The 55,724-nt window shown below is 69.1% G+C and carries 51 protein-coding genes and 1 tRNA gene (1 of these 52 running past the window's edge); 21 read left to right on the top strand and 31 right to left on the bottom strand.

The features are described 5' to 3' along the window. Positions 1 to 61: the 3' end of a xanthine dehydrogenase family protein subunit M gene (locus tag RZE79_RS12695; protein ID WP_319360689.1), read on the top strand. 896 nt of this gene lie to the left of the window's left edge; only the last 61 of its 957 coding nucleotides appear in the window; its start codon lies beyond the left edge, outside the window; it ends in the stop codon at positions 59 to 61. Continuing rightward, a complete protein-coding gene (gene paoC / locus RZE79_RS12690; RefSeq protein WP_319360688.1) occupies positions 58 to 2,268 on the top strand; it encodes an aldehyde oxidoreductase molybdenum-binding subunit PaoC in 2,211 nt (736 codons plus the stop codon). The genes RZE79_RS12695 and paoC overlap by 4 nt, the downstream gene beginning before the upstream one ends. A gap of 39 nt (positions 2,269 to 2,307) precedes the next feature. Here the strand turns inward: paoC and RZE79_RS12685 are convergent, their stop codons facing one another. Further along, positions 2,308 to 2,589: a hypothetical protein gene (locus RZE79_RS12685; protein WP_153284688.1), complete on the bottom strand. Its 282-nt coding sequence runs from the start codon at positions 2,587 to 2,589 to the stop codon at positions 2,308 to 2,310. 461 nt (positions 2,590 to 3,050) lie between these two features. On the opposite strand from RZE79_RS12685, the gene RZE79_RS12680 reads away from it, so the two are divergent. After that, positions 3,051 to 4,943 carry an Ig-like domain-containing protein gene (locus tag RZE79_RS12680; protein ID WP_319360687.1) on the top strand — a complete coding sequence of 631 codons (1,893 nt, stop codon included), beginning with the start codon at positions 3,051 to 3,053 and terminating at the stop codon, positions 4,941 to 4,943. 64 nt (positions 4,944 to 5,007) lie between these two features. Here the strand turns inward: RZE79_RS12680 and RZE79_RS12675 are convergent. From RZE79_RS12675 to RZE79_RS12635, 9 genes are all read right to left on the bottom strand, one after another. Then, positions 5,008 to 5,081, bottom strand: a tRNA-Gly gene (locus tag RZE79_RS12675). 49 nt (positions 5,082 to 5,130) lie between these two features. Then, positions 5,131 to 5,367: a hypothetical protein gene (locus tag RZE79_RS12670; protein WP_319360686.1), complete on the bottom strand. Its 237-nt coding sequence runs from the start codon at positions 5,365 to 5,367 to the stop codon at positions 5,131 to 5,133. Positions 5,368 to 5,426: 59 nt separating this feature from the next. Continuing rightward, positions 5,427 to 5,651, bottom strand: a complete 225-nt coding sequence (locus RZE79_RS12665; RefSeq protein ID WP_319360685.1) for a hypothetical protein — start codon at positions 5,649 to 5,651, stop codon at positions 5,427 to 5,429. Between the two features lie 164 nt (positions 5,652 to 5,815). Further along, on the bottom strand, positions 5,816 to 6,091 hold the full coding sequence (locus tag RZE79_RS12660; protein ID WP_153284750.1) for a hypothetical protein: 276 nt from the start codon (positions 6,089 to 6,091) through the stop codon (positions 5,816 to 5,818). 110 nt (positions 6,092 to 6,201) lie between these two features. Continuing rightward, positions 6,202 to 6,978, bottom strand: coding sequence for an alpha/beta fold hydrolase (locus RZE79_RS12655; protein WP_319360684.1), 777 nt, complete (start codon positions 6,976 to 6,978; stop codon positions 6,202 to 6,204). Beyond that, complete coding sequence (locus RZE79_RS12650) at positions 6,962 to 8,134, bottom strand: DUF3182 family protein (protein ID WP_319360683.1); 1,173 nt, start codon at positions 8,132 to 8,134, stop codon at positions 6,962 to 6,964. The genes RZE79_RS12655 and RZE79_RS12650 overlap by 17 nt, the downstream gene beginning before the upstream one ends. A 7-nt stretch (positions 8,135 to 8,141) precedes the next feature. Next, positions 8,142 to 8,408 carry a hypothetical protein gene (locus tag RZE79_RS12645; protein WP_228121795.1) on the bottom strand — a complete coding sequence of 89 codons (267 nt, stop codon included), beginning with the start codon at positions 8,406 to 8,408 and terminating at the stop codon, positions 8,142 to 8,144. A 157-nt stretch (positions 8,409 to 8,565) separates the two neighbouring features. Further along, complete coding sequence (locus tag RZE79_RS12640; protein WP_228121796.1) at positions 8,566 to 9,168, bottom strand: cysteine hydrolase family protein; 603 nt, start codon at positions 9,166 to 9,168, stop codon at positions 8,566 to 8,568. Further along, the gene (locus tag RZE79_RS12635; protein WP_319360682.1) at positions 9,165 to 9,413 is read right to left on the bottom strand and encodes a hypothetical protein; all 249 of its coding nucleotides are present in this window, start codon (positions 9,411 to 9,413) and stop codon (positions 9,165 to 9,167) included. The genes RZE79_RS12640 and RZE79_RS12635 overlap by 4 nt, the downstream gene beginning before the upstream one ends. Positions 9,414 to 9,612: 199 nt before the next feature. Between RZE79_RS12635 and ligD the strand changes: the two genes are divergently transcribed. Together ligD and RZE79_RS12625 are read left to right on the top strand one after the other, a co-directional pair. After that, the gene (ligD, locus tag RZE79_RS12630) at positions 9,613 to 12,201 is read left to right on the top strand and encodes a DNA ligase D (RefSeq protein WP_319360681.1); all 2,589 of its coding nucleotides are present in this window, start codon (positions 9,613 to 9,615) and stop codon (positions 12,199 to 12,201) included. 43 nt (positions 12,202 to 12,244) lie between these two features. Further along, positions 12,245 to 13,168: a Ku protein gene (locus RZE79_RS12625; RefSeq protein WP_319360680.1), complete on the top strand. Its 924-nt coding sequence runs from the start codon at positions 12,245 to 12,247 to the stop codon at positions 13,166 to 13,168. A 2-nt stretch (positions 13,169 to 13,170) separates the two neighbouring features. Here the strand turns inward: RZE79_RS12625 and RZE79_RS12620 are convergent, their stop codons facing one another. Then, complete coding sequence (locus RZE79_RS12620; RefSeq protein WP_319360679.1) at positions 13,171 to 14,079, bottom strand: LysR family transcriptional regulator; 909 nt, start codon at positions 14,077 to 14,079, stop codon at positions 13,171 to 13,173. 117 nt (positions 14,080 to 14,196) lie between these two features. Here RZE79_RS12620 and RZE79_RS12615 point away from each other — a divergent pair, with 117 nt between their 5' ends. From RZE79_RS12615 to RZE79_RS12600, 4 genes are all read left to right on the top strand, one after another. Beyond that, on the top strand, positions 14,197 to 15,462 hold the full coding sequence (locus RZE79_RS12615) for an SGNH/GDSL hydrolase family protein (protein ID WP_319360678.1): 1,266 nt from the start codon (positions 14,197 to 14,199) through the stop codon (positions 15,460 to 15,462). Positions 15,463 to 15,543: 81 nt separating this feature from the next. After that, on the top strand, positions 15,544 to 15,780 hold the full coding sequence (locus tag RZE79_RS12610; protein WP_099796559.1) for a hypothetical protein: 237 nt from the start codon (positions 15,544 to 15,546) through the stop codon (positions 15,778 to 15,780). 36 nt (positions 15,781 to 15,816) lie between these two features. Continuing rightward, positions 15,817 to 16,422 carry an RNA 2',3'-cyclic phosphodiesterase gene (gene thpR / locus RZE79_RS12605; protein WP_319360677.1) on the top strand — a complete coding sequence of 202 codons (606 nt, stop codon included), beginning with the start codon at positions 15,817 to 15,819 and terminating at the stop codon, positions 16,420 to 16,422. A 78-nt stretch (positions 16,423 to 16,500) separates the two neighbouring features. Further along, the gene (locus RZE79_RS12600) at positions 16,501 to 17,517 is read left to right on the top strand and encodes an aminoglycoside phosphotransferase family protein (protein WP_319360676.1); all 1,017 of its coding nucleotides are present in this window, start codon (positions 16,501 to 16,503) and stop codon (positions 17,515 to 17,517) included. A gap of 15 nt (positions 17,518 to 17,532) precedes the next feature. Here RZE79_RS12600 and RZE79_RS12595 read toward each other — a convergent pair whose 3' ends face one another. The 4 genes from RZE79_RS12595 to imuA all read right to left on the bottom strand — a co-directional run bounded on the left by RZE79_RS12595 (position 17,533) and on the right by imuA (position 24,020). Then, complete coding sequence (locus RZE79_RS12595) at positions 17,533 to 18,465, bottom strand: hypothetical protein (protein ID WP_319360675.1); 933 nt, start codon at positions 18,463 to 18,465, stop codon at positions 17,533 to 17,535. 81 nt (positions 18,466 to 18,546) lie between these two features. Next, entirely contained in the window at positions 18,547 to 21,903 is a 3,357-nt protein-coding gene (locus RZE79_RS12590) for an error-prone DNA polymerase (RefSeq protein ID WP_319360674.1), read from the bottom strand. Beyond that, positions 21,896 to 23,245 carry a DNA polymerase Y family protein gene (locus tag RZE79_RS12585; protein ID WP_319360673.1) on the bottom strand — a complete coding sequence of 450 codons (1,350 nt, stop codon included), beginning with the start codon at positions 23,243 to 23,245 and terminating at the stop codon, positions 21,896 to 21,898. Before RZE79_RS12585 ends, RZE79_RS12590 begins: the two co-directional genes overlap by 8 nt. Beyond that, positions 23,214 to 24,020 carry a translesion DNA synthesis-associated protein ImuA gene (gene imuA, locus RZE79_RS12580; RefSeq protein ID WP_319360672.1) on the bottom strand — a complete coding sequence of 269 codons (807 nt, stop codon included), beginning with the start codon at positions 24,018 to 24,020 and terminating at the stop codon, positions 23,214 to 23,216. The genes RZE79_RS12585 and imuA overlap by 32 nt, the downstream gene beginning before the upstream one ends. Before the next feature lie 111 nt (positions 24,021 to 24,131). Between imuA and RZE79_RS12575 the strand changes: the two genes are divergently transcribed. Both RZE79_RS12575 and RZE79_RS12570 read left to right on the top strand, forming a co-directional pair. Next, positions 24,132 to 25,262 carry an ABC transporter substrate-binding protein gene (locus RZE79_RS12575; RefSeq protein WP_319360671.1) on the top strand — a complete coding sequence of 377 codons (1,131 nt, stop codon included), beginning with the start codon at positions 24,132 to 24,134 and terminating at the stop codon, positions 25,260 to 25,262. 53 nt (positions 25,263 to 25,315) lie between these two features. Continuing rightward, complete coding sequence (locus RZE79_RS12570) at positions 25,316 to 26,269, top strand: aldo/keto reductase (RefSeq protein WP_373696551.1); 954 nt, start codon at positions 25,316 to 25,318, stop codon at positions 26,267 to 26,269. A 3-nt stretch (positions 26,270 to 26,272) separates the two neighbouring features. Here the strand turns inward: RZE79_RS12570 and RZE79_RS12565 are convergent, their stop codons facing one another. Beyond that, positions 26,273 to 27,151 carry an alpha/beta fold hydrolase gene (locus tag RZE79_RS12565; protein ID WP_319360670.1) on the bottom strand — a complete coding sequence of 293 codons (879 nt, stop codon included), beginning with the start codon at positions 27,149 to 27,151 and terminating at the stop codon, positions 26,273 to 26,275. 31 nt (positions 27,152 to 27,182) lie between these two features. Continuing rightward, the gene (locus RZE79_RS12560; RefSeq protein ID WP_319360669.1) at positions 27,183 to 28,007 is read right to left on the bottom strand and encodes a class III extradiol ring-cleavage dioxygenase; all 825 of its coding nucleotides are present in this window, start codon (positions 28,005 to 28,007) and stop codon (positions 27,183 to 27,185) included. Positions 28,008 to 28,107: 100 nt separating this feature from the next. Here RZE79_RS12560 and RZE79_RS12555 point away from each other — a divergent pair, with 100 nt between their 5' ends. Both RZE79_RS12555 and RZE79_RS12550 read left to right on the top strand, forming a co-directional pair. Then, a complete protein-coding gene (locus tag RZE79_RS12555) occupies positions 28,108 to 29,043 on the top strand; it encodes a LysR substrate-binding domain-containing protein (protein WP_319360668.1) in 936 nt (311 codons plus the stop codon). Positions 29,044 to 29,137: 94 nt separating this feature from the next. Continuing rightward, positions 29,138 to 30,994: an ABC transporter ATP-binding protein gene (locus RZE79_RS12550; protein WP_194273968.1), complete on the top strand. Its 1,857-nt coding sequence runs from the start codon at positions 29,138 to 29,140 to the stop codon at positions 30,992 to 30,994. Between the two features lie 7 nt (positions 30,995 to 31,001). Here RZE79_RS12550 and RZE79_RS12545 read toward each other — a convergent pair whose 3' ends face one another. Continuing rightward, positions 31,002 to 31,430 carry a VOC family protein gene (locus RZE79_RS12545; RefSeq protein ID WP_319360667.1) on the bottom strand — a complete coding sequence of 143 codons (429 nt, stop codon included), beginning with the start codon at positions 31,428 to 31,430 and terminating at the stop codon, positions 31,002 to 31,004. An 85-nt stretch (positions 31,431 to 31,515) separates the two neighbouring features. Here RZE79_RS12545 and RZE79_RS12540 point away from each other — a divergent pair, with 85 nt between their 5' ends. Further along, on the top strand, positions 31,516 to 32,109 hold the full coding sequence (locus RZE79_RS12540) for a helix-turn-helix domain-containing protein (RefSeq protein WP_319360666.1): 594 nt from the start codon (positions 31,516 to 31,518) through the stop codon (positions 32,107 to 32,109). Here the strand turns inward: RZE79_RS12540 and tssF are convergent. Both tssF and tssE read right to left on the bottom strand, forming a co-directional pair. Continuing rightward, positions 32,106 to 33,986 (bottom strand): type VI secretion system baseplate subunit TssF, encoded by a 1,881-nt coding sequence (tssF, locus tag RZE79_RS12535; RefSeq protein ID WP_319360665.1) that lies wholly within the window; start codon positions 33,984 to 33,986, stop codon positions 32,106 to 32,108. The genes RZE79_RS12540 and tssF overlap by 4 nt on opposite strands. 71 nt (positions 33,987 to 34,057) lie before the next feature. Then, entirely contained in the window at positions 34,058 to 34,648 is a 591-nt protein-coding gene (gene tssE, locus RZE79_RS12530) for a type VI secretion system baseplate subunit TssE (RefSeq protein WP_319360664.1), read from the bottom strand. Here tssE and RZE79_RS12525 point away from each other — a divergent pair. The 3 genes from RZE79_RS12525 (at position 34,647) to RZE79_RS12515 (ending at position 37,915) form a co-directional block, all read left to right on the top strand. After that, positions 34,647 to 34,946: a hypothetical protein gene (locus RZE79_RS12525; protein ID WP_319360663.1), complete on the top strand. Its 300-nt coding sequence runs from the start codon at positions 34,647 to 34,649 to the stop codon at positions 34,944 to 34,946. The two genes, tssE and RZE79_RS12525, sit on opposite strands and share 2 nt — an antisense overlap. A gap of 168 nt (positions 34,947 to 35,114) precedes the next feature. Beyond that, complete coding sequence (locus RZE79_RS12520; protein WP_319360662.1) at positions 35,115 to 36,500, top strand: DUF2868 domain-containing protein; 1,386 nt, start codon at positions 35,115 to 35,117, stop codon at positions 36,498 to 36,500. After that, a complete protein-coding gene (locus tag RZE79_RS12515) occupies positions 36,497 to 37,915 on the top strand; it encodes a GTPase/DUF3482 domain-containing protein (RefSeq protein WP_319360661.1) in 1,419 nt (472 codons plus the stop codon). Before RZE79_RS12520 ends, RZE79_RS12515 begins: the two co-directional genes overlap by 4 nt. Before the next feature lie 9 nt (positions 37,916 to 37,924). On the opposite strand, the gene RZE79_RS12510 is transcribed toward RZE79_RS12515, so the two are convergent. After that, complete coding sequence (locus RZE79_RS12510; RefSeq protein WP_255221122.1) at positions 37,925 to 38,716, bottom strand: crotonase/enoyl-CoA hydratase family protein; 792 nt, start codon at positions 38,714 to 38,716, stop codon at positions 37,925 to 37,927. Positions 38,717 to 38,851: 135 nt separating this feature from the next. On the opposite strand from RZE79_RS12510, the gene RZE79_RS12505 reads away from it, so the two are divergent. Then, positions 38,852 to 39,871 carry an AraC family transcriptional regulator ligand-binding domain-containing protein gene (locus RZE79_RS12505; RefSeq protein ID WP_319360660.1) on the top strand — a complete coding sequence of 340 codons (1,020 nt, stop codon included), beginning with the start codon at positions 38,852 to 38,854 and terminating at the stop codon, positions 39,869 to 39,871. Here the strand turns inward: RZE79_RS12505 and RZE79_RS12500 are convergent. After that, on the bottom strand, positions 39,868 to 40,782 hold the full coding sequence (locus RZE79_RS12500) for a sialic acid TRAP transporter substrate-binding protein SiaP (RefSeq protein WP_319360659.1): 915 nt from the start codon (positions 40,780 to 40,782) through the stop codon (positions 39,868 to 39,870). The genes RZE79_RS12505 and RZE79_RS12500 overlap by 4 nt on opposite strands. 284 nt (positions 40,783 to 41,066) lie before the next feature. Between RZE79_RS12500 and RZE79_RS12495 the strand changes: the two genes are divergently transcribed. Continuing rightward, the gene (locus tag RZE79_RS12495; RefSeq protein WP_153284779.1) at positions 41,067 to 41,690 is read left to right on the top strand and encodes a hemolysin III family protein; all 624 of its coding nucleotides are present in this window, start codon (positions 41,067 to 41,069) and stop codon (positions 41,688 to 41,690) included. Positions 41,691 to 41,693: 3 nt separating this feature from the next. Here RZE79_RS12495 and RZE79_RS12490 read toward each other — a convergent pair whose 3' ends face one another. The 5 genes from RZE79_RS12490 to bla form a co-directional block, all read right to left on the bottom strand. Further along, positions 41,694 to 42,692, bottom strand: coding sequence for a tripartite tricarboxylate transporter substrate binding protein (locus RZE79_RS12490; protein ID WP_319360658.1), 999 nt, complete (start codon positions 42,690 to 42,692; stop codon positions 41,694 to 41,696). 34 nt (positions 42,693 to 42,726) lie between these two features. Then, positions 42,727 to 43,974: an acyl-CoA dehydrogenase family protein gene (locus tag RZE79_RS12485; protein ID WP_319360657.1), complete on the bottom strand. Its 1,248-nt coding sequence runs from the start codon at positions 43,972 to 43,974 to the stop codon at positions 42,727 to 42,729. An 11-nt stretch (positions 43,975 to 43,985) separates the two neighbouring features. Then, the gene (locus RZE79_RS12480) at positions 43,986 to 45,557 is read right to left on the bottom strand and encodes an AMP-binding protein (RefSeq protein WP_319360656.1); all 1,572 of its coding nucleotides are present in this window, start codon (positions 45,555 to 45,557) and stop codon (positions 43,986 to 43,988) included. Positions 45,558 to 45,692: 135 nt separating this feature from the next. Next, positions 45,693 to 46,694, bottom strand: a complete 1,002-nt coding sequence (locus tag RZE79_RS12475; RefSeq protein ID WP_319360655.1) for a LysR family transcriptional regulator — start codon at positions 46,692 to 46,694, stop codon at positions 45,693 to 45,695. A gap of 50 nt (positions 46,695 to 46,744) precedes the next feature. Further along, positions 46,745 to 47,632: a class A beta-lactamase gene (gene bla, locus RZE79_RS12470; RefSeq protein ID WP_319360654.1), complete on the bottom strand. Its 888-nt coding sequence runs from the start codon at positions 47,630 to 47,632 to the stop codon at positions 46,745 to 46,747. Positions 47,633 to 47,806: 174 nt separating this feature from the next. Here bla and RZE79_RS12465 point away from each other — a divergent pair, with 174 nt between their 5' ends. Continuing rightward, the gene (locus tag RZE79_RS12465; RefSeq protein WP_319360653.1) at positions 47,807 to 48,166 is read left to right on the top strand and encodes a metalloregulator ArsR/SmtB family transcription factor; all 360 of its coding nucleotides are present in this window, start codon (positions 47,807 to 47,809) and stop codon (positions 48,164 to 48,166) included. Between the two features lie 40 nt (positions 48,167 to 48,206). Continuing rightward, positions 48,207 to 48,752 carry an SRPBCC family protein gene (locus RZE79_RS12460; RefSeq protein WP_373696550.1) on the top strand — a complete coding sequence of 182 codons (546 nt, stop codon included), beginning with the start codon at positions 48,207 to 48,209 and terminating at the stop codon, positions 48,750 to 48,752. Between the two features lie 20 nt (positions 48,753 to 48,772). Here RZE79_RS12460 and RZE79_RS12455 read toward each other — a convergent pair whose 3' ends face one another. From RZE79_RS12455 to RZE79_RS12440, 4 genes are all read right to left on the bottom strand, one after another. Beyond that, positions 48,773 to 49,396 carry a hypothetical protein gene (locus RZE79_RS12455; protein WP_319360652.1) on the bottom strand — a complete coding sequence of 208 codons (624 nt, stop codon included), beginning with the start codon at positions 49,394 to 49,396 and terminating at the stop codon, positions 48,773 to 48,775. 166 nt (positions 49,397 to 49,562) lie between these two features. Further along, positions 49,563 to 53,147 carry an Ig-like domain-containing protein gene (locus tag RZE79_RS12450; RefSeq protein WP_319360651.1) on the bottom strand — a complete coding sequence of 1,195 codons (3,585 nt, stop codon included), beginning with the start codon at positions 53,145 to 53,147 and terminating at the stop codon, positions 49,563 to 49,565. 267 nt (positions 53,148 to 53,414) lie between these two features. Continuing rightward, the gene (locus RZE79_RS12445) at positions 53,415 to 54,386 is read right to left on the bottom strand and encodes a tripartite tricarboxylate transporter substrate binding protein (RefSeq protein WP_319360650.1); all 972 of its coding nucleotides are present in this window, start codon (positions 54,384 to 54,386) and stop codon (positions 53,415 to 53,417) included. 53 nt (positions 54,387 to 54,439) lie between these two features. Then, positions 54,440 to 55,594, bottom strand: coding sequence for a CoA transferase (locus RZE79_RS12440; RefSeq protein WP_319360649.1), 1,155 nt, complete (start codon positions 55,592 to 55,594; stop codon positions 54,440 to 54,442). Positions 55,595 to 55,724: the final 130 nt, after the last annotated feature.

Raw genomic sequence — 55,724 nt, 5'->3', positions numbered from 1 at the left:
GCTGCCCCTGGCCGAGCGCGCACTGGCCGGGGCGCTGCTGCAAGCGAGGAGCCGCGCATGAAATTCGACACCCCCGCCACCACCAACCCCATCGACCAGCTCAAGGTCATCGGCAAGCCGACCGACCGCATCGACGGCCCGGCCAAGACCACGGGCACCGCGCGCTACGCCTACGAACGCCACGCCGAGGTGCCCGATGCCCTCTACGGCTGGGTGGTGGGCGCGGGCATCGCCAAGGGCCGCATCGCCTCGATGGACCTGAACGCCGCGCGCGCGGCGCCGGGCGTGCGCGCCATCGTCACGGCGCGCAATGCCGGCACGCTCGCCAAGGGCGACTTCAACACCGCCAGGCTGCTGGGCGGCCCCGAGATCGACCACTACCACCAGGCCGTGGCGCTCGTGGTGGCCGACACCTTCGAGCAGGCGCGCGCCGCTGCGCAGCTGGTGCGCATCGACTACACGCGCGCGCCCGGCCGCTTCGACCTCGCGGCGGAAATGAGCGCGGCGCAGCTGCCCGAGCCCACGCCCTTCGCCGGCCCGCCGGAAACGAAGACGGGTGATTTTTCGGGTGCGTTCGCCGCCGCGCCCGTGCAGCTGGACGCGACCTACACCACGCCCGACGAGTCGCACGCGATGATGGAACCGCACGCGTCCATCGCGCAGTGGCACGGCGACAAGCTCACGATCTGGACCTCGAACCAGATGATCGCCTGGGGCGTCGGCGACGTGGCCAAGACGCTCGGCATCCCGAAGGCCAACGTGCGCCTGGTCTCGCCCTTCGTGGGCGGCGGCTTCGGCGGCAAGCTGTTGGTGCGCGCGGACGCGCTGCTCGCCGCGCTCGGTGCGCGCGAGGCGAAGCGCCCCGTGAAGGTCGCGCTGCAACGGCCGCTGATGATGAACAACACCACGCACCGACCGGCCACCATCCAGCGCATCCGCATCGGCGCCACGCGCGACGGCAAGATCACCGCCATCGCGCACGAAGGCTGGTCGGGCGACCTGCCGGGCGGGCAGGCGGAAACGGCCGTCAACCAGACCCGCCTGCTGTACGCCGGCGCCAACCGCCTGACGACCACGCGGCTCGCGGTGCTCGACCTGCCCGAAGGCAACGCCATGCGCGCGCCCGGCGAAGCGCCCGGCATGATGGCGCTGGAGATCGCCATGGACGAGATGGCGCACAAGCTCGGGCTCGATCCCGTCGAGTTCCGCGTGCGCAACGACACGCAGGTCGATCCCGAAAAACCGGAACGCCCCTACTCCCAGCGCCGCCTGATCGAATGCCTGCGCACCGGCGCCGAGCGCTTCGGCTGGAGCCGCCGCATCGCCACGCCAGCGCAGCAGCGCGACGGGCGCTGGCTCGTCGGCATGGGCATGGCCGCGGCCTTCCGCAACAACCTGCTGACGAAATCGGCCGCGCGCGTGCGGCTGGACAGCCGCGGCATCGTCACGGTCGAAACCGACATGACCGACATCGGCACAGGCACGTACACCATCATTGCGCAGACCGCCGCCGAAACCATGGGCGTGCCGCTCGAGAAGGTGCAGGTGCGGCTGGGCGATTCGGCCTACCCCGTGTCGGCGGGCTCCGGCGGGCAATGGGGCGCCAACAACTCGACGGCGGGCGTCTACGCCGCGTGCATGAAGCTGCGCGAGGCCATCGCGCAGAAGCTGGGCATGGCGGCGGCCGACGCGCAGTTCTCCAACGGCATGGTGCATGCCGGCGGACGCCCCGTGCCGCTGGCCGAAGCCGCGGGTGCGAGCGGCCTCGTCGCCGAAGACGGCATCGAATACGGCGACCTCGACAAGAAGTACCAGCAGTCCACCTTCGGCGCGCATTTCGTCGAAGTGGGCGTCGATGCCGTCACCGGCGAGATCCGCGTGCGGCGCATGCTGGCCGTGTGCGCGGCCGGGCGCATCCTGAACCCCAAGTCGGCGCGCAGCCAGGTAATCGGCGCCATGACGATGGGCGTCGGCGGCGCGCTCATGGAAGAGCTGGCGCTGGACAAGCGGCATGGCTTCTTCGTCAACCACGACCTCGCGGGCTACGAAGTGCCCGTGCATGCCGACATTCCGCACCAGGACGTGATCTTCCTGGACGAGACCGACCCGATTTCGTCGCCGATGAAGGCCAAGGGCGTGGGCGAACTCGGCATGTGCGGCGTCGCGGCCGCGGTGGCCAATGCGGTCTACAACGCCACAGGCGTGCGGGTGCGCGATTACCCGATCACGCTCGACAAGCTGCTGGAAGGCCTGCCGCCGGTGGCGTGAGCGAAGCAAAAAGGATGAAAGGAGCGGCGACGCGGCGACTCAGAACCGCGTTTCCGCGCGCAGCCTGAACTCCTCGTCCGCGCTGCCCTCGTCGTCCGCGAAGGCGATTCGCAGGCGCGCCTGTTCGTGCCGCAGCGCCAGCTCGCAGCGCCGCTCGAGCGCGGCGGCATCGCCCGGGGCCGCCTCCCCCGCGTCGATCAGGAACTGCGACTCTTCATGGGTGAGCCCGTGAAGAATTTCCTCGCTGCGGGAGTTGATGGCGAGCAGCCCATCCGCCAGAAGACGCGCCCGCCGGTCGTTCGGAATGCGAAGTGCCTGCATGAAGGAACTCCTTTCGAAAAAATTCTTGTGTCGTCGCCTCCACGATGGCGCGGCGGGTGAGCGGGCATGTAGGCAGGCACCGCGACTTGCGTGCGGGGAAAGCCAGTGTGTGGATCGATGGGTCGGCGGGGTGTGGGGTGACAGGGTCGGCGACGGTGCGATCGCGCTGGCGTTCTTCAGGAATTCCTTCGAACGGATGCCTCTGCCGCAGCGCGCGCTTTTCCTTGGGCCGGGATCTACCTGTTTTCGGTGATGGACGCTGAAAGCGAACGCACTTACTGTCCCGACCCGCTGCTTGCGGCGAATCGTGCGCGCGCTGTGCCATGCGAGCGGGCCACGTCCCACGCTACCAGTTCGATCAAACCCTCTCCAAAAAAAGAACCTGTATGACGGCCATCAAGACAGTGCGCTTCCCGTGTGCAAGATCCTCCGGACCGCGGTACCTCCTTCACGCGGTCTTGATGATGGCTGCCTTCGTGGTGCTGTCGGCGTTGAGTGCCTGCGGCGGAGGCAGCGGCTCCTCGGGTGCATCGTTTGCGCTGCTTCCTCCGCCTGCCGGGCCGGCTTCGCCGCCCACACTGGTATCGATCCAGGTCGCCCCTGCCGACCCTCGCATTGCCGCGGGCACGTCGACTCAATTGGCGGCCACGGCCATCTACAGCGACAACACGCACACCGATGTCACGACGGGCGCTGAATGGACCTCCTCCGATGCGAGCGTGGCCACAGTGGACGCGTCCGGCAAAGCGGTCGGCGTTGCCGCGGGGCCGGCCGCGATCTCGGCCAGCCTCGGCGGACAAAGCGGCAGCACGACGCTGACGGTGACACCCGCCACCGTGGTGAGCCTCGCGATCACGCCAGGCACCGCGACCATCGCCAAGGGAACGCGCACGCAGTTCGTCGCCACGGGCACTTTCTCGGACCGGACGACGCAGAACCTTTCTGCCGACGTGGCGTGGCATTCATCCAGCCTCGCGGTGGCGACGGTCGATGGAACCGGCTTGGCAAGTGGCTTGAGCGTGGGGAGTGCATCGATCTCGGCGACCTGCCAGAGTGCGAGCCTGTGCGCCTCGGCGCTCGCAGCCACGGCGACCCTCGACGTCAGTGCAGCCTCCCTGACCTCGCTGGCCGTCTCGCCCGCCAGTCCCAGCATTGCGCTTGGCACGACGCAGCAGTTCACCGCGATCGGAACGTACAGCGATCAAACCACGCAGGATCTCAGTGCGCAGGTCAGCTGGACCTCGAGCGACGTCTCGAAGGCGGTCGTGAATGCCCTCGGCCTGGCGACGTCGTCGGGAATCGGCCTGACAACCATCCAGGCCACCATGGCCGGGACGACGGTCGGCACGGCGACGCTGGTGGTCACCCCGGCAACCCTGACATCCATCGCGGTGACGCCCTCGTCGGCGAGCGCCACGATCGGTGGAACTTCCGGTGGCAAGACGCAATTCACCGCGACAGGAACCTATAGCGATGGCGGCACGCAAGACATCACAAGCCTGGTGACGTGGACGTCCGATGCGCTTTCCGTCGCAACCATCAGCAACGCCTCGGGAGCGACAGGTCTCGCAACCAGCGTGGCTGGTGGTCAGGCGACCCTCACGGCGGCACTGGGCAGCATCAGCGCAAGCGCCCCGCTGACCGTGGAACCCAAGACGGTGTTCTCTGCGTCGGGAACTGCAACCTGGACCGTGCCGGCAGGCGTCACATCCGTGCAGGTCGTCGCCGTCGGCGGCGCTGGCGGTGCGAGCTTTTCCATCAATGGCGGCAAAGGCGGTCGGGTGAACGCGTTGTTGGCAGTCACGCCGGGCGAAGCACTGAACCTCTTCATGGGCGGTGGTGGTGGCAGCGTCTTTAGCGGCGGCGACGGCGGCGTTGGCGGAGGCGCCTCCAGCTACAGGGATGGTGCGGGTGGCGGTGGTGCGACGACGCTCGCGCGAGGTGCGACGGTGCTGCTCATCGCCGGCGGTGGCGGGGGTGCCGGCGCCAGTAGCGGTGGAACCGGCGGTGGGGACGGCGGGGGAAATAACTCGGCTTCAGGAGCCCCAGGCTCCGGCCAGGGTGGCGGCGCTGGCGGGAATGCCGGGAGCGGTGGACAAGGAGGGATCGGCACCGACTCGCCCGGCACCGGCGGTACGAGCACCCATGGTGGTCGGGGCGCCATGTACAGCGGCGGCGGAGGCGGCGGCTTTGGCGGCGGAGGCGGCGGCGGTTTCAACGGCAACTACGGCAGCGGTGGCGGCGGTGGCGGCAGTACAGGCCCCAGCGGCGCGACTTATGCGACCGGTGGCTCAGCCAGCGTCGGCGGGACCCGGGGCCGTGGCGATGACGGTTCGGTCACGCTCACCTATTGAACTTCGCCGGCAGTCGACAGCGCCGGGCTTCGGGCGCTGGATGATGGAAGGCAAGGAAGGTAACTGGAGCGGGTGAAGGGAATCGAACCCTCGTCAGTTGCTTGGGAAGCAACAGCTCTGCCATTGAGCTACACCCGCGGCAGGCGCGGATTCTAACGTCAGTCCGGGTGGTCCTTCCCGCGTGGCACTAGCTCGCGGCGAGCAATTCAAAGCTGCCCTTGGTGCCCACGCTGCCACCGGGACTCCACAGCCTGAAGTTGACCGACCAGAGATCGAGGCTGTTGCCCGCCGGCACGGGGATGTCGTTGACGTGGAGCACGTCGGTCCCTGTGTTGGAGAAGCGGTAGAGCATCGCCCGGGGGAGTCCTTGAATGGGGATGAACTCAGCGGCGGGCTCGAGATGAAACGTTCCTGCGATCGTCATGCGCGCTCCTTGGTTGGAAGGCCGGAGTATGCCGACCCACGCGCAACCACTCCCTCTGCTCAGGTCTGCAGTTCATTCCTTCGCAGGCGCAGCGCCGCGCGCCCTTGCGGCGTGATGAGCAGGACCACCGCGACGCGCCGGCCCGTGCCGCTGGCGGCCGGGGGCAGGACGGCTTCGATGAGATGGGCGGCGACCAGCACGGTCGCGCAATGGATGTCGGCTTCGTCGCGGACCGCCATCGGAAACGACGCATCTTCGATGCGCTCCAGAAAGTCCATGGGCATGGCAAAGCTCCTCACAAAACGAGCCGCAGTCTAGGGCGTTGAGGCCCCGAAAATGCGACCCGAACGCGTTGCGTTTGTAACCAATCTCACACCTGCGAGCAGGCGAGAACTTTCTCGCGACAACGCGCGGCACGCCCTGTGCACTTTCGCATCGCAGCCGCGCTTCAACGCCATCCGTTCATGCGCGGAAAGTCGCCGCAGGCCAGCATGATGGGCCCGCGCGGATCGGCCCGAAAGCGCGCCACGGCCGCCGCCGCGATCACGTCGAAATGCCTTTTGCAGGCACGCAATGTGTGCTCGCCGATTTCCTGCGCGCCGAGCGCATCGTGCAGCACGTCTTCCGAAATTTGCGCCAGCACGCGCGCACCATCGGGACCGTCGGGGTACACGGCGAAACGCACCGTGGCCGTATCGAAGCAGTAGATGCCTTCGAAGTCCATCTCTTTGTCTCCGTCACCATAGGCTCCGGATTCGGCGCGTGCGCCGTCGCCCGTGGTGATGGATTTGCGCCCGTGTTGTGGAAGGAGCCGGCCTACAGCGCCTGCGCGCCTCAGGCTGAACTGCTCGACACCGGCTTGGTGAGCGTCGAGGTCGCCTTGGCGCCGAGCGTCATTTCGGTGATCCATGACACGAGCAACGCACCATAGGCCTGGCGCGATTCCAGGCGCGACAGCGCGTGGTCGGCGCCGGCGAGCTTGCGGTACGTGGCCGAGCGCACGCGCTTGAAGGCGGCGAGGTAGTTCTCGATCACGGGGTGCGGCACGGTCTGGTCGTCTTCCGACTCGACGATGAGCACATCGCCGGTGAAGGCCGCGCAGGCCTTGAGTGCGCGGTTGTCCTCGGGCCCGACGAGCGTGCGGCGGTAGGCCACGAGGTCGGAGCGGCTCAGCAGGCCCTTGGGCGTGTCCCACTCGCCATCGCGGTACAACGCCGGCGCGCGCAATGCGAGCCAGCGCACGGGCCGCATCGCGCTCACGAGCGCGGCCAGGTAGCCGCCGTAGCTGCTGCCGACGATGGCCACGGCCGCGGGGTCGACGGTCGGGTGGCCCACCAGCGCGTCGTAGGCAGCGAGCACGTCGCGCAGGTTGTCTTCGCGCGTCACCTGCTGGCGCAGCCCTTCATGGCGCGCATGGCCGCGCAGGTCGAAGGTCAGGCAGACGCAGCCGAGCGCAGCGATCTCGTGCGCGCGCTTGAGGTACTGCTCCTGGCTGCCGTCCCAGCCGTGCACGAGCAGCACGCCCGGCACCATGCTGGAAGCGGCGAACAGCGTGCCTTCGATGTGATGGCCGTTGACGGGAATGTCGATGGAACTATGGCGTGTCGGCATGCGTGGGGGTTGTCGTGTTCAACACGGTGTATTTGCACAGCGGCCCGGTCTCGGGGTCGTTGCCCTGGTAAGTGATGATGGCGTTCGCCGGCACGGAGGCCGTGCCGTACGCCTCGAAGCAGGACGCGTGCACGCGCTGGCAGGCCGGGTCCCGATGGAAGGCTTCGAGCGCCGCGATCTCCGCGCCCGTGGCGCCGCCGACGCGCCACGACTGCTCCAGCACGCCAGAGCGCCAGTCGCCGCGGCCGTCGAGTCCCTGCGCCACGTCGTAGTTCACGCGCGAGGCGAAGAAGCCGGGGTAGCAATCGATCACCGCGCGGTGGTAGCGGCGCGCCTGCTCGATCGCGCGGCGCAGCGGCGGCGGTGGATCGACCGCGGCCAGCAACGCGTCGAAGTCGCCGCGCACGAGCAGCAGGTCGGAGCCGCCGTAGACCTCTTCGCCCGCGTTGTCGCGCGTGAGGCGCTGCGCGCCGCAATAGCTCACGACGCGCTGCGCCACGATGAGCTGCCCGACGCTGCAGGTGTTCGGCTGCTCGAGGTTGGTTTCGAGCACGAGCCCGTGGGCGGCGATCTCGCGGTCGTCCATCGCGTCGAGGCCGCGTTCGAGCGCATCGATGCTATCGACGACCTGCTGCCCTCGCCCGCCCGTGGCGGTCACGGATTTCAGGCGCGCGCGGCCGATGTCGAGCAGCGCACGGCCGGCGACGCGCGCCTCGTCGAGGCTGAAGCAGGTGAAGCCGGGCAAGGCGGCGTCGGCAATCTCCACCGCAAGCCGCGCCGACCAGCCCAGGGGCCGCACGGCGTCGGCACCAACGAGCGGATGGGTGATCGCCTTGGTGGCGACAAAGGCATGCGGCACCACGCCGCCGAAGAGGTCGTCCACGCCGGCGATGCCCATGGCGCGCGCCTGCTGCGGGTCGGTGAGCGTGTCGCTCGGCACGAAGTACAGCGGGTCCGGACCCGGCTGGCTGGCGTCGTACGCGCCCGCGAATTCCCAGCCCTGGAGCGCCGCAAGGCGCTGCGCAAAGTTGGCGCGCGTGGCGTGCTCGTGTTCGCTGCAGTAGCCCTTCAGACTCACGTCCCAGGTGACGACGCGGCGCGGCGTTGATCGCATGGCGGACGCGTGGGCCATGACGGTGTTCAGGCGCAGGTCCATCGCGGCCTCAGGCGTCGCCCTTCTTGCCCTTGTCGTTGTCCGCGTCGTCCGAAGGCAGCTTGACCTTCGTGACGGTCACCGACACCGGGTCGCTGGCCGGGAACGACTCTTCCACGCCGCTGTCGAGCGCTTCTTCGCTGGAGGGTTGGGGCGTGGGCTTGGCGGCGTCGGCCGGTGGCTTGCCGTGGTTCTCGGACGTGGGAAACGGAAACTTCTCCGGCGGGTTGCTGTCCGGGCTCGCCGGCTTCGGGTCGGGGGTCTGCTTCGAAGTCATGGGGTCTCCTTGGTGCGATGCACACGGGCTCACATGGCTGCCTCCTCCGGGTTGGCGGCTGCAGTGTCTTCATGTTCCGCCGATCGCGCGGCGTGCCGGTCGGAGGGCACAGCGCCTGCGCGTGGGACCTGTCTGGCGCGCGGGGGCGCGCCCGGCGTCATCGCCGTCCCGGCAGGCGAAGGCGCGCACCGGGCGTGGTCGCGATGCCGAACGCGTCGTGGCACTGCGCCAGGAACAGCGCATGGCGCCGCGCGGTCTGCGTGCCGCTGCAGTCCCGCGGCACCACCACCTCGAGCCCGCGCATGCGCGCGTCGAGCGCGGTGGCGAGCACGCACTGGTCGCTCGCCACACCGGTGACGACCAGCCGGCGCACCTGCAACACGCCCAGCAGTTGTTCGAGCGGCGTGCCCACGAAAGCCGACTGCTGCGGCTTGAGCACGAAGTAATCGTCGTGCGCCGGCAGCAGCCCGGCGGTGACGGCGGCCCCGGCACCGCCGCACGCCAGCGAGAGTTCGGCCAGCGCTGCGAAGTCGGAGCGCCAGCGGCCCCGGTTGTCGTTGGCGTAGATCACCGGCACGCCGCGCGCCTTGCAGCGCCGCGCGAGCGAGGCGATGCGCGGCGCGATGGCCGCGGCGGCGGGCAGCAGCTTGCCGGCGTCGGGAAAGTCCCAGCAGCTGATCATGTCGACGATGAGCAGCGCCGTCGCGCCCCGTGCCGTTTCCACCGCCAGCGGGGACGGCGGGCCATGGGCAACGCTCACGGCGTGCTGCGTGGGGGCGGCGTTTCGGCAGCCGGTGCGGTGGGGGCCGGTGCCGTCTGCGGCACGGTCTGCGCCGCAGGCGGCGTGGCGTCGATCGGGGGCGCTTCGCCGCGCTTGTCGACCGCGTAGAAATACAGCAGTGCGCCCAGGAACACCAGCAACGCCACCCCCACGCCATAACGGAAAAGGCGTGCGTTGTCGTGGTCGTCGCGGCGGGCCTGTCGCTTGGCGTGGGTTGAGTTCATGGGCGATGTCCTGTCGTCGTTGCGATGCCCCGGTGTCCCGCCGCCGCAGGGGCGCCCGCATCGGCAGCGGCTGCATCGTGGTGTAGGAGATTTCCGCCTCTTGCAAGCCCATGCGGGACGGCCCACCCGGCCTTGGCCCACACGAAGACCGGACACTTGGCCGCTGCGTCACGGCGCCGGAGCGGGCACAACCGAGGGCATGGCCCGTTCCAACGACACATCCACGTCCGCGCCCCTGGCGACCTACCGGGCGAAGCGCGACTTCACCGCCACCACCGAACCCGCCGAGGGCGGCAAGCCGCAGCCTCACGCACCGGCCTTCGTGATCCAGAAGCATGCGGCGCGCCGGCTGCACTACGACTTCCGGCTCGAACTCGACGGCGTGTTGGTGTCGTGGGCCGTGCCCAAGGGGCCGAGCCTCGACCCGGCGCAAAAGCGCATGGCCGTGCACGTGGAAGACCATCCGCTGTCGTATGCCGGCTTCGAAGGCACCATTCCCGAAGGCCACTACGGCGCGGGCGAGGTCATCGTGTGGGACCGCGGCACCTGGGAGCCCGTGGGCGATCCGCGCAAGGGCCTGGCCGCGGGCAAGCTCGCGTTCCGGCTGCACGGCGAAAAGCTCGAAGGCCTGTGGGAACTCATCAAGATCGCCCGGGGCGGCGAACGGCAGGAGCCCTGGCTGCTGTTCAAGAAGCGCGACGACTTCGCGCGCTCGCATGCGGACTACGACGTGGTGTCGGCGCTGCCCGACAGCGTGGGCGGTGCGCCGGCGGCCCGGCGCAATTCGCGCACCACGGCGAAAACCAGCAAGCAGACGAAGGCGGGCGCCAAGGCCGCGTCGGGCGCGCCCGCAACAGGCGCGGTGAAGGCGCGTCTGCCCGCCGCGCTCTCGCCGCAGCTCGCAACGCTGGCCACCGGCGTGCCCGAAGGCGCGCCCGGCGACTGGATCTTCGAGATCAAGTTCGATGGCTACCGCGTCATGGCGCGCATCGAAGACGGCAAGGCGCGCCTGCTCACGCGCGGCGGCCACGACTGGAGCGCCAAGCTGCCGCCGCTGGTGGCCGAGCTGGAGCGCCTGGGCCTGGACAACGCCTGGCTCGACGGCGAGATCGTCGTGCTCGACAAGGAAGGCACGCCCGACTTCAACGCGCTGCAGAACGCGCTCGACCGCGAACGCGCCGACCCCATCGTGATGTTCCTCTTCGACGTGCCCTTCTTCGCGGGCTTCGACCTGCGCCAGGTGCCGCTGGCCGAGCGCCGCCGGCTGCTGAAGCAGCTGATGGACGCACGCGCCACGCGCCGCCTGCGTTTCAGCGCCGACTTCGAGGCCGACATCGACTCGATCCTGCAATCGGCCTGCCAGATGAACCTCGAGGGCGTGATCGCCAAGCGCGCCGATGCGCCCTATGTTTCGCGCCGCAGCGACACCTGGCTCAAGCTCAAGTGCATCCGGCGCCAGGAGTTCGTGGTGTGCGGCTACACGCTGCGCACCGACAGCCCGACGCGCATCGGCAGCCTGATGCTGGGCGTGCACGCAAAGAACGGCGACCTGGTGTCGGTCGGCGGTGTCGGCACGGGATGGAACGACCGCGAAGCGCGCGACATCCGCCGCCAACTCGCCGCGCTCGACACCGACCGCGCACCCTTCACCGGCGGTGCGGCCAAGCCCGGGCGCCGCCGGCCGGGCGGCACGCGGCACTGGGTGAAACCGAAGCTCGTGGCCGAGGTGCGCTTTGCCGCATGGACGCCCGACGGGCAGATCCGTCACGCGTCGTTCGTGGCGATGCGCGACGACAAGCCGGCCTCGGAGATCGTGCATGAAGAGCCCCGCGACATCGCACCCGTCTCGGGTGCCAAGACAAAGAAGGCCATGAAGACATCCTCGAAGAAAGCCGCATCCACCGTCGGCGGCGTCACGGTGAGCCACGGGGACCGCGTGATCGATGCGGCGTCGGGCCGCACCAAGCTCGACCTCGTGCGCTACTACGAATCGGTGGCCGAGCACATGCTGCCGCACCTGAAAGGCCGCCCGTGCGCGCTGGTGCGCGGGCCTCAAGGCGTGGGCGGCGAGATCTTCTTCCAGAAGCATGCCGAGAAGGTCAACATCGCCGGCGTGAAGCAGCTCGACCCGGCCCTTTGGCCCGGCCACCCGTCGATGCTCGAGGTCGGCACGCGCGAAGCCCTGCTCAACGCCGCGCAGTTCAACGTGATCGAGTTCCACACCTCGAACGCGACCTCGACGCACTTCGACCGACCCAACCGCATGATCTTCGACCTCGACCCCGGCGAAGGCACGCCGTGGGCGCATGTGCAGGAAGGCGCGCTGCTGATGCGCACGATGCTCACCGAACTGGGGTTGGCGTCATGGCTCAAGACCAGCGGCGGCAAGGGCCTGCACGTGGTCGTGCCGCTGCGCATGCATTACGACAACGACACGGTGAAGGCCTTCTCGCGCGCCATCGTGCAGCACATGGCGCACGTGATCCCGTCGAAGTTCGTGGCCAAGAGCGGGCCGTCGAACCGCGTCGGCAAGCTCTTTGCCGACTACCTGCGCAACGGCGTCGGCGCGACCACGGTGGCGGCCTATTCGGCGCGCGCGCGGCCGGGCATGGGCGTGTCGATGCCGGTGAGCTGGGACGACCTGGGCAGCCTGAAAAGCGGCGCGCACTGGACCGTTGCCACCGCGCGCGAGCACCTGTCGTTCCAGTCCGAAGACCCCTGGGCCGACTACTGGACCACGCGCCAGCCGCTGGGCGAGGCGATGAAGCGGCTCGGCTTCAAGAAATAGACCACCCACGACACGACACGACAACGAAAGAAGGAAGCACACCATGGCCACGAGAACCCTCTGGAAAGGCGCCATCACCTTCGGGCTGGTCCACATCCCCGTGGGCCTGCACACCGCGAGCAGCGAACAGGGCATCGACTTCGACTGGCTCGACAAGCGCAGCATGGACCCGGTGGGCTACAAGCGCATCAACAAGCGCACGGGCAAGGAGATCGCGCGCGAGCAGATCGTCAAGGGCTTCGAATACGAAGACGGCAAGTACGTCGTGATCTCGCCCCAGGAGATCGAGGCGGTCTACCCGCGCACCACGCAGACCATCGAGATCCAGCGCTTTCTCGATGTCGGCGAAATTCCTTTCGTGTACCTGGAACGCCCCTACTACCTCGCGCCCATCAACAAGGGCCAGAAGGTCTACGCGCTGCTGCGCGAAGTGCTCGCGAAGACCGGCAAGGTCGGGCTGGCCAAGGTGGTCATTGCCACCAAGCAGCACCTGGCACTGCTGATTCCGTTCGGCAAGGTGCTGGTGCTCAACCTGCTGCGCTGGGGCGACGAGGTCAAGGACGCCGACGGGCTCGACCTGCCGGCCGCCGGCATCAAGGCCGCCAAGCTGTCGGCCGCCGAGATGAAGATGGCCGAGCAGCTCGTGGACGACATGTCGGGCGAGTGGAACCCCGACGAGTTCAAGAACGAGTTCAAGGACGCCGTGATGAAGATCGTCGAGAAGAAGGTCAAGGCGGGCGACACGGAGACGGTGGTGCAGCCGGAAGAAGAGGCGCCGGAGGGCGGCGCCGAGGTGATCGACCTCACCGAGCTGCTCGCGCGCAGCCTGCGCAGCGGCAAGCGCACGCCACCTGCAGCGAAGAAGCGCGCGACGAAGTCGACGGCCGCGTCGCACAAGACCCCGCGGAAGACGGCCCACAAGACCACCGCCAAACGCGCGAAGAGCCCGGCCCGGAAGGCGGCCTAGGCTCAGCGCCGCGGTGCTTTCGCCGCCCCCGGCAGCGCCGCCACGCGCTGTGCCAGGAAGTCGACCAGCACCTGCACCCGCAGCGGCAACTGCCGGCGCGGCGCGTACAGCAGGTGCAGTTCCTGCGCCGGCCCCGTGTGTCTTGCGAGCACGCGCACCAGTCGCCCTTGCGCGAGCAGCTCGGCCACCATCCACGTGGGCTGCAATGAAATGCCCGCGCCCGCCAGCACGCTGTCGAGCAGCGCCACGGCGTTGTTGACGCGGTAGCGGCTGCGCACCGGCACGGCGACCGCGCCGTCGGGGCCCGTGAGCAGCACGCCGTCGTCGCCCGCCGCATAGCGCAGGTAGTCGTGGGCCAGCAGATCGTGCGGTGTGCGCGGCTTGCCGCGTGCGGCCACGTACTCAGGCGACGCGACGAGCACGCGCGGCCAGCTGCCAAGGTGGCGCGCGACAAGGTCCGGCGGCAACGCGCCGCCGACGCGCAGCGAGACGTCGATGCGCTCCTCGCGCGGATCGACGAAGCGGTCGTCGAGCACCAGCTCGAGTTCGATGTCGGGGTACAGTCGCAGGAACTCGACCGCCATCGCGTTGAGGTGCCGCTGCCCCAGTGTGACCGGCGCGCTCAGGCGCAGCAGGCCGCGCGGTTGCTGCACCTGCGCGCGTGCATCGGCCACGGCGTCGCCGTAGTCCTCGAGCATGCGGCGCGCGCGCTCGTGGAAACGCTGGCCCTCTTCGGTGAGGCTCAGGCCCGTGGCCGCGCGGCGCAGCAACCGCACGCCCAGCGAGCGCTCCAGCCCAGCGACCAGCTTGCTCACGGTGGGCTGCGTGGTGTCGAGCGCGCGGGCCGCGCCCGAGAGACTGCCGAGCTCGACGCTGTGCACGAAGGCGGAGAGTGCGCGAAGGGTGTCCATGGATGCTCATTCGAATCGGGAATGCGATGCATGCCATTTTGCCCTCTACCCCTCGCGATTCGAATGAAAGAAAGTTCGCCCATCGACGCTTCTTTCATTCACTCAAGGACATTTCACATGACCACTTCGCGACTCACATCGATCCTGCGCCAGGGCGCGCTCGCCCTCTCCTTCGCGGCTGCCGCCACCGCTTCCGTGGCCGGGCCCACGCACTGGAGCCCCAGCTGGATGGCTGCGACCCAGCCGCTGTGGGACGAGCGCTTCGTGCTGCCCCTCGGCATTCCCGCCCGCTTCGAGCGGCAGACGCTGCGCCAGGTCGCGCGCCTGAGCATCGGCGGCACGCGGCTGCGCGTGGTGATCAGCAACGAAGGCGGCACCATGCCGCTGCACATCAGCGCCGCCCGCGTGGCCCGCCATGCGAGCGGCTCGGCGATCGTCGAGGGCACCGACCGCGTGCTGCGCTTCGGGGGCAGGACCGATGTGACCGTGCCGCCCGGCGCGCGCCTCGTGAGCGACCCGGTCGACCTGGCGCTGCCCGCGCTGAGCGAAGTGGCCGTGTCGCTTTATCTGCCCACGCCCAGCCAGCCCGCGGGCTTTCACTTCGATGCGCGGCAGACGCTCTACATCGCCGACGGCGACCAGAGCGCCGCCACCCGGTTGCCGGCGTCGGCCACGCCGTGGAGCACCCGCGTCTACGTGAGCGGCCTGATCGTCGAGACGCCGCAGGCGCCGGTCACCGTCGTCGCGCTCGGCGACTCGATCACCGATGGCAACGGATCGACACCCGGCGCCCACACGCGCTGGCCCGACGCGCTGGCCGAACGGCTCGCGCCGCGCGGCGTGGGCGTGCTCAACGCCGGCATCTCGGGCGGACGGTTGCTGAAGGACGGCATGGGCCGCGCGGCGCTCGAACGCGCAGGCCGCGACGTGTTCGCGCAGCCCGGCGTGCGCGCGATGGTCGTGCTGCTCGGCACCAACGACATCGGCTGGCCCGGCGGCCCCTTTGCGCCGCACGAACCCGTGGTGCGCGCCGAGGAAGTGATCCAGGGCTTTCGCCAGCTGATCGAGATGGCCCATGCCCACAACGTGCGCATCGTCGGCGCAACGATTCCGCCCAACGAGCGCGCCCTCGAAGGCACGCCGCTGGCCGGCCACCATTCGCCCGAAAAAGACACCGTGCGCCAGACCGTGAACCGCTGGATTCGCGAAGGCGGCGCCTTCGATGCGGTGGTCGATGTCGATGCGCTGCTGCGCGATCCGGCCCGGCCGGCCCGCCTGAAGACCGCCATGGATTCGGGCGACCACCTGCATCCCGGCGATGCGGGCTACAAGGCCATGGCCGCAGCCATCGACCTCGACGCCTTGCTGGGCAGCGATCGTTAAAAGACTGCAAATTTACTGTACATAAATACAGTCTTTTCTCTAGAATGGCTCGTCTCCAAGAACAACATTCGAGGCGACGCCATGACCACCGCCAACCCGCCTGCGCCCTCCGCGCAGGTGCTTTTTTTCTCCTCGCGGCAGCATCCGTTGCAGTCGCGTCCGCGCACCACCGGCAAGACAGGCCGGATTTCGACCTGGCCCTTCCGCGTCACCCGCGAGCACGGCCACGACGACAGCAACGAACAGGATGACATCCGCGTTCAGGCGGCGCGCGTCATCCGGACGACGGCCGCGCATTGGTGGCCGCCGGAGCCCTGAACCGCCTTTTCATCCTTCTTCCCCCGGAGAACTGCAATGGACGACTTCAACCGTGGCGATGAGTTTGCGAACGAGCCCGAACCCGACTGGGATTCCCCCTCTTTCGAGAGGCAACGCCACCTTCTCATCGCGCTGTTTCCCGAGCCCGACGTGCAAGCGGCGATCGAAGCGCACCGCAAGGAATGGATCTGGCCGAAGGGCCACTACTTTCCGCGCAGCCCGCGACTGCACCTGACGCTCCACTGCTTCGGCGACCAGCCCCAGGATGTCGAGAAACGCCTGCGTGAAGCGCTCGCCCAGGTTCGGGTGCCGCCCATGAATCTCGTGCTCGACAGCTCGCGCACATGGCGCAACGACATCGCGGTGCTGCAGCCCGCCGAGCACGGCGCCTTGCGCACCCTGCATGCGGACATCGGTCGTGCGGTCCAGAAGGCAGGCATCGTCACGGAAACGCCGACGTTCACACCGCACATCACCATCGCCCGGCGCACCGAGGGCGCGGCCTACCCGATGCGCCTGCCGCCGATCCCGTGGCGCGTGAGGAGATTCCTGCTCGTGCGCTCCTTCACTTCGCATCCCGTCGAGCACAAGGTGCTGGCCACTTACGAAGCCGACGAAGAAGACAAAGAAGACGCCGTCTGACAACGGCCGGCGGGCTTTCGTGGCCTTATCGGGTGAGACAATTTTCGGCGCCCATCGAACCCACGCCACGCCCGCCGCATGCTGACACCACCCGATATCGCTCCCGACGCCGTTCAAGCGTGCCTTGCCGAAACCTACGGCCTGCAAGCGGCACGCGCCGAATTCCTGCCGCTGGGCGCCGACATCGATTCGGCCGCGTTCCGCATCGAGACGCCGGACGGTCGCGTGCATTTCCTGAAACTGCGCCGTGGCGGTTTCAATGCCGCCGTGGTCGATGTGCCGGCCTTCCTGCATCACACGCAAGGCATCGACGCCGTGATGGCGCCGCTGCCCACGCTGACGCAGCAACTCAGCGTGCAAGTCCATGGCTTCGACTGGGCGCTCTATCCCTTCTTCGACGGCGCCGACGGTTTCACGCGCACGCCGACCGATGGGCAATGGACCGCGCTCGGCACAGCGCTCAACGCCATCCATCGCACCACGCTGCCCGAACCGCTGCTCGCCAACCTGCCGCGCGAAAGCTATTCGCACCATTGGCGGGAAGGCGTGCGCGGCTACCAACGCCGCTTCATCAACGGCGTGGCGGGCGACGATCTCGTGGCGCGCTTCCTTGCCTTCTGGGACGCGCACGACGAGGAGATTGACTCGATCGTCTACCGCAGCGAACAGCTCGCCTCGATCCTGCTCGAGAGGTCGCTGCCGCAGGTGCTGTGCCATTCCGACCTGCACGCGGGCAACGTGCTGCTGGGCGACGACGACCGCCTGTGCATCGTCGACTGGGACACGCTGATCGTCGCGCCGAAGGAGCGCGACCTGATGTTCATCGGCGGTGGTGTCGGCGGCGTGTGGAACCAGCCACGTGAAGAAGCGCTGTTCTTTCAGGGTTACGGAACGAAGGAGGCGGTCGATGCGCTCGCCCTCGCCTACTACCGCCACGAGCGCATCGTGCGCGACCTGCTCGAGTTCTGCGACCAGATGTTCGACGCGCAGGCCAGCCGCGACGACCGCGAGGAAGGGTTGCGCCAGATGGCGAGCCAGTTCGAACCGGGCAATGTGGTCGCCGTCGCGCACCAGGACTACGACGCGATCACCTGACGAGTGCCGGCAGGGTCAGATCAGCAGGTCTTGCGCGTCGTCCTCGAAGCCCGCCACGGGCTGCGCCTTGGCGAGTGCCAGCCACACCGAAAAAGGAATGCGCTCGAAGGCGCGGTGCACCGCGGCGCGCGCCACTACGAGGCGGTCGCCCTCGAGCACCATCACGCCGCACCCGGCCGGAATTTCGTCGGGTGACGCGATGCAGCGGCCCTTGGCGTCGTTGCCCAGCACGTACCAGCACTCGCCGCCCAAGTCGAGGTAGGCCGCGCGCTTGTCGGGCTTGCGCAGGTCGCCCAGCAAGTCGGCGCGGCTCACCTTCACCTCGTGCACGATGGGATGCGCATAGGCCTCGACGCTGGTGTTGCGGATCGAAAACACGTCGGGCCGCGCCATGCACCAGCGCGGCTTGCCGCCCTCTTCGAGCGGCGGCAGGCGGGCGCGCAGGCCGAGGCCGCGCCAGGCGATGCGGCCGCCGCGCGTCATCTCGCGCGCCACGCGCTCCACCAGCGCCTCGTGCGGCGTCAGCGCCGCGCGGTTGAGGGTGAGCGTGGTCGCGATGCGCGCAATGCCGGCATCGGTCACGCGCAGCGTCTCGTGGCCGAGGCCGCTGCGCACGCGTTCCAGGAAGCCGCCCGCGAGCAGTTCGACCTCCATGGGATCGCAGCAGGGCCAGCCGGCCGAACGGTAGATCTCGCGCAGACGCCGTGCGTGCAGCTTGCCGAACGGCACCGTGGGCACCGCCGTCTGCATGGGCGGCGGCTCTGTCACCGGCGGCGGAAAACCGGGGTCCGTCACGGGCGGCAGCGCCGGCGGCGGATCGCCCTCGGGCGGCAGCCCGGGCGGCGGTGGTGGCGGCATGGGCACCGGCACATCGGGCGCGGGCGGCGGCGGGCCAATCGGCGTGGCGACGACGTCATCGGCAAAAGCGGTTGCGGCGAGTGCGGACATGGCAGGAACAGGTTAGCGAAAAGTAAGGGCCGACGCGAGGCATGGAACGATCGGTTGCATTCGTCGTTCGTCGGGACCGCGTCAGTGGAAGTCGCGGCTGGTGTTGCTCTGCGCCAGCCGACCCATGAGCGGCGTCAGGTCCTTGAAGCCGGTGGCGACCAGGTGCTGCACCTTGCCGCCGCTGTCGTCGTCGCGCTGCCAGGTGCCCTGCACCGCGAGCAGGTGCGACTTCAGCAAGGGCTCGCGCCAGGCCTCGATGACATGGCTCCAGACGATCACGTTGACGTTGCCGGTCTCGTCTTCGAGCGTGACGAAGATGGTGCCGTGGGCGGTGCCGGGCCGCTGCCGGCCCTTGACGATGCCGCAGGCGCGCACGGTGCGGCCGGTGGGCTGCGCACGCAACTCCTCCGCGCTCATGAGCTTCATACGCGCCAGGCGCGGGCGCAGCAGCGCGAGCGGATGGCGGCGCAGCGTGAGGCCCAGCGCCGCATAGTCGCCGACGATTTCCTCGCCCTCGGGCGCGGCCGGCAGCAACAAGGCCTGCTCGTGGATCGGCACGCCCTTGAGCAGGGCCGGCGCGCGGCGCTGCGCCGTGGCGTCCCACACCTGCTGGCGGCGATGGCCCGAGAGCGACATCAGCGCATCGGCCGCGGCGAGCGCGGCCATGTCCTTGCCGTCGAGTTCGGCGCGCAGGGCGAGGTCTTCGGTGCTGGTGAACGGGGCCTGTTCGCGCGCTTTCAGCAGGCGTTCGACACCCTCCTTGGAAAGGCCCGAAATGCGGTTCAGCCCGAGCCGCACCGCGGGCTGGTTCTCGTGGCCCAGGCGCTCGGCGTAGCGTGCGTCGGTGCCTGGCGGCATGCGCGGCGCATCGGGGGCGCGGGCCTCGAGCGTGGTGTCGTAATCGCTGTGCGTGACATCGACCGGGCGCACCTCGACGCCATGGCGGCGCGCGTCCTGAACGAGCTGCGAAGGGCTGTAGAAGCCCATGGGTTGGGAGTCGAGCAATGCGGCGAGGAAGCAGGCGGGCTCGTGGTTCTTGAGCCAGCTGCTCACGGTGACCAGCAGCGCGAAGCTCGCGGCATGGCTCTCGGGAAAGCCGTAGTCGCCGAAGCCGAGGATCTGCTTGAAGATGGCTTCGGCGAAGGACTCCTTGTAGCCGTTGTCCACCATGCCTTTCACGAGCTTCGCGTGGAATTTCTCGAGGCCGCCCTTGCGCTTCCATGCGGCCATGGCCCGTCTCAATTGATCGGCTTCGTCGGCGCTGAACTTGGCCGCGATCATGGCGATCTGCATCACCTGCTCCTGGAAGATCGGCACGCCCAGCGTGCGCCCGAGTGCTTCTTTCAGCTGTTCCTTCTCGTAGTGGATCGGCAAGCCCTTGCGCACACGCTCGCGCTGCTTGAGATACGGATGCACCATGCCGCCCTGGATGGGCCCGGGCCGCACGATCGCGACCTCGATCACCAGGTCTTCGTAACAGCGCGGCTTCAGGCGCGGCAGCATCGACATCTGCGCCCGGCTCTCGATCTGGAACACGCCGACGGTGTCGGCATCGCAGATCATGTCGAACACCTTGGGGTCGTTATGGGGAACATCGTGCATCTGCACCATCGAGCCCCGCCAGCGGTTCATGTGATCGAGTCCGCGGCGGATGGCGCTGAGCATGCCGAGCGCGAGCACGTCGACCTTGAGCATGCCCATGGCTTCGAGGTCGTCCTTTTCCCACTGGATGACGGAGCGGTCTTTCATCGACGCCTTCTCGACCGGCACCAGCCGCGTGAGCCTGGTGTGCGTGAGCACGAAGCCGCCGACGTGCTGGCTCAGGTGGCGCGGAAAGCCCTTGAGCCGCTGCGTCATCTCGATCCACTGGACGAGCTTGAGCTCGTCTTCTTTCACGCCGACGCGCGCACATGCGGCATTCAACTGTTCGCCGAGCACGGCATCGTCGAACCAGTAGTGGTCCTTGGCGAATTCGTCGACCAGCCGCTCGTCGATGCCGATGGCCTTGCCGACATCGCGCAAGGCGCTGCGGGAGCGATAGCAGATGACGACAGCGGCGATGGCGGCGCGCTCGCGGCCGTATTTTTCGTAGATGTACTGGATGACTTCTTCGCGGCGCTGGTGTTCGAAATCGACGTCGATGTCGGGCGGCTCGTGACGATGGCGACTCAGGAAGCGCTCGAACAGGAGGTGGCTTTTTTCAGGAGAGATCGCGGTGATCCCGAGGCAATAGCAGACGACGGAATTGGCCGACGACCCGCGCCCCTGGCAAAGAATTTTTTTCGAACGCGCAAAGCTCACGATGTTCTCCACGGTGAGAAAGAACATCTCGTATTCGAGCTCGCGGATCAGGTCCAGCTCTTTGTGCAACTGCGCACGCACGCCATCGGGAATGCCGCCTGGATATCGCTCCTGCGCCCCCGCCCACGTCTTGCGCGCCAGCGTCTGCGTCGCCGTCTCGTTGCTGCCCAGCATTTCCAGCGGGTACTTGTAGTTCTCGCGGATCACCGCCGGATCGAAGCTGCACCGCTGCGCCACCACCCGCGTGTTCGCCAGCATCCCGGGCAGATACAGCTCGGCCAGCCGAACCCGCTGCCGCAGATGCCGCTCCGCATTCGACTGCAGCGCAAAGCCGCACTCGGCCACGGTCTTGCCTTCGCGCACGGCCGTCAGCACGTCGTGCAATGGCTTGCGGCTGCGCGCATGCATGTGCACATCGCCGGCCGCCACGAGCGGCACGCCGGTCTGCTCGCTCGCCTGCATCAACGTGACGAACCAGAGGTCGTCGTCGAGCTCGTTGAGCATTTCCACTGCCAGCCATAGGTTGCCCGCGTACAGCGCCTTGGCGGCCAGCAGGTCTTCGTGCAGCGTGGCGACATCCATCGCGCCGCCGGGTTCGCGGTGCGGCACGAAAAGCACCTGGCAGTTCTGCAGCGAAGCGACGTCGCTGTCTTCCCAACTCACGCGGTACTCGCCCTTGGGCAGCTCGGTGTTGCGCGCGGCGGTGATGAACTCGCAGAGGTTGCCCCAGCCCTCGGTGTCGTTCGCGATCACCACGAGCTTGAAGCGCTCGAAGCGGAACTCGCTGCCGAACAGCAGGCGGAAATCGAGGTTGCGCGGAATCGGCGGCTCGTCGGGATGCTCGCGTTCGTATTCGTCGAGCGTGTGTTCCATGTCGCGCCGGCAGACGTAGGCCCGCACGATCCCGGCCACCGAGCACTCGTCGGTGATCGCCAGCGCCGCATACCCCAGTTGGTAAGCGCGCTCGACCACTTCTTCCGGCGTCGACGCGCCACGCTGGAAGCTGAAGTTCGTGAGGCAGTGCAGCTCGGCATAGTCCGGCAAGGTCGCCGCGGTGTGCTTGCGCAACGGCACCGGCAGCGCATGCACCTTGGCAGGCTGGCGCTTGCGCTCTTCCTTGGCGCTCAGGTCAGGCATAGAACCCCTGCAGGTACCAGCGCACTTCGCCCGAAGAAAACCGCGCCGAAGGCCGTTCGCGAAAGATCCACACCAGACCGGCTTCAGGGCTTTCGGCCACGTAGTAATCGCGCATCGCCGGCTGGCCGCCGTCTTCCTTGCCGCCCCACCAGCCGGCCTCGACGCGCTGCGGCCCGATCAGCTTGCTCAGCGGGCCGCGATAGCACGGGCGCTCGCCGTCCATCTCGAGCAAGAGCGGTTCGGGCAGCAGCCACGGCGGATAGATCGCATCGGGCTGCGAGGCGGCGGCCTTCGCTTCCTTGCGCACCTTGTCGGGCACGGCCTTCTCTTTCTGCAGAGCGGGTCGCCAGGCCTGCTTGCGCTCGGGCCGATGGTCGGCCTGGGCGCAGGGCACCACCACCTGGTGCGCGCCCAGCCGCACGCTGAGGCGCTCGACCATCTCGTGCAGCTTGTCGCCCTTGCGGTTGTCCTCGGGCAGGAAGCTGGTGCTGGCGCCGGCCCACGGATCGGTTTCGAGCGTGCGCAACTGGAGCCAGTTCGCGGGCGCCGCGAGCGTGGTGAGCGCGAGTTTTTCGGACAGCAGGCGGCGCAGATGCGCCATGTCCTGCGTGGGCTCGGCCGTGCGCACGGCGAGCTGCTGGTGCGGCGGCAGGTTCACGCCGTTGAAGCGCTTGAGGTCGAGCGTCCACTGCAGCTCGAGCGCACGCGCGCCGCGCTGGCGGGCGCGCAGCCAGATCTGCAGCGCCGAGAGCAGGCGGTTGGCCGACCACATGAGTTCCGGCGCGGTCTCGGCGAGCGCGGGCAGTTCGAGCTTCTGCTCGAACACGTCGGGCAGCGTGAGCCAGTCGTGGCCCTCGGGACGCAGGCCCCAGGCCGTGTCGAGCGCTGTGCGCAGCTCGGTGCCGAAGCGCCGCGTGAGGCCGCCGCGCGGCAAGGCGGCCACCTCGCCCCAGGTGCGGCAACCGAGGCGCGCGAGCAGGTCGAGGTGCGGGCGGGCGGCGGTGAGCGTGTCGAGGGGCAGGCCGGCCGGCATGTCCTTGGGGCGGTCCTCGTTGCGCTCGAACAGGCGCAGCCGCGCGAGCGCGATCAGGCTCGTGGCGCCCTGCGCGCCGAGCATGCGCACGTCGGGCGCGGGATTGGCGGCGACCAGCTGGCGCATCAGCTGCAGACGGCCGCCCCACAAACGCTCGCAGGCCGAGACTTCGAGCATGAGCGCTTCGTCCTGCCAGGCCACGTGCGGTGTGTATTCCAGCGCCCACCAGCCCAGCGCCTCAGGCGGGGGCAGCTGCGGTGCGTCGGGCGCGTCGGCTTCAGGCGACCACCGCAATGCGATCCAGTGCATGGGGGCCTCCTTTCCACGCGTCGATGTGCACCACGGTCGCGGTCGTTGCCGAGTCGCCGACAGGCACGGTGCCCTGCTGTTGCAGCCGCAGCTTGCGGCGCAGCCGGGCGGCGGCCAGCAACGCGGCCATGCGCTCGTTGCGCGCCGGCAGCATCACCGGCGCGGCCAAAGGCGGACCGCGGCGCTTGAGGATGCGCAATTTGATCTGCGATGCATCGGCTTCGCAGCTTTCGACCTGCAGGCGAAGCCGCGCAGGCGACGCGCCCTGCGCCGCCGCTTCGGGCCGGCACACGAAGAGCAGCACCTCGTGCTGCGCGGCCGCGAGCTGCAGCCGCCGCAGTTCGCCCACGCGGGCTTGCGGCAGCCACGCGACAACGGCCGCGACCTCGGCGCAACGCAGCGCCTGCTCGCAGGCCCAGAGCCGCGCGGCGGGCGCGTCGCTCTTGACCCACATCAGCGCTTCCACCGGCAGGCCCTGCGCGGCGAGCGCAGCGCCGCAGGGTTCATAAGGGGCGCCGACCAGCACCACCGGCCCGCCGCGCGCCTGCACCGCCTGCGCCAGCGCGGGCAGCAGCAGCCGCCACACATGCGCTTCGGGCGCGCTTTGCAACAGCTCCGTCATCGCCCCGACCGGCCAGCCGCCGCCGGGCAGCTCGGCGTCGAGCGCGCCATGGCCGGTGGCCACGACCTGCGCGTCGGCCAGGCCGAGTTCGTCGGCATGCCAGACGCCGCGGCCGGCGGCGGTGGAAAAGGAGTCGAGGAAAGGGAGGCCCATGATTGCAACTGTTAACTGTATTTTTATACAGCATTTCCCAGGTCGCAACCAGAGAACGATTTACCTGCGAAGGCCAGCGCCTTAAGATCTGTTTGTTAACAATTTGTGACCATGATCCACAAAAAGATTCAATTGCTGGCTTCGGCCTTCGCCGCCCTCGCCTTCACGGTGGCTCCCGCCGCGCAGGCGCAGACCGCCAAGCCGCTGCTGATCGGCCAGACCTACGTGCAGACCGGCCCGCTCGCGTCGCTGTCGACCGAGCCGCTCGTGGGTATCCGCGCCATGTTCACCGCGCTGAACGCCAGCGGCGGCATCAACGGCCGGCCGGTCGAGCTGCGCCAGCTCGACGACGCCTACGACCCCGCCAAGGGCGCAGAGAACGTCAAGGCCTTCGCGCGCGACGGCGCCGTCGGCGTGCTGATGCCCATCGGCACCTCGTCGGCGGTCGGCGCGCTGAAGGCGGCCAACGAGCTAAAGATTCCCGTCGTCGGCCCGTACACGGGCGCGGGCCCGGTGGTGAAGTTCAGCGAATACGGCTTTCCGGTGCGCATCAGCTTCGACGAGGAATACAGCCGCATCGTGAACCACCTCTTCACGATCGGCCTGTCGCGCATCGCCTTCGCGCACAACGACAACCCCGGCGCGCGCTCGGCGATGGAGAGCACGCAGAAGTTCATTGCCGAACGCGGCGACAAGATGGTCGGCAGCGTGGCCATCAAGAACGACGGCTCCGATGCGGCCGAACGCGCCGCGGAGCTGGCCAGGCTCAAGCCCAAGGCCGTGGTGCTGTCGGCCACCAACGACGTGGCGGCCAAGTTCATCTCGGCCTACCGCGCAGCCGGCGGCGAGACGGCGTTCTATTCGTTCTCTTTCCTGAACGGGCAGAAGCTCTTCCAGGACATCAAGAAGGACGCGGCCGGCGTGGTCATCTCGCAGGTCGTGCCCTACCCCTGGAACAGCGCGATGCCCGTCATCGCCGAGTACCAGGCGGCGATGAAGAAGATCGGTGCGACCGAGTTCAGCTACGCGAGCCTGGAGGGCTACGTCACTGCCAAGGTCATGGTCGAAGGCCTGAAGCGCGCGGGCGCGAACCCCACGCCCGAGTCGCTGCAGAAGGGCCTGGAGTCGTTCAAGACGCTCGACCTCGGCGGCATCGCCGTGTCGTACCGGCCCGGCGAACACCGCGGGCTGACCTTCTCCGAGCTGTCGATGCTCAAGGCCGACGGGCGCTACCTGCGCTGAGGGCTTCCGCTCGCGGGCCTCGCGGGCGCAGAATTTCGTTCGTGACGACGCCCATGCCCACCACGAACGAGCCCCGCCTTCCTGCCCTGACACGCGCGCAGCTGCTGCGGCTCGGCGCGGCCCTGTGCGCGGGCGTCGTGCTCCCCTCCTTCGCCCAGCAGCAACCGAGCAGGCCCGCGATGCAGATGACCACCCGCCCCATTCCCTCCACGAAGGAAGCCCTGCCGGTCGTCGGCTGCGGCACCTGGATCGGCTTCGACCAGCGCTCCGGCACCGACGGGTACCAGCGCCTGCCCGGTGTGCTCGAGGCGCTCTTCGCTGCCGGCGGCACGGTGATCGACAGCTCGCCGATGTACGGCCGCTCCGAGGAAACCACCGGCGAACTGCTGGCCGCAGCGAAGCCACGCACCAGGCCCTTCCTCGCCACCAAGGTCTGGACCTCGGGCCGCGACGCCGGCATCGCGCAGATGGAGCAGTCGTTCGCGCGGTTGCGCACGCAGCAGATCGACCTGATGCAGGTGCACAACCTCGTCGACTGGCGCGCCCACCTCGCCACGCTGCGCGGCTGGAAAGACAAGGGCCGCGTGCGCTACATCGGCATCACGCACTACACCGCCTCGGCCTACGGCGAGGTCGAGGCCGTGCTGCGCGCCGAGACGCTCGACTTTGTGCAGATCAACTACTCGCTCGACGCGCGCGAGGCCGAACAGCGCCTGCTGCCGCTCGCGGCCGAGCGCGGCGTGGCGGTGATCGTCAACATGCCCTTCGGCGGCGGCGGTTTGCTGCGGCGCCTGCGCGACAAGCCGCTGCCCGCCTGGGTCGGCGAGATCGGCTGCACGAGCTGGGCGCAGGTGCTGCTGAAGTTCGTGCTGAGCCACCCGGCCGTGACCTGCGCGATCCCCGGCACGAGCCGCGCCGAGCACATGGCCGACAACGCCGCGGCCGGCGCAGGCACCTTCCCCGATGCGGCGTTCTGGCGCCGGCATGCAGGCGCCCTGGGCCTCTGAAAGTCAGCCGAAGAATTTCAGCAGCTGCGCGTTGACCGCGTCGGCGCGCTCGTACTGCACCCAGTGCCCCGCGCCATCGATCACCACGCCTTCGCGGCCCGGCCCTTCGCTGGCCAGCTGCGCCACCAGCGGACGCGGGTCGGCGGTGACGTCGAACTCGCCCCACAGCAACAGCGTCGGCACGCCCAGCGTGTCGATCGCGGTCTGCAGCCCGCCCGAGAGCGACACCTCCTTGCTGCGAAAGCGCGTGCCGTGGCACGAGAGGTCGTGGATCTCGAAGGCCAGCGGATCGATGGCGGCCGCCTCGTGCAGCATCAGCGCGCCCAGGTTGTGCATGAGCGCGGCGCGCTCGGTCTCGCGGTCAGGGGCGGCGCGCCAGTTGATCATCTCGACCGTCATGCGGCGCAAGGTGCCGTGGCCGCCGCTGCCCATCAGCGCCAACCGGCGGATGGCGCCGCGCCGCACCGCGAAGCGCGCGGCGGTGAGCCCGCCGAACGAGAAGCCGCCGAGGTCGATGGGCGTGCCGGCGCCGATGAGCGCATCGAGCGTGCCGCCGAGCGCAGCCAGCAGCGGCACCAGCGCGTCCTCGCCCGGCGCCACGCGCGGCAGCGCATCTGAATCGTGAAAGCCGGGCATGTCGGGCAGGAGCAGCGTGCGTTCGGCCGACAGGGCCTCGGCATTGCGCAGCCAGTGCATCCAGCTGCCGTGGCCGCCGTGCAGCAGCACGATGGGCGGTTGCGTCGTGTCGGTGCCGAAGCGGCGCCAGCGCACGCGCACGCCGTCGTGCACCGGGTGGTGCGAGGTGGACAGGGCTTCGATGCGGGCGATCAGGCGCCGGGCTTCGGCGGATTCGGTGGGGGTGGGAAGAGCGGGCGTGGGCATGGGTTCATTTTGCCGCGCGCTCCCCGTGTGATCAGGCCGCGCCGAAGCGGTAGCTCGACACCACGAGCCCGCCCATGAAGGCGTCCTCGTGGTAGACGCGCTCGCCGGTCTCGCCTTCGGCCGCACCCACCGCGACCATCAGCGGGATCAGGTGCTCCTCGCGCGGATGCGCCACGCGCGCCGACGGGGCCGAGGCCCAGTCCTGCAGGCGCTGCACGCGCGATTGCGGCGTGGCCTGCACAGCCGTTTCGTCGAGCCAGTCGCCGAAGGCCTTCGACACGCCGTGCGCCTGCGGGCCGAAGTTGCGCAGGTTGTGATAGCTCAGGCCGCTGCCGACGATGAGCACGTTCTCGTCGCGCAGCGGTGCGATGGCGCGGCCCAGCGCGATGTGCTCGGCCGGGTCGAGCCCGCGTCGCAGCGACAGCTGCACCACCGGCACGTCGGCGTTCGGATAGATCGCGGCCATCGGCGCGAACATGCCGTGGTCATAGCCGCGCTCGGGGTCGATCTGCGCCGGCAGGCCGGCGGCGGCGATCAGCGATTGCACGCGCTGTGCGAGTTCGGGCGAGCCCGGAGAGTCGTAGCGCACTTCGTAGGTGTGGGCCGGGAAGCCGCCGTAGTCGTAGATCATGGGCGGGCGCGGGTGGCCCTGCACCGTGAACACGGGCGACTCCCAGTGCGCCGAAACCATGAGGATGGCGCTCGGCGTGCGGCCGATCTGGCGCGGCATGTCGGCCAGCGAGGCGGCGAGCTGGTCGTAGGTCGCGCCCATCTCCTTCTTCATCCAGGGCCAGGGGCCGCCGCCGTGCGAGATGAAGTACGTGGGCAGGCGAGAAAGCGTGGTGTCGTGGGTCAAGTCGATGCTCCTTGAGGGCGTTGGATCGACTGTAGACATTTCCTTTCAGGAAATCGACAGGCTACGATGCATCGAATCATTTCTTCACAGGAAATCATCGATGGACCGCATGACCAGCCTGCGCGTGTTCCGCGAGGTCGTCGAGGCCGGCAGTTTCGTGGCGGCGGCCGAGCGGCTGGGCCTGTCGGCGCCGATGGCCAGCAAGCACGTGGCGCAGCTAGAGAAATCGCTGGGCGCGCGGCTGCTGCACCGCTCGAGCCGTCACCTGAGCCTCACCGAAGCCGGCACCGCCTGGTACGAGCAGAGCCGCCGCGCGCTCGACCTGCTCGACGCGGCCGAAGCCGCCATCGGCCAGACGCGCGACACGCCGCGCGGCCAGCTCAAGGTGAGCGCGCCCGTGTGGTGCGCCACGCCGCGCTTTGCGCGTGTGCTGGCCGACTACCGCGAGACGTACCCCGAGGTGCTGGTCGACATGCACCTGGAAAACCGCAAGGTCGATCTCGCGGCCGACGGCTACGACCTGGCCTTGCGCGCCACGCAGGAGCCCTCGCCCGCGCTCATCGCGCGGCCGCTGTGCCGCGTGCCCTTTCATCTCGTCGGCACGCCGGCCTGCCTGAAGCGCCACGGCGGCGCACCCGCGGTGCCGGCCGACCTCGCGAAGCTGGGCGCGATCGTGCCGAGCTACGTGAACCTGGACAACCTCGCGCTCAAGGGGCCGGGCGGGCGCATGTTTCCGTTGCGGCTCACGCCCGCCATGCGCTCCGACGACACCACGCTCACGCTGCACGCGGTGCGCGCCGACATGGGCATTGCGTACCTGCCCGTGTGGCTGATCGACGACGACCTGGCGCAGGGCCGGCTGGTGCAGCTGCTGCCCGCGTTCGAAGCGACACCGGTCACGTTGTTCGCCGTGTACACGAGCCGGCAGTACATGTCACCCAAGCTGCGAACTTTCATCGACTTCCTGAGCGAGCGATTGGGCGGCATGGAAACAAAGGCAGCACGCGCCGACGACAGCAAGGCGCGCCGCAGCTGAAGACTTGCTGAAGGCGCCGGCCGCGAACGCACCTTTTGGGGGCAAGGTCATGCATGCAGGGCTACAGTCGAAGGCTCTCCTGGAGACCGATTCCTTGTTCCGCTTCTTCGAAAAACTCCTTACTCCCTACCCCGCCGCCGAACCCGCGCTGCCGCCCCAGGGCTTCTTTGCCTTCCTGTGGGCCTGCACGCACGGCGTGCGCGGCAAGATCGCCGCGATGGCGGCGCTCACCGCGGTGATGTCGATCTTCGAGGCCGCGCTGTTCGCGATCCTCGGGCGCATCGTCGACTGGCTGGGCCCGCAGGCACCGTCCACGCTGTGGGCCGAGCGCGGCGACACGCTCATGTGGCTGGCCGCGTTTCTGGTGATCAGCATCGGCGTGGTGGCGCTGCAGACCATCGTGAAGCACCAGACGCTCGCGGTGAACCTGCCGATGCGCCTGCGCTGGAACTTTCACCGCCTGATGCTGGGCCAGAGCATGGCCTTCTACCAGGACGAGTTCGCGGGCCGCATCACGGCCAAGGTGATGCAGACCGCACTCGCGGTGCGCGAAACCGTGTTCGTGCTGGCCGACGTGCTCGTGGCCATGGGCGTGTACGTGGCCACCATGATCATCCTGGTGGGCGTGCTCGACGCGCAGCTGGTGTGGCCCTTCGTGATCTGGCTGGCGCTGTACATCTGCGCCCTCGTCTACTTCGTGCCACGCCTGGGCAAGGTCGGCAAGGCGCAGGCCGACGCGCGTGCGCTCATGACGGGCCGCGTGACCGACGCCTACACCAACATCGCGACCGTCAAGCTGTTCTCGCACACGCAGCGCGAGGCCGGCTTTGCGCGCGACGCGATGCGCGAGTTCATGAAGACGGGCTACGGCCAGATGCGGCTGGTGAGCGCCTTCGAGATCGTCAACCACACGCTGAGCATGGGCCTCACGGCCGGCATGGCGGGCATGGCGCTGTGGCTGTGGTCGCACGGCACGGTGGGCGTGGGCGCGGTAGCCGCCGCCACGGCGATGGCGCTGCGGTTGCAGGGCATGTCGCACTGGATCATGTGGGAGATGACCAGCCTGTTCGAGAACATCGGCACGGTGCAGGACGGCATGAAGACGCTGTCGCGCCCGCGCACGGTGCTCGACGCGGCCGATGCCAGCGTGCTCGACGTGCCGCGCGGCGAAGTGCGTTTCGACAACGCGAGCTTCCGCTATGCGGATGCGGGCCGCCGCGTCATCGACGGCCTGAACCTCGTGGTCAAGCCCGGCGAAAAGATCGGACTGGTCGGTCGCTCGGGCGCCGGCAAGTCGACGCTGGTGAATCTGCTGCTGCGTTTCCATGACCTGGAAAGCGGCCGCATCCTCATCGACGGACAAGACATCTCGAAGGTCACGCAGGATTCGCTGCGCATGCACATCGGCATGGTCACGCAGGACACGTCGCTGATGCACCGCTCGGTGGCCGACAACATCGCCTACGGCCGGCCCGACGCCACGCTGGCGCAGATCGAGGCGGCGGCCAGGCGCGCCGAGGCGCACGACTTCATCCAGACGCTGGGCGATGCGGGCGGGCGGCGCGGCTACGAGGCCCACGTGGGCGAGCGCGGCGTGAAGCTGTCGGGCGGCCAGCGCCAGCGCGTCGCCATTGCGCGCGTGATGCTGAAAGACGCGCCGATCCTGCTGCTCGACGAAGCCACGAGCGCGCTCGACTCCGAGGTCGAGGCCGCGATCCAGCAGAGCCTGTACACGCTGATGGAAGGCAAGACCGTGATCGCCATCGCACACCGGCTGTCGACCATCGCCGCGATGGACCGGCTCATCGTGCTCGACGAAGGCCGCGTCGTCGAAGAAGGCGACCACCGCACGCTGATGGCGCAAGGCGGCCTGTATGCGCGGCTGTGGGCGCACCAGAGCGGCGGCTTCCTCGGCGACGGGCTGGAAGAAGACGAAGCCCTGCGCGCCTGAGCGGGCGTCAGGTCGGCAGCGCGCCGGCCTCGTATTGCGCGGCGAATTCGCCCGTCGGCGAGATCGGCTTGATGATGTCGATCAGCACGCCGTTCGGGTCGCGCGTGATGAAGTGGCGCTGACCAAAGGCCTCGTCGCGCAGCGACAGCAGGATCGGCAGGCCGGCCGCCTTCAGGCGCTCGTGCACCGCGTCGGGGTCTTCCACCTCGAAGTTCAGCAGCAGCCCGCCCGCTACCTGCCCGCGCGCTTCGGCGGGAATCGTCTTGTGGCGGCCGTCGAGCACGGCAAGGTTCACCGAGGCATCGTCCGCCAGCTGCAGGTGCACGTACCAATCGGTCGTGAACAGCGACGCAAACCCGAAATGCGCCTGGTAGAAGGCCGCGGTGCCGGCCACGTCGTTGGTCATGATCACCGGGTAATAGCTCGTCACTTTCATGGGATGGCTCCTTTGCGGATTAAACATACAAACTGAATGTAAGTTAAATATTAATCCACAAACAGACTGCATGTAAATTAGGGTCATGGCAAAAATCCCGGCACGCACCAACCGCGAACGCACCGAAACCACCCGCCTCGCGCTGACCGAGGCGGCCCGCACGCTCTTCGTCCACAAGGGCTACGGCGACACCTCCACGCCCGAGATCGCCATGGCCGCCGGCATCACGCGCGGCGCGCTGTACCACCACTTCAACGACAAGCGCGACCTGTTTCGCCAGGTGCTGCTGCTCGAGGCGCAGGCGGTTGCGGCCGACATCGACGCGGCCACGCCCGACGAACTCGGCCCGCGCGACGCCCTGCTCGTGGGCAGCGAGGCCTATCTGAAAGCGATGACGGTGCCGGGGCGCACCCGGCTGCTGCTGATCGACGGGCCCGCCGTGCTGGGCATGGCGGAGATGATGTCGATGGACGACGCCACATCGGCGAACTCGTTGCGCCAGGGGCTGGCGCGCGCCGGAATGGGCCGGGGCGAGGTGTCGCTCGACGCCCTCGCCCGCCTGCTGTCGGCCGCCTTCGACCGCGCAGCGCTGGAGATCGATGCCGGCGCCGATGCCGCCAAGGTGCGGGCCGCCATGCTGTGGCTGCTCGAGCAGGCGCTCCCGCTCAAGAAAAGCTAGACCGCGCCGCGCCCGCCCATGCGCACGGGCCACTTCGCGACGGTGCCGCGCTGCATCGATTCGAGCGTGGTCTGCGTGAACACGTTGATGCTCACGTGCCGCGCGAGGTAGTGCTCCAGCACCAGCCCCAGCAGGTACGGGCTCGTGCCCGAGAACCCTTCTTCATCGACGCTCAGCGTGCATTGCACGCCGCGCCCGTAGATCAGCGGCCCCGCGCCCGGCAGGCGCCGCGTCACGGGCTCGATGCGCGAGCCGACGAGGCAGTCGATCTGCCGGCGCAGCACGTCGTTGTCGGCCGTGACAAACAGCCGCAGCATGTCGCGCAGCGCCTGCGCGCCCTCGCGGTGCGGCATGTCGGCCAGCGGCAGGTGGTTGAAGCCCAGCTGGCGAATCAGCCGCCACGCGATCTCGCGCTGCGCGAAGGGCGACTTGGGCGTGCTCGGCGGGCGAATGAGGCCCACGGCCGACACCGGGATCGAATCGGCCACCGCGAGGTCGGACTGTCCGTTGCGCGGCACGAGGCACGGCAGGTCGCGGTTGGTGAGCATCGCCTTCACCGACAGGTAGCGCAGGCTCTCGGGGTACGGCGCCTCCTGCTGGTCGACCAGCGACAGGAACACCTCGGTGCCGATGTACGGCGTGCGCGTGCCGTACTTGCGCGCCGTTTCGGACACCAGCCGCGGCTCGCGCCGCACCGAGAAGTAGCGGCCGTGGTTGCCCTCATCTTCGTTGAGCGTCTGGTAGAGCGGGCGGAAGTCGATCTCGGCCGTGGTGCGCGCCTGCTGGCCGGCGATGCGCTGCACCGAATACACCTCGAAATCCATCGGCCGCGAACGGTCGGGCACGAGGTGGAACTCGGTCTGCGCGGTGTCGAGCTCGATGCGGTCGGTGCGTCGCTCGAACAGGTTGACCACCGGCGTGCTGAACAGCGCGAACTGCGCCGCATCGACCAGCGCCCCCAGCGCGCCGGGCGGCTTGCTCAGCAGCACGACGATCTCGACCTCCTTGCCGGCAATGCGCGCCAGCCCCGGCGCGAGCTGCGTGAGCGTGAAGAAGTAGAAGCGCTCGGGGCACGCGAAGTATTCGTGCAGCAGGTTGTGGCCGTGGAAGGTGTTCCACGCCAGCGGCAGCAGGCCTTCGCCCGGCGCCAGCCCTTCGTGCACCAGCGCGCCTTCGGTCACCACATGCGGCCGGTCCATCAGCTGGCCCGGTTCGCCGATGAAGGTCGCGACCGCCGAGGTGTGCAGCAGCTCGAACAGGTGCGACGCCACCTGCTCGTTGCCGCGCAGGTAGATCGGCAACCGGTCAAGCCCGGACAGCGCCGAAAAACCCATCTCGCCCACGATGCGCAGCCGCAGGCGCAGCGCGCCCGTCACCTGCACGTGCGGCGGCACGTAGCGCTCCAGCGCGGGGATGTCGGGCGGCGCGCCGGTGAGCCGCGCCTCGACGATCTCGAAGGGCCACAGCGTCACGTCCTGGCTGGAGCGGAACTCGCACGGCGTCTGCTCGCCCGCGGGCACGCGCGCATGAAAGGCCGTGCCGCGCGGCACCACGAAGCCGCGCGTGAAGTCGCCCTCCTTCACGCTGGGATGCAGCTGCGCCACGGCCATCGACGGCGTGGGGCTCAGGTAGTTGGGATACAGCACCTCGAGCAGGCGCTGCGTGAAGCGCGGAAATTCGGCGTCGAGCTTGATCTGCATGCGCGCCGACATGAAGCTGAACGACTCGATGAGCCGTTCCACATACGGGTCGGCCACCTCGATGCCGTGCATGCCCAGGCGGCGGGCGATCTTCGGGTGCGAGGCGGCGAACTCGCTCGCCGCCTCGCGCATGTAGACGAGTTCCCGGTTGTAGTACTCGAGGAGTTGCGGATCCATGACGGTGAGCCTTCCCTGGCGGGGTGTGAAGTGAAAGAGATGAAAGAAAACGAAAGACGGGTGATCGCGCGTCAGTCCGCCGCGCCGACGATGCGCATGCGGTTGGTCTCGAGATCGACCGCGCTCTGCACCGTGAACGCCAGCGGGTACGGCTTCAGGTGGATGAGCGCGCGGATCTCGAACAGCAGCACGTTGTAGGCCTCGGCCACGCCGTCTTCCTTCATGAGCGGCACCACCTGCACGCTGTCGGGAATCAGCCGCGGCTCGTAGTCGCGGATGGCGCGGCGGATGATGCGTTCGATGTCCGCCCACTTGCGCTCCGACAGGTAGCTGCCGGCCAGCGGCGGCACGCCGTAGTTCACGGTGGAAGACGCCGCATCGGCATGGCGCACGCGGTCGATCAGGTCTTCGGCGTTGGTGGTGTTGAACAGCAGGGCTAGGTCGCGCTGGATGATCTCGCGCATCTGGGCCGGCGTGGCCGTGTACTCCGACGGCAGCTCGGTGGCGCGGCTGGGCGCGTCGTCGCGCAGGCGGTCGAACAGCGTGGGCAGCAGCTGCGCGTTGACGCGCGGCGGGGCCGGTGCGTCTGGCCCGCGGAGGGCGCGGGCGCCGGGGTGCGCGGGGTGGGAACCTGTGAACGGGGAATGCTCGGTGAGCCGCATGACCTTGCCTTTTCTGGAAGGGGCAGAGTCTTGCGTGGATGCCCGCCGCTCATTGCAAACAATGGTCACACAGCGGGCCGGAGGCGCACGCGCACGCCTCGGGCGGGCATTTGTCGTCGCGTTCGTGCTTCGCGAGTCCTACAGCACGCACCGCCCCTTGCCGACACCCGCGCACCGGCGGGCGCCCGATGCTGGGTCATCGCCAACCACTAGGAGCCCTCGCGTGAATTCCATCATCTACATCGTCGGTCTGGTCGTGGTCGTCGTGGCCGTGCTGTCGTTCTTCGGCCTGCGCTGAAAGCCGCCGACCGCGCGTCCTTTCCTTTGCTGCACGCGCAGCGCAACGGGGCCGTTCGCGGCCCCGTTGGCCGTGGGCGGGGCTTCGCCATGCGCCGGGCATAATTTGCGCGCCCCGCCTTCGCTTTTCCTGCGCCGGGGCGTCATTGGCGAAGAAGAAGGGACCCTGTTGACCACCACCGCACTGCGCGAACCTGATTTTCCGGATGCGGTGATCACCGAAGCGGTCCGATGGACCGAACAGAACGGCCCGCTCGACGACGCGTCGGCCCTTCGCACCGCCGCATCGCGCAGCGCCGACGGCCACTCCCGAATCATTGAACGCGCCCGCCAGCTCGGCGAGCGCATGGGCCTGCAGGCCGAACTCGCGCGCGGCCGGCACTGGGCGCCGTGGGTGTTGCTGGCGCTGGTGGCACTGGTCGTGATCACGGGGCTGGGCCTCGCGGGCCAGGTGGTCGGCGGCAACGACCGCCACATCAACGTGATCGTCGCGCTCGTCAGCTTGCTCGGCCTGCACGCGCTCACGCTGGGACTGTGGCTGATTGGCCTGTGGCTGCCGTCGGGCACCTTCGGCACGGCCTCGCTGGGCTGGCTGTGGCTGTCGCTCACGGCGCGCGTGGCGGGCGGCCAGCGCGGTCAGGCGCCGCTGCTGGTGCGTGCGGCGACGGGGCTGCTGACACGCGCCCGCCTGCTGCCCTGGGCCTTCGGGCTCGTGAGCCACGGCATCTGGGCGCTGTCGTTCGCCGTGGTGCTGGCCGCGATGCTGTTCGCCCTCGCCTTTCGCAGCTACACGCTGAGCTGGGAAACGACGATCCTCGAACCGGCCTTCTTCGTGCGCGCGGTGCAGGCGCTCGGCTGGCTGCCGGCGCAGTTCGGCTTTCCCGTGCCTGATGCGGCGACGGTGCAATCGGCCGCCCCAGTCGCAGCGGCCCAGCGCACCTGGGCGCTGTGGCTCACGGGCTGCATCGCGGTCTACGGCCTGCTGCCGCGCCTGGCGCTGGTGCTGCTCAGCGCCGCCGTCTGCCGCCACCGTCGCCCGGCCCTGCAGCCCGATTGGCAAGCGCCCTACTACCGCAAGCTGCTGGCCCGCTTCGCCGCGCTGGCGCCGCCCGCCATCGTCGATGCCGACCCGGGCCGCGCGCACCCCGCCGCGCCCACCGGACTGCCGGCCTCCGAGCAGCACGACGGCCTGTTCGTCGTCGGCTTCGAGCTGCCGCCCGACATGCCCTGGCCACCGGCCGGTTTGCCGACCTCGGCGGCGCGCATCGACGGCAGCGCCCCGGCGCGCCGCGCGCTGCTCGACCAGCTTGCGCAAATCCACCCGCGCACCGTGCTGCTCGTCTGCCATGCAGCCTCGAGCCCCGACCGCGGCACCGAGCGCTTCCTGCGCGAGGTGCTGATGCATTGCGGCGAATGCCGACTCTGGCTGGCCGACGCGCCCAACGCTGCCGCCTCGCAACGCTGGCGCGACTGGCTGCGCGACGCCGGACTGGCCCACGTGGTGGCGAGCGACCGGCTCGATGCCGTCTTCACGGAAGGCACCGCCACCGCATGACCGAACCGATCCGCATCGCCGTCGTCGGCCACACCAACGCCGGCAAGACCTCGCTGCTGCGCACGCTCGCGCGGCGCGTGAGCTTCGGCGAGGTGTCGCAGCGCCCCGGCACCACGCGCCATGTCGAGTCGGTCGATCTCGAGGTGAACGGCCAACCGGCCGTGCGCTTCTTCGACACGCCGGGCCTCGAAGACGCCGTCGCGCTGCGTGAGCATCTGGCCGGCCTCGACACTGCCGCGCAGGCCACGCCGCCCGAGCGCATCCGCCGCTTCTTGCAGGGCCCCGAGGCGCACGGCGTGTTCGAGCAGGAGGCCAAGGTGCTGCGCGCGATGCTCGACATCGACGCCGCCTTTCTCGTGATCGACGTGCGCGAGCCGGTGCTGCCCAAGTTCCGCGACGAGATCGAGCTGCTGAACTCCTGTGCGCGCCCGGTGCTGCCGGTGCTCAACTTCGTGCGCGACGCCGCCAGCCGCGAGCCGGCCTGGAAAGAGCTGCTCTCGGCCTACGGCCTGCACGTGCAGGTGCGCTTCGATGCGGCGGCGCCGTTCGTGGGCGCCGAGCACGATCTCTACAACGACCTCGCCACGCTGCTGCGCGACCGCCGCGACGTGCTGCGCGGCGTGGTCGACGCCCTCGACGCCGAGGCCGACGCGCGCCGCCAATCGGCCTGCACGCGCATCGCGGACCTGCTGGTCGATGCCGCGTCCGTCCGCCGCACCGTGCCCGCCGCCGAGTTCGCCGATGCCACGCGCCGCCAGGCACTCATCGCCGGCGTGCAGAAGGACGTGTTCGACAAGGCCCAGCGCTGCACCGACGATCTGCTCGCCCTCTACGGCTTTCGCCAGGACGACGCCGACGAAGCGCCGCTGCCGATCATCGAAGGCCGCTGGACGCTCGACTTCTTCAACCCCGAGGCGATGAAGGACGCGGGCCTGCGCCTGGGCAAGGGCGCGGTCATCGGCGCCGCCGTGGGCGTGGTGGCCGACCTCGCGGTGGCGGGCCTGTCGCTGGGCGCGGGCGCGGCGCTGGGCGGTGCCATCGGCGGCGCGGTGTCACAGCGCTGGGGCCCGCTCGGGCGCAAGCTGGCCAACAAGCTGCGCGACATGCACGAGCTCACGGTGGAAGACAGCGTGCTGTTCACGCTCGCGGCGTGGCAGCTGCAGCTTGCGCAGGCGCTGGAGCGGCGCGGCCATGCAGCCGTCGAACGCATCCGGTCCGAAGCCCCGTCGGTGGACGACGACGACACGCTCATGCGCGCCGCCGCCGGCGCCGTGCGTGCCGTGCAGCCGGCGCGCAGCCATCCCGAGTGGGAATCGACCGGCGCCCTCACGCGCAGCTTCTGGCGCCCCGCGCCGCAGCGCGAGGCGCTGGCGGGCACGCTGTCGATCGAACTGCAGCGCGCTTTCGAGCCCTGAGGTCGGGCCTCAGCCCGCCACCTGCTCGGGCGTGACCTTGGCGAGCGACTTGTCGACGAACGCCCCCAGCCGCGTCTGCACTTCCCCGCCGGTCTGCACCACCGCCGCCATCAGCGATTCGGCGAACATGCCGTCGGTGGCCGACATGTCGGCGATGCGGCTGATCGACGTCACCATCGCGTAGTTCGACAGCGCCGCGTTCTTTGCCACGCGCTTGGCCAGCACCATCGCGGCACGCAGGCTCTCGCCGGGTGCGGCGATCTCGTGCGCCAGGCCCAGCGTCTTGCCGGCGCGGGCATCGAGCACGCGGCCGGTGAGCATCATCTCGACCATGCGGCCCGGCGTGATGATGCGCGCCACGCGCACCGTCGCGCCGCCGCCGGTGAAGATGCCCTTCTGCCCCTCGGGCAGCGCGAAGTAGGTCGACGGGTCGGCCACGCGCACGTGCGTGGCCGCCGCCAGTTCGAGCCCGCCGCCGACCACCGCGCCGTGCAGCGCCGCGACCACCGGAATGCCGCCGTACTGGATCTTGTCGAAGGTGCTGTGCCAGCGCTGGCACACGCGCATGAAGTCGACCGCCGTGCGCTCCTTGTCGTGGTGTTCCTTCAGGTCGAGCCCGGCACAGAAATGCGGCCCCGCGCCGGTCAGCACCACTGCCTTCGCCTCGCGGGGCAGTGCGGAGAACACGGCGTCCAGCGCAGCCAGCGTGGCCTCGTCGATGGCGTTGCGCTTGGCGGGACGGTTCAGGGTCACGACGGCGACCTCTTCGTCCATGTGCAGGGTGACGTTCCGTTCGATCACGGCAGGGCTCCTTGGTTATTGCGGGTTCCGCCACGGGCATGTGGCGCTTCAGGGCTACGATAGCCTTGGGTGCCACGCCATTGCTTGCAGATCGCGCCCATTCATTTGCAGAATCCGCCAACCGTTCTTTCACCCATGCCACCCGAGCGCGCCACCGTCGCCGTCAGCTTCCTGCAGCACCTGCTGAGCGGTGCGCGCCGCCAGCTCAGCCCGCGCGACATCGACGCGCTGGCCGCACAGGCCGGCATCTCGCCGCAGCTGCTGCGCCAGGAAGGCGCGCGTGTCACGCGCGAGCAGTTCGTTCGCATGTACGAGTGCGTGTCGCTCTTCATGGGCGACGAGATGCTGGGCCTGTGGTCGCGGCCGATCCGGGCCGGTGCGCTCAAGTACCTCGGGCTCAGCCTGCTCGACGCGCCCTCGCTCATGGTCGCCATGTACCGCTTCACGCGCTTCTGGAACCTGCTGCTGGACGACCACCGCCTGCGCATGACACGCGCCCACGGCGTGGCCACGATCACCATCGCGCCGCACCCGGAAGCCGCCGCGCGGCCCACCACGCCCTTCGGTCATGCGCTGATGGTCAAGCTGATCCACGGCGTGGCCTCGTGGCTCATGGGTCGGCAGTTGCCGGTGCTGGGCGTCGGCTTCGCGTTCCCGCGCCCGGCGCGATTCGACGAGTACGCGAACCTGTTCCCCGGCCCGCTGCAGTTCGAGCAAGACACATCTTCGGTGCGCTTTGCCGAACCCGTGCTGCGCCAGACCTTCCAACGCACGCGCGCCGAGCTGCTCGACTTCGTGCGCCGCGCGCCCGACGACTGGATCTTCGTCACCTTCGACCACGACACCACCAGCGCCACGGTGCGCGAGTTCGTTGCCGCGCACCTCGCGTCGGACGCCACGCTGGGCGCGGCGGCGCGCGCGGTGCACATGTCGGAGCGCGCGCTGTCGCGCCAGCTCGCGGCCGAGGGCACGAGCTTTCGCGCGCTGAAGGAAGAAGTGCGCCGCGACCTCGCGATCCAGCGCCTCGTGAAGACCCGCGAGCCGATCGATCGCATCGCCGCCTCGGTGGGCTTCGACAACACGCCGGCGTTCCACCGCGCCTTTCGCACGTGGACCGGCAGCACGCCGCGCGGCTACCGGCAGCGCGCGGGTTAGTGGGAAGTCCCGGCCAACGCCTGCAGCTTGGCGAAGTCACCCGGCCGCGCGCCCATCTGCTCGGGCGTGGAACGCTTGGCCACGCGCTCCAGCAGCGGCAGGCGGTTGACCGGCTGCACCGTCATGCCCTTGCTGCGCAGGAACTGCTCGTCTTCCAGCTCGCTGGCGATCACGCCGACATTCGTCCACTTGGCCGTGTCGGCCAGCGTCTTCTCGACCATCGCCTGCTGCGGCGGCGTGAGGCGGGCCCAGGCGGCCTTGCCGATCACGATGCCCAGCGTGTCGTAGATGTGGCCCGTGAGCTGCACGTACTTCTGCACTTCGTAGAGCTGCTTGGCGCGCACCGTGCCCAGCGGATGCTCCTGCGCCTCGACCTCGTTCTTCTTGAGCGCGCCGTACAGGCTGTTGAACGGCAGCGACACGGGCTTGGCGTCGAGCGCGGTGGCAAAGAGCTGGTAGGCCGCGGCGTCGGGCACGTACAGGCGCAGGTCGCGAAAGTCTTCGGGACGCTGCAGCGGCTTGCCCGAGGTCACCTGCCGCGCGCCGTAGTAGACCGACGCGACCATGCGGTTGCCGCTGCGCTCGTTGTAGCCCTTCATCAGGTCCGCGAGCAGCGGGCTCGCGAGGTACTTGCGCACGTGGTCCAGGTCCTTGAAGGCGAAGGGGTAGCTGCCCAGGCCCAGCGGCGGGTAGCCCTCGGCCAGCGTGGCCTGGCCGACGTAGGCGATCTGCATGGAATCGTTGGCGAGCATCAGCGCGTAGTCGCGCTCCTGCCCCAGCTTGGATGCGGCCACCACCTCGATCTTGATCTTGCCGTCGGACTGCTCGGCGATCTTGCGTGCCGCCAGTTCGGCCTGCTGGTGAAAGATGCTCGCGGGCTCGTAGATGTGGCCCCACTTGAACTGCTGCACTTGCGCGGAGGCAGTGACGGCGCACCCCATGGCAATGCACAAGGCTGTAGCCCGGCGCCACGACATCAAACATTTTTTCATCGGCAGTCCCTCACGGTGAGAAGGCCCGCCGGCACGGGTGCGCCAAAGCACGCGGCGGGTGTCGGGAACGCATCCCGGCCGCTGAATGTAAACATTTGCAACCAGAAGCCGGAGAGGGTTTGCCCGGTCACGCGGCAGTCATGGCCGCTGCCTAGGATCGCGGGCGCCCGACGCGCCCTCCTCCTTCTCTCTCACCGCACCTCATGTACCCCGGCGAACGACTCAACGGCTACAGCCACCTGTTCGGCCTGCTGCTCGCGCTGCCGGCGGCCGCGCTGCTGCTCGCCAAGACGCTGCCCACGGGCGACCCGGCGCGCATCGCGGGAGGCCTGGTGTTCTCGTTGTCGGCCGTCGCGCTGTACGCGGCCTCGACGCTCTTTCACAGCACGCGCGGCCGCAGCAAGCGCCTGTGGGAGCGCGCCGACCATTGCGCGATCTTTTTGCTCATCGCGGGCACCTACACGCCCTTCGCGCTCGTCACGCTGCAAGGCCCCTGGGGCTGGTTGCTGCTCGCGGCGATCTGGAGTGCCGCGTGCTTCGGCATCTGGCGCGAGCTGAAACCCGCCAGCGCCGGCGCAGAAAAGAAGCCCTCGCTGCCGCTGTACATCGGCATGGGCTGGCTCGGCGTGCTGGCCGCGGCGCCGCTCGCGGCAAAGCTGCACGCCACCGGGCTGGCGTGGCTGGTGGCGGGCGGCGTGCTCTACACGGTGGGCACGGTGTTCTATCGCAACCGGCTGGGGCTGCGCCACGCGCACGGTGCCTGGCACCTGTTCGTGCTGGCCGGCACCGCGAGCCACTACGTGGCCGTCGGCTGGTTCGTGCTCTGAGCCTTACAGCGGCTGCAGCTTCGCGGTCTTCATCATCCGTTCGGTCAGCTCGATCTCGCTCGCGAAGGCCTGCACGTAGGCCTCGGGCGTCGACGGGCTCACCTCGCTGCCCAGCTCGGTCAGCGCCGTGATCACCGCCGGCTGCTTCAGCGCCTGGCTGAACACTTCGTAGAGGCGTGCGGCGATGTTGTCGGGCGTGCCCGCCGGCACCGACACGCCGCCCCACGACGTGAGCTCCACACCGCGCAAGCCCAGCTCGGCCAGCGTCTGCACCTGCGGCAAGGCCGCGTTGCGCTTGGTGCCGGCCACGCCGAGCGCGCGCAGCTTGCCGCCCTGCACATGCGGAAACGCCACCGAGAAGATCGGCATGCCGAAGCTCACCTGGTTGCCCAGCACCGCGTTGACGAGTTCCGATGCACCCTTGTACGGCACGTGCGTGGCCTGCACGCCCGCCGCCTGCAGGAACAGCTCCACGCCCAGGTGCGAGGGCGTGCCGACGCCGCCCGAGGCGTAGTCGAGCTTGCCGGGGTTGGCTTTTGCACGCGCTACCAGCTCCTGCATCGTCTGGATGCCCGAGGCCGGGTTGACCACCAGCAGCACGTCGGAGGTGGTCAGCCGCATGATGTGGCGGAAGTCCTTCACGGCGTCGTAGCCGGGGTTCTGCTGCATGCGCATGTTGGCGGCCATGGGCGCGGCCGAGTAGATCCAGGTGTAGCCGTCGGGCGCAGCGCGCGCGACCTGGCGCGCGCCGATGTTGCCGGCCGCGCCGCCGCGGTTCTCGATGATGACCGGCTGGCCCAGCAAGGGACCGACCGCTTCCGCGAGGATGCGCGCGCCGTTGTCCGGGCCGGTGCCGGCGAGGTACGGCACGATCCACTTGACCGGGCGCGTCGGCCGCCAGGCGGAAGCGTTCGCTCCGGCTGCGCGCGCAATGGCCGGCAGCAGCGCGGAGGCAGCGATCGCGCCGCACAACGCGCGGCGATTAGCATGGAAGGTATTCATGGCTTGTCTTGTCTCCTGATTTTCTGCTTCGGTCTCAGGCCGCGTCGCCGATCAGTTCGCGCGCGATGATGTTCTTCTGGATCTCGCTCGTGCCCGTGAGCACGCGGTACATGCGCAGCATGCGGAACAAAAATTCCACGCGCCGCCCCTGCACGATGCCTTCGCCGCCATGGATCTGCACCGCCGCGTCGGCCACGCGAAACGCCGCCTCCGAGCAGAACAGCTTGGCCATCGAAGCCTCGGCGCGCGGGTCGCCGCCGGCATCGATCTGCCGCGCGGTCGACAGCATCAGCGCGCGTGCCGCGCACAGCTGCGTCGCCATGTCGGCCAGCGAATGCTGGATCGCCTGGAACTGTGCGATGGCGCGGCCGAACTGGCGGCGCGTGCGCGCGTAGTCGCGCGCGTCCTTCAGCGCCACCGTCGCCAGCCCCACCATGCCCGGGCAATGCAGCAGCCGGTTGACCGTGATGCGCCCCAGCGCCAGCGCCAGCCCCTTGCCGGGTTCGCCGATGAGGTTCGCGGCCGGCACGCGGCAGCCGGTGAGCACGATGTCGCCCGTGGTCGACTGGCCCGCCATGGTCTTGTAGCCAGCCTGCACCTCGACGCCCGGTTGCGTCAGGTCGACGAAGAAGGCCGTCACCTCGCGGCGCGCCGGATCGTCGGACGTGGACGCCATCAGCACCGCGAAGTCCGCAAACGGCGAGCCCGAGATGAAGCGCTTGCGCCCGTCGAGCACGTACACATCGCCCTCGCGCCGCGCCGTCGTCTGCACCGCGCCGGCATCGGAGCCGGCCTCGGCTTCGGTGAGCGCAAAGCAGATCGCTTTTTCGGCCTGCGCCACGGGACGGATGAAGTTCGCCATCTGCTCCGGCGTCGCGAACTTGGCGAGTGCACCCACACGCGGCGGCCCGCTGAGTTCGCCGAACACATGCGGCGCGAGCGGCGAGCCGCTCGAATAGATCGATTCCTTCACCAGCACATGGTCAAGCAGGGACAGGCCGAGCCCGCCCATGGCTGTGGGCAGCGTCATGCCGTAGAAGCCCATCGCGTGCGAGCGGCGCCAGACGTGGCGCAGCGTCTCTTTGTCGGGGCCGTGCTCGTGGTCGATGCCTTTCTCGCGCACGAGGTCGGCCAGCTCGCCGTTCAGAAAATCGCCGATGCGGGCGATCAGCTCGGCCGCGCGCGGCGAGCCCTCGAAGGGACCGTCGAACAGCGGCGCGCGGATGGCCGAAGCCTCGGTGGCTGCGGTCGGGGCGACGGAAGGTGTCAGCGTGGTGTCCATGTCGTTCTCTTTCAGTTGACGCGGCGCGCGTGGCCGGCCCAGTACGGCGTCTGGATCGCCTTGCGTGCGACCTTGCCGTTGGCGTTCTTCAGCAGCGAATCGACAAACTCGATGCGGCGCGGACGCTTGAAGCCCGCGAGCCGTGCGGCGCAGAAGTCGTCGAGCCCGGCCGTGTCGGGCGAGGCGCCCGGCTTCAGCACGATGTGCGCGGCCACCGCCTCGCCCCACTTGTCGTCGGGCACGCTGAACACGCAGGCCTCGGCCACCGCCGCGTGCTGGTACAGCACGGCCTCGACCTCCGACGGGTACACGTTGAAGCCGCCGCTGATGACCATGTCCTTCTTGCGATCGACGATGTAGATGTAGCCCTCGTCGTCGGCGCGCGCGAGGTCGCCCGTGTGATAGCGCCCATCTTTCAGCACCTCGGCCGTGAGCTCGGGCGCGCGCCAGTAGCCGGCGAACACGTCTTCGCCGCTCACCACGATCTCGCCCACTTCGCCGGGCGCGACCGGCCGGCCTTCGTCGTCGACGATCTCCACCAGCGACTCGAGAAACGGCCGGCCGCACGAGGCCAGCCGGTCGGGCATGGCGGCGCGCGCGAACAGGTGGTCTTCCACCGAGAGGCCGCACACGCCCGAGGTCGTCTCGCCCGCGCCGTAGCCCTGGGACAGCACGGGGCCGAACACGTCCATCGCCTGCATGATCCGCGCGGGCGCCATCGGCGCGGCGCCGTAGCCCAGGCGATGCAGGTCGGGCAGCGGCCGGTAGCGGCCCTGCAGCTCGGCCAGCAGCATGTTGATCATGGTGGGCACCATGAAGGTGTGGGTCACGCGCTCCTTCTTCATGTCGTCCAGGAAGCGCGCGGGCTCGAAGCCAGTGAACAGGCGGATCGTCGCGCCGCTGCACAGCGCCGGCACGATCTGCATGCCCGAGGCGTGCGTGATCGGGCCCACCAGCCCCAGCAGGTCGCCGGGGCGCATGCCCTCCGAACGCGAGAGGAACTTGCGCAGCTGGGCCAGCCGGTTGCCGAAGGTCTGCATCGCGGCCTTGAGCACGCCGCTGGAGCCCGAGGTGTAGTGCAGCACCGCCAGCTCGTCGGCGCGCACGCGCTCCGTGGTGAAGGCGTCGCTCGCGAGCGCCAGCTGGCCTTCGTACGAAGCGGGCGTGCCCTCGGCCGCATCGAGCAGCAGCAGCTTCGGGGCCGCGCCTTTCAGCAGCGGCAAGAAGGTCTCGGCGCGCGCGGCGGTGGTGACGATCAGCGTGGCCTCGCTGTTCGCGATGACCTCGGCCACTTCGACCGGCGCGAGCCGCGCGTTCATCGGCGCCTTCACCAGCGCGGCCTTGTAGCAGGCCAGCTCCAGCTCGACGATCTCGATGCAGTTGGGCAGGTACACGCCCACGCGGTCGGCGCGTTGCAGGCCGAGCCCGCGCAGGGCATTGGCCAGGCGGTTCGCGCGCCGGTCGAGCTGTTCGTAGGTGCAGGCGCGCTGCGGCGTGGTCACGGCGATCTGCCGCGCATGCAGACGGGCGGCGCGGGATGCGAGTTCGCCAACGTTGGCGATCTCGGGCGAGAGTGAGGGCAAGTTGTCTCCTTGTGGCAGGTGCCTGTGCACCTTCGGGAGAACTGTCGCAGGCAACGCCGCTACACAACAAATACCGATTGCTGATGCGCGGCCATCACAAAAGATGATGGCCCCGCCGCGCGATCCTCCCGCCTGCTATGGCTGGGGCTTGCCGTCGCCCAGGAACTGCGCGTCCCATCGGCCCGAGGCGATCATCGATCGCGCGTCGTCGGCCAGCGCCTGCATCACGACCTGCGTGGCCGCATCGGGCGCCTTGCCGGCCGGCGTGGCCAGGTGGTACGTGCGCAGCAACTCGGGCTCCACGATGCGTGCGATCAACCAGTTCGGCTGCTCGCCCGGTCCGTCCGAGAGCGCGCAGGCGGGCGAAACGGTGAAGCCCGCGCCCGCGAGGTAGAGCGAGCGCAGCACGCGCGCCGAATCGTGCTCGTGCACCACGTTGAGTTCCACGCCCACGGCCTCGGCCGCCGCCTCCACGCGCTGGCGGATGCTGAAGCGGCGCGACTGCAGCACCAGCGGCAGGCCCGCGGCGCGCGCGAAAGGCACCGTGGGACGCACGGGCGCGCCCTTCTTCGCGCGCCCACCCTTCGCACTTTTTCCGAGCAGCGCCGCCACCTCGCCCTTCGCATCGAAGCCGCAGAGGAACATGCCTTCGCGCACGAAGGGACGCACATCGAGCCCTTCAACGCTCGCGGTGTCGACCAGCAGGCCGATGTCGGCGCGGCGATCGACCATCGCCTTGCGCACCATCAGGCTCAGGTCGTCGATCACGAACACGCGGATGCGCGGGTGCGACTGCTTCAGCCGCGCCAGCACCGGCCCGAGCAGCAGCGAGGCCAGCAGGAACGGCACCGCCACCGTGACCGAGCCCTCAGGCCCGTCGGGCGTGCGCTGCAGCCGCTCGCGCATCGCTGCGGCATCCGACAGCAGGCGCCGCGCGTCCTGGTACAGCTGCAGCCCCGCGGCCGTCGGCGTGACGCCCACGTGCGAGCGGTCGAACAGCTGCGTGCCGAGTTCGGCCTCGAGCTTCTTGATCTGCGCGGTCAGCGCGGGCTGCGCCACGTACAGCGACGCGGCGGCACGCGACAGGCTGCCGGCTTCGAGCACCGCGATGAAATAGCGAAGAGACCTCAGGTCCATGGGGCGGCAGGGGAAAAGATGGGGGCGCCCATTGTGGCCCCGTCGCCGACTCAGCCCGCGAGCGCCTTCACCGCGATGCGCGTGGCCGAGGCGACCACGTCGTTGCGGCCCTTCGCGTCCTTGTCGGGGAAGGTCAGGTAGACCGAGAGCACCAGCGGCGCGCCCGACGGCGGCCACAGCACGCCGACGTCGTTGGTGGTGCCGTACGAGCCAGCGCCGGTCTTGTCGCCCACACGCCAGCCGGCGGGCACGCCGGCCAGGAAGCGCTCGGTGCTCGTGGTGTTGCCGAGCAGCCATTCGCGCATCTGCTCACGCTGCGGCGCGCCGAGCGCGTCGCCCAGCGCGAGCCGCTGCACGCTGTCGGACATCGCTGTGGGCGTGGTCGTGTCGCGCGGGTCGCCGGGGATGGCCGTGTTGAGTTCGGGCTCGGTGCGGTCGAGGCGGAAGGTGGTGTCGCCGATGCGCCGCGCAAACGCGGTGACGGCGGCCGGCCCGCCCAGCACCTTCAGCAGCAGGTTGGCGGCGGCGTTGTCGCTGTACTGCATGGTGGCGGCGCACATCTCGTTCACGGTCATGCCGGTGGCGAGGTGTTTCTCGGCGACCGGCGAGTGCGACACCAGGTCGCCCTTGCCGACGCTGATGCGGCGCCCGAGCAGGCTGGCGTCGGTCGTGCTGCGCTCGAGCACCGCCGCGGCGAGCATCAGCTTGAAGGTGCTGCACAGCGGAAAACGCTCGTGCGCGCGGTGTTGCAGGCGCACGCCGCTGCCGGTGTGAAAGCCGGCCACGCCAAGCCGGCCGCCGCAGGCACGCTCGAGTTCGGCGAGCTGTGCGCCGGCCTCGGCTTGCGCGCCCTTCTGCGGCCAGGCGCTGCAGGCGCCTGCGAGCGGGGTCGCGGCGACGGCGAGTAACAGGGTGCGGCGCTGGATGAGGGTGTTCATTGGTTGGTGTCTTTCGTTCGCGAGTGAATGGAATGAAAGGCATCGTAGGAGCGCAGCCGCCAAGCTTCCAGCGCCCGGTCTGCGCACGGCGTCCCGGGTGTATCAGGTGTAACGCCGCGCAATCATTCAACCTTCGGGTTGAATTTTGTCGAGCATCGATCTATATTCAACTTTATGGTTGAACTTGAAATCGAAGACGAACGGCTCGACGCCGTGTTCCACGCCCTGGCCGACAGCACGCGGCGCACCATGCTGCAGCTGCTCGCGCAGGGCGAATGCAGCGTGGGCGAGCTGGGTGCGCCGTTTCGCATGTCGTTCGCGGGCGCCTCCAAGCACGTGAAGACGCTGGAGCGCGCGGGGCTGGTGTCGCGCACCGTGCAGGGCCGCGCGCACGTGTGCCGGCTCGAACCGGCGGCGCTCGCCACGGCCGATGCGTGGCTGCGCGCGTACGAAGTCTTCTGGAACCACCGCCTGGACGCTCTGGCGCAGGCACTGCAGCGCGAGGCCGACCACAACGGCCGCGGCTGCGCATGACCCCCTTCTCCCTCGTCATTCACCCAAGGAGCACCAACTCATGACCATGACCCTGAAACACAGCCTGGGCACGCAGACCGAGCCCGGCACCCTGCGCATCGAGCGCACCCTGCCCGCGCCCGTCGAGCGCGTGTGGACCTACCTCGTCGATCCCGAGAAGCGCCGCACCTGGCTGGCCGGCGGCACCATGGCGCAGGCCCCGGGCGCGGTGTTCGAACTGCGCTTCCAGCACACCGAGCTGTCAGGCGAAGTCGCGCCCGAGCGCTTCGCGGCGTACCGCAAGACCCACGTGCAGAACTCGCGCGTGCTGCGCATCGAAGCACCGACCCTGCTGGTCATCAGCTGGGGCAACGAACACGAAGACGCGTCCGAGGTCACCTTCGAACTGTCGCCGCAGGGCGAGCAGGCCACGCACCTGGTGCTCACGCACCGCCGGTTGCCCGACCGCAAGGAAACGCTGAGTGTGGCCAGCGGCTGGCACGCGCACCTGGGCGTGCTCGACGAGGTGCTGCACGGGCAAAAGCCGCAGGGCTTCTGGACGCTGCTGGACGCCGCCGAGGCGGCCTACGCAACGCACATCCGCTGAATGAAGACCGTCGGGCCTTGTCAGGCCCGGCGGGCCTGCTCCGAAGGCTCGCGGCAGGGCTGCACGCGCACCGCGCGACTGATCACCTGCCGCTGCTCGCGCGCGCCCTTGAGCATGCGCTCGGCCTCGCGCTTCCCATGCGGCACCGGTGCGCCCTCGCCCATTTCCGACACGGCCACGAACACCGTCCGGCCGCCTTCGAGCACCGCCTGCGTCTTCGGCTGCGACTTGCCCGCGTACAGCGGCGCGTCGTCGATGTAGGCCTCGAGCGAGTGCGCGCCCGGCGCCACGCACAGGCGCGTGAAGCCGTTGGGCATCAGCGCGGCATGGAACTCGCCGTCGACATACACGTGCGCGGGGCCCGTGCTGGGGCTGGCCGTGGCGCTGCGGAAGAAAACCACCTGGGCCAGCTCCGGCACCACGGCAGGCGCGGGCCGGTACACGGCGCCCTTGCGCGAAGCCGGGGCGCGCACCGCGGCGGGTGCGGCCATGAGCATCGGCTCGGAGGGCGGAGGCAACGGCGGCAGCGGCGCGGACGCCGTGACCGCGACGGGGCCGCAGCCCGCGGCCACCATCGACAGCGAGAGCACCCAGCGTCCCGGCCGCATGCGCTGGTGAAAGGAAAAGAATCGGGACAAAGACATGAAACGCTCCAGACGCTTCCGCCAAAGGAAGCGCCGTTCAAGAAATAGAAACGAAGAAAAAATGAAAGCCGTGAACCCCACGGCAACGCGCGACAGCCGCACCAGGCGGCTGTCGCGTCTTGGGCGGCGCGGGGGGTCGCGCCGCCTTGCGGGCCTGCAGGCTCGCTTAGAGGATGGTCACGTGAACCTTGTCCTCGACCAGCAGCTCGGCCGTGCCGGCGAGGTTGCTGTAGACCTGGTACGTCACACCGCTCACCGTGGCGTTGCCGCCCTGCGTCCAGCCGTCGTCGCCGGCCGTGCCGCCGAGCAGGTCGACGTCGCCGTTGGCGCCATTGACCAGCATCTGCACCTTGCCGTCGGCCGTGACCATGTCACGCGCACCGCCGGCCAGCACGTCAGCCGCGCTCAGCGCCAGCGTGTTGCCGCCTGCGCCGAGGTCGAACTTCTCGAAGCCCTGCACCTTCGCCAGGCCGAGGGCCGACAGGTCGATGTGCATCGACTTGCCATCCATCACCAGGGTGTCGATGCCCAGGCCGCCGTCGATGCGCTCGAAGTCGCCGCTCAGGATGCGAACGGTGTCGTCGCCCACGCCGCCGTGCGCCACGTCGCCCGTGCCGACGTTCGAAAGAACGTCGTTGCCGGCGCCCCCTGCCAGTCGGTCTGCGTAGCCGAGTCTCGCGATGATCGCGTCGTCGCTCTCGGTGAACGCCTGCGTCGCGTGGCTGAGCACGTCGGTGCCGTAGCCCGAATGCGCGTCCACCGTCACCGCATCGACCTCGAGGCCGGTGCTGCTGAAGGTGCTGGCCGCCGTGTTCTGCAACGTGACCGCCACACCCTGCTGCACCAGCAGTTCGGCGCCGAAGCCCGAGTGCGCATACACCTCGTAGACCACGCCCGAGACCGTCACGTTGGCGCCCTTGACCCAGTCGCCCGGGTCGGTGCCGCCGGACAGCAGGTCGCTCAGCGTCACCGCATCACCGGCATTGCCCTTGACCATCATCTGCACGCGGCCGTTGGCCACGAACTGGTCGACCGCGCCGTTTTCCATCACGTCGCCCAGCGACAGCTTGAGCGTGTTGTTGCCCGTGCCGGTGGGGGTGTCGTCGTCGGTGATGCTGCCGCTGGCGATGGGGCCCTGGATCGCGCCCACGTTGTCGCTGAGCACCGCGCCCGAGGCTGCGGGCGGCGTGAAGTCGGTGGTCAGCACGAACTCGGCCGAAGGCGCGCTCGTGTTGCCGGCCTTGTCGGTGGCGGTGACCACCACGCCGGGAATGGCGTCCACGATCACGTTCAGCGGATCGCTCGGGCCGCTGGAATTGCCGGCGGCGTCGGTCACCTCGGTGGTGAACGCATGGTCGCCACTGGGCAGCGGCTTGCTGGGCGTGAAGCTCCAGTTGCCGTCGGGCGCAACCAGCGCTTCGCCGATCTTCTCGCCGTTGTCGTACACGGTCACGGTCGCGCCCGGCTCGGCCTTGCCGCTGAAGGTCGGACGGTCGTCGTCGGTGGTCATGCCTTCGGTGAGCTTGCCCACGGTGCCGCCGACGTCGTCGGTGACGTCGAAGTCGGTGACCTGGCCCGGCGCCGTGGCGTCCACCACGAAGTGCCACACGCCGGTGGGCTTGCTGGTCTGGCCCACGGTGCTGGTGGCCGTGGCGGTGATGTCGTGCCGGCCGTCGGCCAGCGCGGTCTCGGGCGTGAAGCTCCACTTGCCCGTGGCGTCGGCCACGACCTGGCCCAGCAGCGCCGTGCCGTCGTACACCTTCACGGTGGCGCCGGCCTGCGCGGTACCGATGATGGTCGGCCGGGCGTCGTCGGTGAGCTCACCCTTTTGCAGCATGCCCGTGCTCGGGCCCACGTCGTCCTGCACGTTCTGGATCACGGGCGCCGGCGGCGTCGCCAGGTCGACCGTCACGTCGTAGGGTGCGCTCGGCACGGTCTTGTTGCCGGCCGGGTCCATTTCGACGGCGGTGAATTCGTTGGGGCCCGACAGCAGCGCCTTGTCGACCTGCAGCGACCAGTTGCCTTCTGCGTCGACGGTGGCGCGACCGATTTCGCGCTCGCCCGTGATGTCCTTGACGCTCACGATGACGGTGTCGCCGGCCGTGCCGGTGCCGCTGACCACGGGGTGGCTGTCGTCGGTGATTCCGCCCGAGGCGATGTGGCCCGTGATGGCGCCCACGTCGTCGGCCACGCCGGTGATGGCCAGCTTGCTGACGTCGGGCGGCGTGATGTCGACCACGAAGTCGAACGGGTCGGAGGGCTTGCTCTCGTTGCCGGCCGGGTCGCGCTCGACGATGACGATGGAGTGATCGCCTTCTTCCAGCGCTTCAGGCGGAATGAAGCTCCAGTTGCCGTCTTCGTCCACTTCGACGGTGCCGATTTCGGTGCCGTTGTCTTCGATGACGATGGTGCCGCCAGGCTCGCCCTTGCCGTGCAGTTCAGGCTGGCGGTCGTCGGTGACGCCGCCCGGGGGAATGTCGCCGATGATCTCGCCGACGTTGTCGATGGCGCCGCCCACTTCAGGCTGGGTCGGCGCGCTCAGGTCCACATCGAACTCGAACGGCTTCGACGGCAGGCTCTCGTTGCCCGCCGTGTCGCTCTCGGTGATGGTGATGGAGTGGCCGCCTTCGATCAGGTCGGACGGCGGCGTGAAGGTCCATGTGCCGTCGTCGCCCACCTGGACGCTGCCCAGCAGCGTCTCGTCGTCGTACACGTTGATGGTGTTGCCGGGGGTGCCTTCACCCTTGAACTCGGGACGCTGATCGTCCGTGGCGCCGCCCGGAGGCACGCTGCCGGTGACGGTGCCGACGTCGTCGATGACGTCGCCGATGCCCTGGCCGTTCCAGCCCGGTGCGGGCGGGGCCTTGGTGTCGACTTCGAACACGAGCGGGTCGGAGGGCTGGCTTTCGCGGCCGCCGGCGTCGCTTTCGGTGATGGTGATCGAATGCTTGCCTTCATCCAGGTCCTTGGAAGGCGTGAGCTCCCAGTTGCCGTTCGGGTCCACGACGACCTTGCCGATTTCGGTGCCGTCGTCGTAGATCGTGATGGTGTTGCCGGGCGTGGCGCCAGTGCCCGAGAAATCGGGGCGCGTGTCGTCGGTCTTGCCGTTGTGCGGGATCGGGCCCGTCACCTTGCCGACGTCGTCGTACGCGCTCAGGCTGTCGAAGCCGGGCTTGCCGGGAGGCTGCGGCTCGGGGGCCACGGGTCCGACGAATCCGGGATCGCCGTCGCTGCCGCTGCTGGCGGCGATCAGGCCCATGCCCAGCGCGGCCAGGCCGCCGGTGATCAGCAGCGGGAACATGCCGCCGAGGAAGTCGTTGCCGGCGCCGGCTTCGGCACCCGCCAGGTACGGCACACCGGAGCCGAGCGAATCACCGCCCAGCGCCACGGCCGTCGACTGGCCTTCGGTCAGCGAGAAGACCTCGCTCGTGGCGTCGGTGCCGGTGTACGCATACAGCTGGCCGTCCTCGGCCACGCCGTACAGGCCCACGGGCTCGGACTGCGCGTAGTAGCCCTCGAGCACCAGGCTCGGGCTGGTCTCGCCTTCGAGCGTGATGTGCAGGTCCGCACCCACGCGGGTGAGGGTCACGTTCTCGGGCGCAAAGCCGTCTTCGTCCTTGAGCAGGTACTTGGCACCCTTCTGGACCTTGATCTTCAGCGGCGCCTTGCCGGTCGCTGCGGCGTCCACCGTGTGATCGATGTTCCTGCCGTTGCTGTTGACGACGACCTTCGTCTTCTTCTTCGTTGCCATGGGTTTCCTGTGCTCGCTGGGTAAAAAAATGGGACCGGATCGACGCGCACGCACGCAGCGCCAGATCACACGGTTCGGGGGATAGAGCACTCTAGGAAGAACACCCGGGCGGGACCATCGGACGAGTCTGAAACCCAGAGCCGCACCACTAGGCCAAGGGCGAAACTGTGAACAAAGCCCCTTGCGGCGGGCACAAAAGTAGAAAGCCCCGGCGAGTCGGGGACTCGCCGGGGCTTAGAAAAAGAAGACAGCGCCGCAGCGCGCGGCTCACTCGGGCTCGATGCCCGCCGCACGGATCACGCGGCCCCACTTCTGCGATTCGGCAGCCTGGAACTGCGCCAGCGCCTCGGGCGTGCCGGTGGCAGCTTCGCCGCTGGAGATGGCCTGGTAGGCAACGATGGCCGGCGAGGCCGACACCTTGTTCAGCATCTCGTTGAGCTTGCGCGTGACGGCCGCGGGCGCGCCCGGCGGCAGGTAGACGGCCGTCCAGTACGACATGTCGTAGCCCTTCACGCCAGCCTCGGCCACGGTCGGCAGCGCGGGCACGGCAGCCAGGCGCTTGTCGCCGCTCACGGCCAGTGCGCGCAGCTTGCCGCTCTTGACGTGCGGCAGCGCCGTGGGCGCGTCGGCGAACATGAAGTCGACCTGCCCGCCCAGCAGGTCGGTGATGGCCATCGGGTTGCTCTTGTAGGGCACGTTCACCATGTCGATGCCGGCCATCTGCTTGAGCAGCTCGCTCGCCACGCGGCTGGACGAACTGCCGCTGCCGAAGTTGAGCTTGCCCGGCGACTTCTTCGCCGCCGCCACGAGGTCGGCCACCGACTTGATCTGCGACTCTGCGCCCACCAGCAGCAGCATGTGGCCCTTGGACAGCAGGCCGACCGGCGTGAAGTCTTTCACCGGGTCGTAGGGCAGCTTCTTGTACAGGTGCTCGTTGGCGGCGTGCGTGGTGTTGGTGGTCATGAGCAGCGTGTAGCCGTCGGGCGCGGCTTTGGCGACGTACTGCGCGGCCAGGAAACCGCTGGCGCCGGCCCGGTTTTCCACGATCACCGGCACCTTGTACTCGGCGGTCAGGGCCTGCGCGAAGCTGCGCGCCTGCTGGTCGGTGCCGCTGCCGGCCGCGAAGGGCACGACGACGGTGAGCGGCTTGGCGGGATAGTCCTGCGCATGGGCAGGCGCTGACGCTGCTGCAGCCGCGAAGGCCAGGACCGCGCCGAGGCGGAAGATGGAAGTGCGCATGAAGTTGTCTCCGGTGGTCTGTCGTTCTTAGAAAAGGAAATGGGTGCGGTCGCTCAAGCCCCGTCGCACTGCGGCACCGGCGGCGCACCGAGCGCCGCGTTGTGCTCGCCCAGCCGCGGCGCGACCGCGCGGTGCGCGGGGCGCACGCCGTCGATGGACATCGGCAGCGCGGTCAGTCGGAAGTCTTCGCCCGGCACGGGTTGCAGCATGCCGAGCGCCTCGACCTGCGGATGCGCGACGGCCTCGGGCACGGTGTGCACCGGCGCGCAAGGCACGCCGGCCGCGGTGAAGCGCGCCATCCAGTCGGCGCGGGGGTGCGCGCGCAGCAGCGGGCCGATCTGCTCGAACAGCGCCGCCTTGTGCTGCAGCCGCTGGCGGTTGCTCGCAAAGCGCGCGTCGGTGGTCCAGTCGTCGCGCCCGAGTTCGTGCGCGAACTTGGCGAAGAGCCGGTCGTTGCCGCAGCAGATCAGCAGCGGCGCATCGGCGGTGTCGAAAGATTCGTAGGGCACGAAGCCCGGATGGCCCGAGCGGTGGCGATCAGGCAGCCGGCCTTCGTTAACGTAGGCATCGGCCTTCTGCCCCGTCCAGACCAGCGCGGTCTCGAGCAGCGAGGTGCTCACCACGCCGCCCCGGCCCGTGAGATGGCGGCGCTGCAGCAACGCCAGCGCGCCGATCACGGCCCACATGCCGGTGCCCTGGTCGCAGACCGAGGCGCCGGTGCGCATCGGCGGATCGTCGGGCCCGCCGTTGATGCTCGACAGCCCGCTGAAGGCTTGGATCAGCGGCTCGTAGCCCGGCTGCATGCGCAGCGGGCCGGTGTGGCCGAAGGCCGAGATCTCGCAGTAGATGAGCCGCGGATGGCGCGCGCACAGCGACGGGCCGTCGATGCCCATCGACTGCGTGACGCCGGGGCGCAGGTTGTGGATGAGGATGTCAGCGCCGGCCGCGAGCACCTCGAAGGCCGCCATGCCTTCGTCGCTCTTCAGGTCGATGGCGACCGAGCGCTTGCCGCGGTTGAACACGTGGAAGTTGAGCGCGTCGCCGTGGCGGAACGCCGGGCCCATGTGGCGCGCGTCGTCGCCGCCTTCGACGCGTTCGAGCTTCACCACATCGGCGCCGAGGTCGGCCAGGATCGCGCCCGCGAAGGGCCCCGCCAGCACCTGCCCGAGTTCGAGCACCCGGATGCCTTCCAGAATTTTGCTGTCCATGTCACGGGGGCTCGGGGGCCCCTTGTCTCCATTGTCTTGAGTCCTCCAGTCTGGGTGCCGCACATTGATCTGTGAAGGACAATATTCCTATATCTGTGATAACTTGAGTGGATCAATCCACCGCCACCCG

Origin of the sequence: Variovorax sp. EBFNA2, assembly GCF_033802765.1 — a bacterium.
Classification (GTDB): Bacteria; Pseudomonadota; Gammaproteobacteria; order Burkholderiales; family Burkholderiaceae_C; genus Variovorax; species Variovorax paradoxus_H.
This window is presented reverse-complemented; position numbering and strand designations above follow the sequence as displayed.

Coding starts and splice junctions, on each gene's coding strand:
- RZE79_RS12585 (WP_319360673.1), bottom strand. CDS start 23,245: ATGCACTGGATCGCATTGCGGTGGTCGCCTGAAGCCGACGCGCCCGAC.
- ligD (WP_319360681.1), top strand. CDS start 9,613: ATGGCCCGTTCCAACGACACATCCACGTCCGCGCCCCTGGCGACCTAC.
- thpR (WP_319360677.1), top strand. CDS start 15,817: ATGGACGACTTCAACCGTGGCGATGAGTTTGCGAACGAGCCCGAACCC.
- RZE79_RS12625 (WP_319360680.1), top strand. CDS start 12,245: ATGGCCACGAGAACCCTCTGGAAAGGCGCCATCACCTTCGGGCTGGTC.
- RZE79_RS12490 (WP_319360658.1), bottom strand. CDS start 42,692: ATGAATACCTTCCATGCTAATCGCCGCGCGTTGTGCGGCGCGATCGCT.
- RZE79_RS12635 (WP_319360682.1), bottom strand. CDS start 9,413: ATGAACTCAACCCACGCCAAGCGACAGGCCCGCCGCGACGACCACGAC.
- RZE79_RS12460 (WP_373696550.1), top strand. CDS start 48,207: ATGACCATGACCCTGAAACACAGCCTGGGCACGCAGACCGAGCCCGGC.
- RZE79_RS12665 (WP_319360685.1), bottom strand. CDS start 5,651: ATGCCCATGGACTTTCTGGAGCGCATCGAAGATGCGTCGTTTCCGATG.
- RZE79_RS12610 (WP_099796559.1), top strand. CDS start 15,544: ATGACCACCGCCAACCCGCCTGCGCCCTCCGCGCAGGTGCTTTTTTTC.
- RZE79_RS12540 (WP_319360666.1), top strand. CDS start 31,516: ATGGCAAAAATCCCGGCACGCACCAACCGCGAACGCACCGAAACCACC.
- tssF (WP_319360665.1), bottom strand. CDS start 33,986: ATGGATCCGCAACTCCTCGAGTACTACAACCGGGAACTCGTCTACATG.
- RZE79_RS12485 (WP_319360657.1), bottom strand. CDS start 43,974: ATGGACACCACGCTGACACCTTCCGTCGCCCCGACCGCAGCCACCGAG.
- RZE79_RS12575 (WP_319360671.1), top strand. CDS start 24,132: ATGATCCACAAAAAGATTCAATTGCTGGCTTCGGCCTTCGCCGCCCTC.
- bla (WP_319360654.1), bottom strand. CDS start 47,632: ATGAACACCCTCATCCAGCGCCGCACCCTGTTACTCGCCGTCGCCGCG.
- RZE79_RS12465 (WP_319360653.1), top strand. CDS start 47,807: ATGGTTGAACTTGAAATCGAAGACGAACGGCTCGACGCCGTGTTCCAC.
- RZE79_RS12495 (WP_153284779.1), top strand. CDS start 41,067: ATGTACCCCGGCGAACGACTCAACGGCTACAGCCACCTGTTCGGCCTG.
- RZE79_RS12685 (WP_153284688.1), bottom strand. CDS start 2,589: ATGCAGGCACTTCGCATTCCGAACGACCGGCGGGCGCGTCTTCTGGCG.
- tssE (WP_319360664.1), bottom strand. CDS start 34,648: ATGCGGCTCACCGAGCATTCCCCGTTCACAGGTTCCCACCCCGCGCAC.
- RZE79_RS12660 (WP_153284750.1), bottom strand. CDS start 6,091: ATGGACTTCGAAGGCATCTACTGCTTCGATACGGCCACGGTGCGTTTC.
- RZE79_RS12525 (WP_319360663.1), top strand. CDS start 34,647: ATGACCTTGCCTTTTCTGGAAGGGGCAGAGTCTTGCGTGGATGCCCGC.
- RZE79_RS12445 (WP_319360650.1), bottom strand. CDS start 54,386: ATGCGCACTTCCATCTTCCGCCTCGGCGCGGTCCTGGCCTTCGCGGCT.
- RZE79_RS12680 (WP_319360687.1), top strand. CDS start 3,051: ATGATGGCTGCCTTCGTGGTGCTGTCGGCGTTGAGTGCCTGCGGCGGA.
- imuA (WP_319360672.1), bottom strand. CDS start 24,020: ATGGGCCTCCCTTTCCTCGACTCCTTTTCCACCGCCGCCGGCCGCGGC.
- RZE79_RS12655 (WP_319360684.1), bottom strand. CDS start 6,978: ATGCCGACACGCCATAGTTCCATCGACATTCCCGTCAACGGCCATCAC.
- RZE79_RS12645 (WP_228121795.1), bottom strand. CDS start 8,408: ATGACTTCGAAGCAGACCCCCGACCCGAAGCCGGCGAGCCCGGACAGC.
- RZE79_RS12545 (WP_319360667.1), bottom strand. CDS start 31,430: ATGAAAGTGACGAGCTATTACCCGGTGATCATGACCAACGACGTGGCC.
- RZE79_RS12515 (WP_319360661.1), top strand. CDS start 36,497: ATGACCGAACCGATCCGCATCGCCGTCGTCGGCCACACCAACGCCGGC.
- RZE79_RS12670 (WP_319360686.1), bottom strand. CDS start 5,367: ATGACGATCGCAGGAACGTTTCATCTCGAGCCCGCCGCTGAGTTCATC.
- paoC (WP_319360688.1), top strand. CDS start 58: ATGAAATTCGACACCCCCGCCACCACCAACCCCATCGACCAGCTCAAG.
- RZE79_RS12475 (WP_319360655.1), bottom strand. CDS start 46,694: ATGGACCTGAGGTCTCTTCGCTATTTCATCGCGGTGCTCGAAGCCGGC.
- RZE79_RS12450 (WP_319360651.1), bottom strand. CDS start 53,147: ATGGCAACGAAGAAGAAGACGAAGGTCGTCGTCAACAGCAACGGCAGG.
- RZE79_RS12590 (WP_319360674.1), bottom strand. CDS start 21,903: ATGCCTGACCTGAGCGCCAAGGAAGAGCGCAAGCGCCAGCCTGCCAAG.
- RZE79_RS12505 (WP_319360660.1), top strand. CDS start 38,852: ATGCCACCCGAGCGCGCCACCGTCGCCGTCAGCTTCCTGCAGCACCTG.
- RZE79_RS12615 (WP_319360678.1), top strand. CDS start 14,197: ATGACCACTTCGCGACTCACATCGATCCTGCGCCAGGGCGCGCTCGCC.
- RZE79_RS12650 (WP_319360683.1), bottom strand. CDS start 8,134: ATGGACCTGCGCCTGAACACCGTCATGGCCCACGCGTCCGCCATGCGA.
- RZE79_RS12595 (WP_319360675.1), bottom strand. CDS start 18,465: ATGTCCGCACTCGCCGCAACCGCTTTTGCCGATGACGTCGTCGCCACG.
- RZE79_RS12440 (WP_319360649.1), bottom strand. CDS start 55,594: ATGGACAGCAAAATTCTGGAAGGCATCCGGGTGCTCGAACTCGGGCAG.
- RZE79_RS12565 (WP_319360670.1), bottom strand. CDS start 27,151: ATGCCCACGCCCGCTCTTCCCACCCCCACCGAATCCGCCGAAGCCCGG.
- RZE79_RS12570 (WP_373696551.1), top strand. CDS start 25,316: ATGCCCACCACGAACGAGCCCCGCCTTCCTGCCCTGACACGCGCGCAG.
- RZE79_RS12455 (WP_319360652.1), bottom strand. CDS start 49,396: ATGTCTTTGTCCCGATTCTTTTCCTTTCACCAGCGCATGCGGCCGGGA.
- RZE79_RS12620 (WP_319360679.1), bottom strand. CDS start 14,079: ATGGACACCCTTCGCGCACTCTCCGCCTTCGTGCACAGCGTCGAGCTC.
- RZE79_RS12555 (WP_319360668.1), top strand. CDS start 28,108: ATGGACCGCATGACCAGCCTGCGCGTGTTCCGCGAGGTCGTCGAGGCC.
- RZE79_RS12600 (WP_319360676.1), top strand. CDS start 16,501: ATGCTGACACCACCCGATATCGCTCCCGACGCCGTTCAAGCGTGCCTT.